This is a genomic window from Streptomyces sp. NPDC033216 (assembly GCF_055577115.1).
Genome location: NZ_JBVIQK010000004.1, coordinates 278,443 through 334,810 on the forward strand (window position 1 = coordinate 278,443; position 56,368 = coordinate 334,810).

At 73.0% G+C, this 56,368-nt stretch carries 47 protein-coding genes and 5 pseudogenes (2 of these 52 running past the window's edge); 32 read left to right on the forward strand and 20 right to left on the reverse strand.

All coding sequences use genetic code 11. From position 1 onward, the window contains the following. The 3 genes and pseudogenes from ACZ5Y0_RS10720 to ACZ5Y0_RS10730 all read left to right on the forward strand — a co-directional run. Positions 1–1,018 carry the 3' portion of a LacI family DNA-binding transcriptional regulator gene (locus ACZ5Y0_RS10720; RefSeq protein ID WP_469128277.1) on the forward strand. Its footprint begins 32 nt before the window's first position, so the window shows 1,018 of its 1,050 coding nt (coding positions 33–1,050); the start codon falls outside the window, past its left edge; the stop codon is at positions 1,016–1,018. Positions 1,019–1,025: 7 nt separating this feature from the next. Continuing rightward, on the forward strand, positions 1,026–1,763 hold the full coding sequence (locus ACZ5Y0_RS10725) for a hypothetical protein (RefSeq protein WP_469128278.1): 738 nt from the start codon (positions 1,026–1,028) through the stop codon (positions 1,761–1,763). An 86-nt stretch (positions 1,764–1,849) separates the two neighbouring features. Beyond that, a pseudogene (locus ACZ5Y0_RS10730) lies at positions 1,850–2,300 on the forward strand (VOC family protein). Between the two features lie 73 nt (positions 2,301–2,373). Here the strand turns inward: ACZ5Y0_RS10730 and ACZ5Y0_RS10735 are convergent. Beyond that, positions 2,374–3,678 carry a DUF6986 family protein gene (locus tag ACZ5Y0_RS10735; protein ID WP_469128279.1) on the reverse strand — a complete coding sequence of 435 codons (1,305 nt, stop codon included), beginning with the start codon at positions 3,676–3,678 and terminating at the stop codon, positions 2,374–2,376. Between the two features lie 174 nt (positions 3,679–3,852). Here ACZ5Y0_RS10735 and ACZ5Y0_RS10740 point away from each other — a divergent pair, with 174 nt between their 5' ends. Further along, complete coding sequence (locus tag ACZ5Y0_RS10740; protein WP_469128280.1) at positions 3,853–4,782, forward strand: endonuclease/exonuclease/phosphatase family protein; 930 nt, start codon at positions 3,853–3,855, stop codon at positions 4,780–4,782. A 58-nt stretch (positions 4,783–4,840) separates the two neighbouring features. Here ACZ5Y0_RS10740 and ACZ5Y0_RS10745 read toward each other — a convergent pair whose 3' ends face one another. The 4 genes and pseudogenes from ACZ5Y0_RS10745 to ACZ5Y0_RS10760 form a co-directional block, all read right to left on the reverse strand. Beyond that, positions 4,841–5,803, reverse strand: a complete 963-nt coding sequence (locus ACZ5Y0_RS10745) for an electron transfer flavoprotein subunit alpha/FixB family protein (RefSeq protein WP_469128281.1) — start codon at positions 5,801–5,803, stop codon at positions 4,841–4,843. A gap of 51 nt (positions 5,804–5,854) precedes the next feature. Then, on the reverse strand, positions 5,855–6,643 hold the full coding sequence (locus ACZ5Y0_RS10750) for an electron transfer flavoprotein subunit beta/FixA family protein (RefSeq protein ID WP_467511157.1): 789 nt from the start codon (positions 6,641–6,643) through the stop codon (positions 5,855–5,857). Positions 6,644–6,861: 218 nt separating this feature from the next. Beyond that, positions 6,862–7,371 (reverse strand): flavin reductase family protein, encoded by a 510-nt coding sequence (locus ACZ5Y0_RS10755; RefSeq protein WP_469128282.1) that lies wholly within the window; start codon positions 7,369–7,371, stop codon positions 6,862–6,864. Between the two features lie 205 nt (positions 7,372–7,576). Continuing rightward, positions 7,577–7,967: pseudogene (locus ACZ5Y0_RS10760) on the reverse strand (thioredoxin family protein). A 424-nt stretch (positions 7,968–8,391) separates the two neighbouring features. On the opposite strand from ACZ5Y0_RS10760, the gene ACZ5Y0_RS10765 reads away from it, so the two are divergent. Continuing rightward, a complete protein-coding gene (locus tag ACZ5Y0_RS10765; protein WP_469128283.1) occupies positions 8,392–9,120 on the forward strand; it encodes a lysophospholipid acyltransferase family protein in 729 nt (242 codons plus the stop codon). Positions 9,121–9,706: 586 nt separating this feature from the next. On the opposite strand, the gene ACZ5Y0_RS10770 is transcribed toward ACZ5Y0_RS10765, so the two are convergent. From ACZ5Y0_RS10770 to ACZ5Y0_RS10785, 4 genes are all read right to left on the reverse strand, one after another. Next, positions 9,707–10,279, reverse strand: a complete 573-nt coding sequence (locus tag ACZ5Y0_RS10770; protein ID WP_469128284.1) for a transglutaminase-like domain-containing protein — start codon at positions 10,277–10,279, stop codon at positions 9,707–9,709. 92 nt (positions 10,280–10,371) lie between these two features. Continuing rightward, positions 10,372–11,442: a threonine aldolase family protein gene (locus ACZ5Y0_RS10775; RefSeq protein WP_469128285.1), complete on the reverse strand. Its 1,071-nt coding sequence runs from the start codon at positions 11,440–11,442 to the stop codon at positions 10,372–10,374. Continuing rightward, a complete protein-coding gene (locus ACZ5Y0_RS10780; RefSeq protein WP_469128477.1) occupies positions 11,439–12,185 on the reverse strand; it encodes an SDR family NAD(P)-dependent oxidoreductase in 747 nt (248 codons plus the stop codon). The genes ACZ5Y0_RS10775 and ACZ5Y0_RS10780 overlap by 4 nt, the downstream gene beginning before the upstream one ends. Positions 12,186–12,226: 41 nt before the next feature. Continuing rightward, positions 12,227–13,624 carry a DUF6421 family protein gene (locus tag ACZ5Y0_RS10785; RefSeq protein ID WP_469128286.1) on the reverse strand — a complete coding sequence of 466 codons (1,398 nt, stop codon included), beginning with the start codon at positions 13,622–13,624 and terminating at the stop codon, positions 12,227–12,229. Positions 13,625–13,894: 270 nt separating this feature from the next. Here ACZ5Y0_RS10785 and ACZ5Y0_RS10790 point away from each other — a divergent pair, with 270 nt between their 5' ends. Beyond that, a complete protein-coding gene (locus tag ACZ5Y0_RS10790; RefSeq protein WP_469128287.1) occupies positions 13,895–14,578 on the forward strand; it encodes a glycerophosphodiester phosphodiesterase in 684 nt (227 codons plus the stop codon). A gap of 3 nt (positions 14,579–14,581) precedes the next feature. On the opposite strand, the gene ACZ5Y0_RS10795 is transcribed toward ACZ5Y0_RS10790, so the two are convergent. Further along, the gene (locus ACZ5Y0_RS10795) at positions 14,582–15,121 is read right to left on the reverse strand and encodes a GNAT family N-acetyltransferase (protein WP_469128288.1); all 540 of its coding nucleotides are present in this window, start codon (positions 15,119–15,121) and stop codon (positions 14,582–14,584) included. Positions 15,122–15,190: 69 nt separating this feature from the next. Here ACZ5Y0_RS10795 and ACZ5Y0_RS10800 point away from each other — a divergent pair, with 69 nt between their 5' ends. The 6 genes and pseudogenes from ACZ5Y0_RS10800 (at position 15,191) to ACZ5Y0_RS10825 (ending at position 19,190) form a co-directional block, all read left to right on the forward strand. Continuing rightward, positions 15,191–15,583 (forward strand): VOC family protein, encoded by a 393-nt coding sequence (locus ACZ5Y0_RS10800; RefSeq protein WP_469128289.1) that lies wholly within the window; start codon positions 15,191–15,193, stop codon positions 15,581–15,583. A gap of 71 nt (positions 15,584–15,654) precedes the next feature. Further along, complete coding sequence (locus ACZ5Y0_RS10805; protein ID WP_469128290.1) at positions 15,655–16,419, forward strand: VOC family protein; 765 nt, start codon at positions 15,655–15,657, stop codon at positions 16,417–16,419. A gap of 110 nt (positions 16,420–16,529) precedes the next feature. Next, positions 16,530–16,787, forward strand: a complete 258-nt coding sequence (locus ACZ5Y0_RS10810) for a hypothetical protein (RefSeq protein WP_469128291.1) — start codon at positions 16,530–16,532, stop codon at positions 16,785–16,787. A 143-nt stretch (positions 16,788–16,930) separates the two neighbouring features. Further along, positions 16,931–17,485, forward strand: coding sequence for a DUF5134 domain-containing protein (locus tag ACZ5Y0_RS10815; protein ID WP_469128292.1), 555 nt, complete (start codon positions 16,931–16,933; stop codon positions 17,483–17,485). A gap of 95 nt (positions 17,486–17,580) precedes the next feature. Further along, positions 17,581–18,463, forward strand: a pseudogene (locus ACZ5Y0_RS10820) (M56 family metallopeptidase). Between the two features lie 55 nt (positions 18,464–18,518). Further along, positions 18,519–19,190: a phosphatase PAP2 family protein gene (locus tag ACZ5Y0_RS10825; RefSeq protein ID WP_469128293.1), complete on the forward strand. Its 672-nt coding sequence runs from the start codon at positions 18,519–18,521 to the stop codon at positions 19,188–19,190. A gap of 293 nt (positions 19,191–19,483) precedes the next feature. Here ACZ5Y0_RS10825 and ACZ5Y0_RS10830 read toward each other — a convergent pair whose 3' ends face one another. Further along, a complete protein-coding gene (locus ACZ5Y0_RS10830) occupies positions 19,484–19,744 on the reverse strand; it encodes a DUF2630 family protein (protein WP_469128294.1) in 261 nt (86 codons plus the stop codon). 314 nt (positions 19,745–20,058) lie between these two features. Here ACZ5Y0_RS10830 and ACZ5Y0_RS10835 point away from each other — a divergent pair, with 314 nt between their 5' ends. Continuing rightward, positions 20,059–20,838 (forward strand): TetR/AcrR family transcriptional regulator, encoded by a 780-nt coding sequence (locus ACZ5Y0_RS10835; protein ID WP_469128295.1) that lies wholly within the window; start codon positions 20,059–20,061, stop codon positions 20,836–20,838. On the opposite strand, the gene ACZ5Y0_RS10840 is transcribed toward ACZ5Y0_RS10835, so the two are convergent. After that, complete coding sequence (locus ACZ5Y0_RS10840; protein WP_469128296.1) at positions 20,826–22,328, reverse strand: LVIVD repeat-containing protein; 1,503 nt, start codon at positions 22,326–22,328, stop codon at positions 20,826–20,828. The two genes, ACZ5Y0_RS10835 and ACZ5Y0_RS10840, sit on opposite strands and share 13 nt — an antisense overlap. Positions 22,329–22,529: 201 nt before the next feature. On the opposite strand from ACZ5Y0_RS10840, the gene ACZ5Y0_RS10845 reads away from it, so the two are divergent. Next, complete coding sequence (locus ACZ5Y0_RS10845) at positions 22,530–23,174, forward strand: DUF305 domain-containing protein (protein WP_469128297.1); 645 nt, start codon at positions 22,530–22,532, stop codon at positions 23,172–23,174. Positions 23,175–23,541: 367 nt separating this feature from the next. Beyond that, positions 23,542–24,882, forward strand: coding sequence for an FAD-dependent oxidoreductase (locus ACZ5Y0_RS10850; RefSeq protein ID WP_469128298.1), 1,341 nt, complete (start codon positions 23,542–23,544; stop codon positions 24,880–24,882). A gap of 464 nt (positions 24,883–25,346) precedes the next feature. Here the strand turns inward: ACZ5Y0_RS10850 and ACZ5Y0_RS10855 are convergent, their stop codons facing one another. After that, complete coding sequence (locus ACZ5Y0_RS10855; RefSeq protein ID WP_469128299.1) at positions 25,347–25,721, reverse strand: ArsR/SmtB family transcription factor; 375 nt, start codon at positions 25,719–25,721, stop codon at positions 25,347–25,349. A gap of 120 nt (positions 25,722–25,841) precedes the next feature. On the opposite strand from ACZ5Y0_RS10855, the gene ACZ5Y0_RS10860 reads away from it, so the two are divergent. After that, positions 25,842–26,921 (forward strand): NADH:flavin oxidoreductase/NADH oxidase, encoded by a 1,080-nt coding sequence (locus ACZ5Y0_RS10860; protein WP_469128300.1) that lies wholly within the window; start codon positions 25,842–25,844, stop codon positions 26,919–26,921. 161 nt (positions 26,922–27,082) lie between these two features. Here ACZ5Y0_RS10860 and ACZ5Y0_RS10865 read toward each other — a convergent pair whose 3' ends face one another. Continuing rightward, complete coding sequence (locus ACZ5Y0_RS10865) at positions 27,083–28,393, reverse strand: extracellular catalytic domain type 1 short-chain-length polyhydroxyalkanoate depolymerase (RefSeq protein WP_469128478.1); 1,311 nt, start codon at positions 28,391–28,393, stop codon at positions 27,083–27,085. Positions 28,394–28,621: 228 nt separating this feature from the next. On the opposite strand from ACZ5Y0_RS10865, the gene ACZ5Y0_RS10870 reads away from it, so the two are divergent. Both ACZ5Y0_RS10870 and ACZ5Y0_RS10875 read left to right on the forward strand, forming a co-directional pair. After that, positions 28,622–28,864 carry a hypothetical protein gene (locus ACZ5Y0_RS10870; RefSeq protein WP_469128301.1) on the forward strand — a complete coding sequence of 81 codons (243 nt, stop codon included), beginning with the start codon at positions 28,622–28,624 and terminating at the stop codon, positions 28,862–28,864. A 668-nt stretch (positions 28,865–29,532) separates the two neighbouring features. After that, positions 29,533–30,339 (forward strand): pectate lyase, encoded by an 807-nt coding sequence (locus ACZ5Y0_RS10875; RefSeq protein ID WP_469128302.1) that lies wholly within the window; start codon positions 29,533–29,535, stop codon positions 30,337–30,339. Between the two features lie 72 nt (positions 30,340–30,411). Here the strand turns inward: ACZ5Y0_RS10875 and ACZ5Y0_RS10880 are convergent, their stop codons facing one another. Beyond that, complete coding sequence (locus ACZ5Y0_RS10880; RefSeq protein ID WP_469128479.1) at positions 30,412–31,161, reverse strand: PaaX family transcriptional regulator C-terminal domain-containing protein; 750 nt, start codon at positions 31,159–31,161, stop codon at positions 30,412–30,414. Between the two features lie 169 nt (positions 31,162–31,330). Between ACZ5Y0_RS10880 and ACZ5Y0_RS10885 the strand changes: the two are divergent. Continuing rightward, a pseudogene (locus ACZ5Y0_RS10885) lies at positions 31,331–31,858 on the forward strand (acyl-CoA dehydrogenase family protein); the annotation flags it as partial. Between the two features lie 148 nt (positions 31,859–32,006). Here the strand turns inward: ACZ5Y0_RS10885 and ACZ5Y0_RS10890 are convergent. Beyond that, positions 32,007–32,579, reverse strand: a complete 573-nt coding sequence (locus tag ACZ5Y0_RS10890) for an Rv1733c family protein (RefSeq protein WP_469128303.1) — start codon at positions 32,577–32,579, stop codon at positions 32,007–32,009. Positions 32,580–32,857: 278 nt separating this feature from the next. Here ACZ5Y0_RS10890 and ACZ5Y0_RS10895 point away from each other — a divergent pair, with 278 nt between their 5' ends. The 4 genes from ACZ5Y0_RS10895 to ACZ5Y0_RS10910 all read left to right on the forward strand — a co-directional run bounded on the left by ACZ5Y0_RS10895 (position 32,858) and on the right by ACZ5Y0_RS10910 (position 36,782). Then, positions 32,858–33,943 carry a WD40/YVTN/BNR-like repeat-containing protein gene (locus ACZ5Y0_RS10895; RefSeq protein WP_469128304.1) on the forward strand — a complete coding sequence of 362 codons (1,086 nt, stop codon included), beginning with the start codon at positions 32,858–32,860 and terminating at the stop codon, positions 33,941–33,943. Positions 33,944–34,016: 73 nt separating this feature from the next. Continuing rightward, positions 34,017–34,694 carry a uracil-DNA glycosylase gene (locus tag ACZ5Y0_RS10900; protein WP_469128305.1) on the forward strand — a complete coding sequence of 226 codons (678 nt, stop codon included), beginning with the start codon at positions 34,017–34,019 and terminating at the stop codon, positions 34,692–34,694. After that, on the forward strand, positions 34,691–35,698 hold the full coding sequence (locus ACZ5Y0_RS10905; protein WP_469128306.1) for an N-acetylglucosamine kinase: 1,008 nt from the start codon (positions 34,691–34,693) through the stop codon (positions 35,696–35,698). The genes ACZ5Y0_RS10900 and ACZ5Y0_RS10905 overlap by 4 nt, the downstream gene beginning before the upstream one ends. 157 nt (positions 35,699–35,855) lie before the next feature. Next, positions 35,856–36,782, forward strand: a complete 927-nt coding sequence (locus ACZ5Y0_RS10910; protein ID WP_469128307.1) for a sirohydrochlorin chelatase — start codon at positions 35,856–35,858, stop codon at positions 36,780–36,782. Between the two features lie 125 nt (positions 36,783–36,907). On the opposite strand, the gene ACZ5Y0_RS10915 is transcribed toward ACZ5Y0_RS10910, so the two are convergent. Both ACZ5Y0_RS10915 and ACZ5Y0_RS10920 read right to left on the reverse strand, forming a co-directional pair. After that, the gene (locus tag ACZ5Y0_RS10915; RefSeq protein ID WP_469128308.1) at positions 36,908–37,948 is read right to left on the reverse strand and encodes a lactonase family protein; all 1,041 of its coding nucleotides are present in this window, start codon (positions 37,946–37,948) and stop codon (positions 36,908–36,910) included. Between the two features lie 270 nt (positions 37,949–38,218). Next, positions 38,219–39,712: an FUSC family protein gene (locus tag ACZ5Y0_RS10920; RefSeq protein ID WP_469128309.1), complete on the reverse strand. Its 1,494-nt coding sequence runs from the start codon at positions 39,710–39,712 to the stop codon at positions 38,219–38,221. Positions 39,713–39,985: 273 nt separating this feature from the next. Here ACZ5Y0_RS10920 and ACZ5Y0_RS10925 point away from each other — a divergent pair, with 273 nt between their 5' ends. After that, positions 39,986–40,462 carry an Lrp/AsnC family transcriptional regulator gene (locus tag ACZ5Y0_RS10925; RefSeq protein WP_356563693.1) on the forward strand — a complete coding sequence of 159 codons (477 nt, stop codon included), beginning with the start codon at positions 39,986–39,988 and terminating at the stop codon, positions 40,460–40,462. A gap of 9 nt (positions 40,463–40,471) precedes the next feature. Further along, positions 40,472–40,915: pseudogene (locus ACZ5Y0_RS10930) on the forward strand (beta-L-arabinofuranosidase domain-containing protein); the annotation flags it as partial. Positions 40,916–40,984: 69 nt separating this feature from the next. Here ACZ5Y0_RS10930 and ACZ5Y0_RS10935 read toward each other — a convergent pair. Further along, positions 40,985–41,764, reverse strand: coding sequence for a LysR family substrate-binding domain-containing protein (locus ACZ5Y0_RS10935; protein WP_469128310.1), 780 nt, complete (start codon positions 41,762–41,764; stop codon positions 40,985–40,987). A 58-nt stretch (positions 41,765–41,822) separates the two neighbouring features. Between ACZ5Y0_RS10935 and ACZ5Y0_RS10940 the strand changes: the two genes are divergently transcribed. Together ACZ5Y0_RS10940 and ACZ5Y0_RS10945 are read left to right on the forward strand one after the other, a co-directional pair. Continuing rightward, on the forward strand, positions 41,823–42,218 hold the full coding sequence (locus tag ACZ5Y0_RS10940; RefSeq protein ID WP_469128311.1) for a DUF5997 family protein: 396 nt from the start codon (positions 41,823–41,825) through the stop codon (positions 42,216–42,218). Between the two features lie 124 nt (positions 42,219–42,342). Continuing rightward, positions 42,343–42,732 (forward strand): cold-shock protein, encoded by a 390-nt coding sequence (locus tag ACZ5Y0_RS10945; RefSeq protein ID WP_363090272.1) that lies wholly within the window; start codon positions 42,343–42,345, stop codon positions 42,730–42,732. Between the two features lie 53 nt (positions 42,733–42,785). On the opposite strand, the gene ACZ5Y0_RS10950 is transcribed toward ACZ5Y0_RS10945, so the two are convergent. Further along, positions 42,786–44,153, reverse strand: coding sequence for an alpha/beta fold hydrolase (locus ACZ5Y0_RS10950; RefSeq protein WP_469128312.1), 1,368 nt, complete (start codon positions 44,151–44,153; stop codon positions 42,786–42,788). 280 nt (positions 44,154–44,433) lie between these two features. Here ACZ5Y0_RS10950 and ACZ5Y0_RS10955 point away from each other — a divergent pair, with 280 nt between their 5' ends. The 5 genes in view from ACZ5Y0_RS10955 to ACZ5Y0_RS10975 are tightly spaced (at most 35 nt apart) and all read left to right on the forward strand, a layout consistent with a single transcriptional unit that may run on beyond the window. Further along, a complete protein-coding gene (locus ACZ5Y0_RS10955) occupies positions 44,434–45,288 on the forward strand; it encodes a DUF4132 domain-containing protein (protein ID WP_469128313.1) in 855 nt (284 codons plus the stop codon). Next, positions 45,285–50,345 (forward strand): hypothetical protein, encoded by a 5,061-nt coding sequence (locus tag ACZ5Y0_RS10960; RefSeq protein ID WP_469128314.1) that lies wholly within the window; start codon positions 45,285–45,287, stop codon positions 50,343–50,345. The genes ACZ5Y0_RS10955 and ACZ5Y0_RS10960 overlap by 4 nt, the downstream gene beginning before the upstream one ends. A 35-nt stretch (positions 50,346–50,380) precedes the next feature. Beyond that, positions 50,381–51,550 (forward strand): ATP-binding protein, encoded by a 1,170-nt coding sequence (locus ACZ5Y0_RS10965; protein WP_469128480.1) that lies wholly within the window; start codon positions 50,381–50,383, stop codon positions 51,548–51,550. Positions 51,551–51,555: 5 nt separating this feature from the next. After that, entirely contained in the window at positions 51,556–55,197 is a 3,642-nt protein-coding gene (locus ACZ5Y0_RS10970) for a vWA domain-containing protein (RefSeq protein ID WP_469128315.1), read from the forward strand. After that, on the forward strand, positions 55,194–56,368 hold the 5' portion of the coding sequence (locus ACZ5Y0_RS10975; protein ID WP_469128316.1) for a hypothetical protein. Its footprint extends 718 nt past the window's final position; only the first 1,175 of its 1,893 coding nucleotides appear in the window; its start codon is at positions 55,194–55,196; its stop codon lies off the right edge, out of view. The genes ACZ5Y0_RS10970 and ACZ5Y0_RS10975 overlap by 4 nt, the downstream gene beginning before the upstream one ends.

Consider the following 56,368-nt stretch of genomic DNA (forward strand, 5'->3'; position numbering starts at 1 on the left):
CTCCGGAAACCGCTACGGCAATCGTCCCACCATGAAGGACGTGGCGGCCCGCGCCGGGGTCGGGCTGAAGACCGTTTCGCGCGTGGTGAACGGCGAGCCGGGGGTCACGCCGGAGACGGAGCGGCGCGTCCAGGAGGCCATCGAGTCGCTCGGCTTCCGCCGCAACGACAGCGCGCGGGTCCTTCGCAAGGGCACCACCGCCAGCATCGGCCTGGTCCTCGAAGACCTCGCCGACCCGTTCTACGGCCCCCTCAGCCGAGCCGTCGAGGAGGTGGCGCGGGCGCACGGCGCGCTGCTCATCAACGGCTCCAGCGCCGAGGACCCCGACCGGGAACAGGAGCTGGCGCTCGCGCTGTGCGCGCGCCGGGTGGACGGGCTGGTGGTCATCCCGGCCGGTGACGACCACCGTTACCTGGAACCGGAGATCAAGGCGGGTGTGGCGACGGTCTTCGTCGACCGGCCCGCGGGGTTGATCGACGCCGACTGTGTCCTGTCGGACAACTTCGGCGGGGCCCGCGAGGGCGTCGCCCACCTCGTCGCGCACGGGCACCGCAGGATCGGCTTCATCGGGGACATGCCGCGCATCCACACGGCGGCCGAGCGGTTGCGGGGCTACCGGACGGCCATGGCGGACGCGGGCATAACCGTCGAGGAGGCCTGGATGTCCCTGGGCGCCACCGATCCCGGACGGGTGCGCCGGGCGGCCGAGGAGATGCTGTCCGGGCCGGCGCCGGTCACCGCGGTCTTCTCGGGCAACAACCGGGTGACCGTCACCGTCATCCGGGTGCTCGCCGAGCAGCGCCGCCCGGTGGCCCTCGTGGCCTTCGACGACCTCGAGCTGGCCGACCTGCTCCAGCCGGGTGTGACAGTGGTCGCGCAGGACGCCGCCGCCATCGGCCGTACCGCGGCCGACCGTCTGTTCCGGCAGCTGGACGGCACCCTGGTCGCCCCCGAGCGGATCGAACTGCCCACCCGTCTCATCACCCGTGGCTCGGGCGAGCTGCCCCCGGCGGACTGAGCCGGGCATGGACGGACACGGGGAGCCCCGCACCCTGGAGGAGCTGGGCCTGGCCGACGCTCCGCGCGACCACCCGCTGACGTACCCCGGCGTGTGGCCGGTGGAGTCGGGACTGCTCGACGGGAACCGGCTGCTGCCGCTGGACCGCCTGACGTTCCCGGACCGGACACCCGTCCTGGCCGTCGGTTCCAACGCCTGTCCCGGCCAACTGCGGCACAAGATGGCCGAGTTCGCGATCACCTCGCCGATCCCGATGGTCCGGAGCCGGGTCACGGGCATCGACGTGGGGGTGTCGGCCCATGTGAGCGTCCTGGGGTACATCTCCGCGTCCCCGGTCCACGCGCCCGGCCTCACACGGGAGTTGTTCGTCATCTGGCTGGACGCCGAGCAGCTCGCCGTCGTCGACGCGACCGAGCCCAACTTCGACCGGGTCCGGCTGCCCGAGCCGTCGGTGCGCATCGAACCGGGCGGCGGCGGCGCCCTCTCCGGCGTGTTCATCTACGTCAACCGTCACGGGGTCCTGCACACCGGCGACGGGGTCCCGCGCAGCCATCCCGGACAGCGGGCACTGATCACCGAACTGCTGCTGGGATCCACCGAGTTGCGGCGGATGTTCGGCGTGACACCGGAGGACTTCTGCGCCCGCGCCAGGGCCGACGCGCGGCTGTGCGAGCGCGGCACGCGATGGTTCGCGACGGAGAGGATGACCACGCGTTCCGGGCTGGAGCACCTCCGCGTCCGTTAGGATCATCACACGGCATCGCGTGTCGGTCACCGGCTGGGTGAGGCATGGAGGTGCCCGTGAGGTTGCCTCACGGAGGCATTCCACACATGTCTGTCGAGCTGAACCACACGATCGTGCCCTCCCGCGACAACCGGGAGTCCGCCGAATTCCTCGCCCACATCCTGGGACTCGAGGTCGGGGCCGCATGGGGCCCGTTCATTCCGGTCGACACCAGCAACGGCGTCACCCTGGACTTCGCCGCCACTGGCCCCGTCCGGGTCGGAGCCGGAATCCGGCTCCGACCACGGGGCTCGTGGCACCAGCGTCCCCGCGGAATCCATCACCACGCAGCACTACGCGTTCCTCGTCTCCGACGAGGAGTTCGACGCCGCGTTCACGCGGATCCGGGAAGCCGGGATCACGTACTTCGCCGACCCGCACGGAAAGCGGTCGGGTGAGATCAACCACCATCACGGCGGGCGGGGCCTGTACTTCACGGATCCGGCGGGGCACGGGATGGAGATCATCACCACCCCGTACACCTTTCCCGAGCGGTAACAGGATCGGCGGGAACTGAGTACCGCGGCCGGCCGGGGCACGCCGCCCCCGGCCGGTCCCGCCGTTTCCGCGGCTACTGCGCGGCGGCCTTCGGACCGCCCCGGCGCGGTGCCGCGAAGCTTTCCAGGGCGGCCCGTGTCAGCCCGGTCGCACCGGTCACCTCGGCCGCGTCGAGGGCACCGCAGTCCAGGCCACGGAGGAGATGGCCGCTGAGGGCCTTGGCGGTCGCCGGCTCGTCCATCACGTCGCCGCCGGTCCGGCCGGCGTACCGGGAGAGGCGCTCGGCGGCCTGCGCGAACCCCTCGCGGTAGAAGGCGAAGACGGCCGCGTAGCGGGTCGGGAGGTGGCCGGGATGCATGTCCCAGCCCTGGTAGTAGGCGCGGGCGAGGGCGCGCCGGGTGAGGCCGTAGTGCAGGCGCCAGGCGTCGTGGACCTGGTGGGTGGGGCCGACCGGCAGGACGTTGGTGGAGCCGTCGCAGACGCGCACGCCGGTGCCGGCGGCGGCGACCTGCATGACGGCCTTGGCGTGGTCGGCGGCCGGGTGGTCGCCGGCCTGGTGGGCGGCGGAGACGCCGAGGCAGGCGCTGTAGTCGAAGGTGCCGTAGTGCAGGCCGGTGGCACGGCCCTCGGCGGCCTGGATCATGCGGGCGACGGTGGCGGTGCCGTCGGCGGCGAGGATGGCCTGGCTGGTCTCGATCTGGATCTCGAAGCCGAGCCGGCCGGGGAGGAGCCCACGTGCCTTCTCGAAGGCCTCCAGGAGCCGGACCATGGCGGTGACCTGTTCCGGGTAGGTCACCTTCGGCAGGGTCAGCACCAGCCCGTCGGGCAGGCCGCCGGCGTCCACCAGGCCGGTGAGGAAGACGTCCAGGGTGCGGATGCCCCGGTCACGGACGGCGGCCTCCATGCACTTCATGCGGATACCCATGTAGGGGGCCGCCCTGCCCTTGGCGTACGCCTCGGCGATCAACCGGGCCGCGCGGGCGGCCGCCTCGTCCTCCTCGGCGTCCGGGCGGGGGCCGTAGCCGTCCTCGAAGTCCACTCGCAGGTCCTCGATCGGCTCGCGCTCCAGCTTGGCGCGCACACGCCTGTACACGGGCTCGGCGAGTTCGTCCGCCAGGCCGAGGACACCCGCGAACGACGCTGCGTCGGGCGCGTGTTCGTCGAGCGTGGCGAGGGCCCGGTCGCCCCAGGAGCGGAGGGTGCCGGCGGCGAAGGCGTCGCCGGGGACGTAGACGGTGTGGACGGGCTGGCGGGTGCCGGGGTCGCCCGGGTAGCGGCGTTCGAGTTCGGCGTCGACCGGGGCGAGGGAGGCGCTGATCTCCTCACTGACGGCGCCCGCGAGGCTCGTCGGCACCCTCTCCTGCTGACCCTGACCCATTCCCGCACCCTTCTGTTTCCGCTGTACGGAATCAACAATCCGTTGAACGAAGCTAACCGTGGGGCCTTCGCGGGTCAACACCCGTCCACGCCCTGGCCACCTCCCCCGATCCGCCGCGGGCCCTCTTCCGTCCGTCGGTTCGTACACTCATCCTGACCGGCAGAGGGAGGCCACTTGGCGGAGAACGGAGGACTCACGCGGCGTACGGGGCTGAGGACCGTCACGGCCGCCGCCGTCGGCGTCCCCCTGATCGGCGCGCTGCGGGCCTCTTCGGCCGTCCGGGTCCCCTCGGCCGGCGAGGAGTCGCCGCGACGGGCCGCCGCCCTCCCGCCCCTGGAGGTCATGACCTTCAACCTCCGCTTCCCCAGCGCGAAGGAACCCCACAGTTGGCCGGCCCGCCGTCCGGCGATGGGCGCCCTGCTCCGCGCGGCGGCGCCGCACGTCATGGGCACCCAGGAGGGCGAGCCGCCCCAACTGCGTGACATCGAGACCGATCTGGGGCCCCACTACGACTGGATCGGCACCGGACGGGGCGGTGGCGACGACGAGTCGATGGCCGTCTTCTACGACACCCGGCGGCTCGCCCCGGTCGACCACGCCCACTTCTGGCTCTCCGACACCCCCCAGGTGCGCGGTTCCAACACCTGGGGCGGGGCCCATCCCCGAATGGTCACCTGGGTCCGCTTCCGCGATCTCCAGGCGGCGGGACGGCAGTTCTGCCTCTTCAACACCCATCTCGACAACGCCGGCCAGTACGCCCGCGAACGCGCCGCCGCCATGATCGCCGAACGGCTGGCCGCGTTCGATCCCGGCCTGCCGCTGCTGGTCACGGGCGACTTCAACGCCGCCGCGCACCACGGCACGATCCACGACACGCTGCTGGACGGCGGCCTCGTCGACACCTGGGACGCGGCGGAGCGGCGCGGCCCGGCGTACGGAACGTTCCACGCGTACCGGGGGCCGCAGCCTGACGGGGACCGCATCGACTGGATCCTGGCGACGCCGGGGGTCACGGTCCACCGGGCATGGGTGGACACCTTCTCCATGGACGGCCAGTACCCGAGCGACCACCTGCCCGTGTGCGCCTCGGTGTCCCTGGGATGAGCCGAGGCCCCCGTGACCGATCCGGTCACGGGGGCCTCGTACAGCGGCGCTCGGGAGATCAGCCCTTGCGGGTCTTGATCTCCTCGGTGAGCTGCGGGACGACGTCGAACAGGTCGCCCACGACCCCGTAGTCGACCAGGTCGAAGATCGGGGCCTCGGCGTCCTTGTTGACGGCCACGATCGTCTTCGAGGTCTGCATACCGGCGCGGTGCTGGATCGCGCCGGAGATGCCGTTGGCGATGTAGAGCTGCGGCGAGACGGACTTGCCGGTCTGGCCCACCTGGTTGGTGTGCGGGTACCAGCCGGCGTCCACCGCGGCGCGCGAGGCGCCGACGGCCGCGCCGAGGGAGTCCGCGAGCGCCTCGATGATCGCGAAGTTCTCCGCGCCGTTGACGCCACGGCCGCCGGAGACGACGATCGCGGCCTCGGTCAGCTCCGGGCGGCCGGTCGACTCACGGGGGGTGCGGGCGGTGACCTTGGTGCCGGTCGCCTGGGCGGAGAAGGTCACCGCGAGGGCCTCGACCGCGCCGGCGGCCGGAGCGGCCTCGACGGCGGCGCTGTTGGGCTTCACCGTGATGACGGGGGTGCCCTTGACGGCACGGGACTTGGTCGTGAAGGACGCGGCGAACACCGACTGGGTGGCCACCGGACCGTCGTCGCCGGCCTCGACGTCGACCGCGTCGGTGATGATGCCGGAGCCGGTGCGCAGCGCCAGACGGGCGGCGATCTCCTTGCCCTCCGCGGAGGACGACACCAGGACCGCGGCCGGGGAGACGGCCTCGACGGCGGCCTGGAGCGCGTCCACCTTGGGCACGACCAGGTAGTCGGCGTACTCGGACGCCTCGTGCGTGAGGATTTTGACCGCGCCGTGCTCGGCGAGGACGGAGGCGGTGTCGGCGGCGCCGCTGCCGAGGGCCACGGCGACCGGCTCGCCGATACGGCGGGCCAGGGTCAGCAGCTCCAGGGTGGGCTTGCGGACAGCGCCGTCCACGTGGTCGACGTAGACGAGGACTTCAGCCATGGGATTGCTCTCCTGCGTACGAAACTAGAGGGGCGGTCAGCGAGTGGGGGCTCAGATGAACTTCTGGCCCGCGAGGAACTCGGCGAGCTGCTTGCCGCCCTCGCCCTCGTCCTTGACGATCGTGCCGGCGGTACGGGCCGGACGCGCGTTCGCGGACTCGACCTTGGTCCAGGCACCGTCCAGGCCGACCTCCTCGGCCTCGATGTCGAGGTCGGACAGGTCCCAGGACTCCACCGGCTTCTTCTTGGCGGCCATGATGCCCTTGAAGGAGGGGTAGCGGGCCTCGCCGGACTGGTCGGTGACCGACACGACGGCCGGCAGGGACGCCTCCAGCTGCTCCGAGGCGGTGTCGCCGTCACGGCGGCCCTTGACGGTGCCGTCCTCCACGGAGATCTCGGACAGCAGGGTGACCTGCGGGACGCCCAGGCGCTCGGCCACCAGGGCCGGGACGACGCCCATGGTGCCGTCGGTGGAGGCCATGCCGGAGATGACCAGGTCGTAACCCGCCTTCTCGATCGCCTTGGCCAGCACCAGGGAGGTACCGATCGCGTCGGTGCCGTGCAGGTCGTCGTCCTCGACGTGGATCGCCTTGTCGGCGCCCATGGACAGGGCCTTGCGGAGCGCGTCCTTGGCGTCCTCGGGGCCCACCGTCAGGACGGTGATCTCCACGTCGTCGTCGGAGTTCTCGGAGATCTGCAGCGCCTGCTCGACCGCGTACTCGTCGAGCTCGGAGAGCAGACCGTCCACGTCGTCCCGGTCGACGGTCAGGTCATCGGCGAAGTGCCGGTCGCCAGTGGCGTCGGGCACGTACTTCACAGTGACAACGATCCTCAAGCTCACGCCGGCTCTCCTACTGCATCGTCAGTTCTGGCTGCCTTCTTTCAGGCAGCATAGGCGCCACAAGCGGCCGATCCCGATCGGGGCGGCCTGCGCTCCCGAACGAAATATTACTCGTCAGTACACCCAGTTCCTTCCCGCTAAGCAAGCGCTTTGAACTGTGACGTCCGCAACGCAGCGTAATCGGAACTCGACGGCTCCGCAGGAGCGCCGGACAGTGATCAATCCCGCAGACCGGTGAAACGGCCCTGGTGGTAGAGCAACGGGCGGCCGACGCCCGCCGGATCGCCCAGGACCACCTCGGCGAGGACGATCCGATGGTCCCCCGCGGGCACACGCGCCACGACCCGGCACACCAGCCAGGCCAGCACGTCGTCGAGGACCGGAACGCCCTCGGGGCCCGCGCGCCAGGACGTCCGCGCGCCGAACCGGTCGGCTCCGCTGTGCGCGAAGGTGGCGGCCAGCTCCCGCTGGTGCTCGCCGAGTATGTGCACGCCGACATGGTCGGCCCCGGAGATCGCCGGCCAGCTGGAGGCGCCGGTGCCGATGCCGAAGGACAGCATCGGCGGCTCGGCCGAGACGGAGGTGAGCGAGGTGGCGGTGAAGCCGACCGGCCCGGCCTCGCCGGAGGCGGTGATCACGGCAACGCCGGCCGCGTGGCGGCGGAAGACGGAGCGCAGCAGGTCCGGGGAGGCGAGCTGGGGGGTACGGAGCGCGGGCGTGGCCGTCATGGATTCGTCCTGGTCCTTCTGCCGGGAGTGACGAGCGGATGCGTGGTGGCTCAACGGCCCGGACAGCACGCGCTCGCGGTACGGGCGAGGCCGACGTGCACCCGTCCGTGGAGAAGGCGTTCCTCGGGCATACGGTCAGGCTGAGGATAGGTGGTGCGCGCAGTCAAGTACGTCGCGGCATGCGGGAGCGGGCCCACCGTCGGGTTCACACCGCCTCGCCCAGGGCGGCGATGACATCGACCTTGCGGGGTTGCCCACAGGCGCGGCGCACGACGTGGCCGTCGGCGTCCAGGACCAGCACGGTCGGGGTCTTGAGGACGGCGAGTTCCCGCACGAGGTCGAGATGCGCCTCGGCGTCGATCTCGATGTGGGTGACGCCGGGAACCAGGTCCGCCACCTCGCCGAGAATCCGGCGGGTCGCCCGGCACGGGGCGCAGAAGGCGCTGGAGAACTGCACGAGCGTGGCCCGCTCGCCGAGTTCGCCGCCCAGCCGGTCGGCCCCGAGCCGCTGTCCTTCGTCGTGCCCGCGCACGCGCACCCTCCCGCTCCGCCGTCGGTGCCGCGCTCCGTGGGCTCGGCCTCGCGAGCACCGCCACGCACCGTCAGTCCGGCCATCATCCGCACAAGCATTCACGCCACCGGAAAGATTCCCGCCTCCTCCTGGTCTTTCCGTTGCGGAACACTTGATTCATCGGCGTCGATGACATCGACGTGAGAGGACGGCGGTTCGGGGCGGCGCTCGGGGTGGTGTCCGCGACACCGCTTTCGGGCACCGCCCGGGCCGCGAGATGCACCCGCTCGTACGGAGGGCGGCGAAACGTGCGGAGTAAAGGTGAGCTAAAAGGCCGAGGTGGGCCGAGGGGGCGGAAGTGACGAGAATCTCGCGGTTAGCGGGCGCGAGGACTGGCTACCCGGCCGTTCTTCGGGCACGATCTGCGAGATGCCGTAAACCTACGGCTGCGTAACTTTGCCGCCGGGGAGCCGTTCCCGGGCAGAGATCAGGAAGGGTCCGCCTCGCCCATGGCAGAGCTTGTCTACCGCCCCGTCATCGGCCTCGCCCAGACGCTGTTCAAGGTCTGGGATCTCAAGATCGACTGCCAGGGGTCGGAGAACATCCCGCGCTCGGGCGGAGCCGTACTGGTGAGCAACCACATCAGCTACCTCGACTTCATCTTCAACGGCGTCGCAGCGCTCCCGCAGAAACGTCTCGTTCGTTTCATGGCGAAGGAGTCCGTCTTCCGCCACAAGGTCTCCGGCCCGTTGATGCGCGGAATGAAGCACATCCCGGTGGATCGCAAGCAGGGTGAGACGGCGTACGCGCACGCGCTGGACTCGCTGCGCTCCGGCGAGATCGTCGGCGTCTTCCCCGAGGCCACCATCTCGGAGTCGTTCACGCTGAAGACCTTCAAGTCCGGCGCCGCGCGGCTGGCCCAGGAAGCGGGCGTGCCCCTGGTGCCGATGGCGGTGTGGGGGACGCAGCGGCTGTGGACCAAGGGCCACCCGCGCAACTTCAAGCGCAGCCACACCCCGATCACCATGCGGGTCGGCGAGGCGCTCGAGGCCTCCCGCGACAAGTACGCGGGCGCGATCACCCGGCAGGTGCGCGAGCGCGTCCAGGAGCTGCTGGAGGCCGCCCAGCGCGCCTACCCGGTCCGCCCGAAGGACGCGGACGACACCTGGTGGATGCCGGCCCATCTCGGCGGTACGGCGCCCACGCCGGAGCAGGTACGCGCGGCCGAGGCCCGCTGACCCACGCCCCGCCCCGCCCCGCCCCGCCCCTGGGAAGTCACGCGACAGCGCCCGGTCCCGGCAGGCAAACCTGGGGAGCGGTGTCCGCAGGCCCGACGACCCACGCCCCTGCCCCCGGCGCTTCGCGCGACAGCCGACCTGGTGCCGGCCGGTACACCTGAGGCCCGGTGCCCGCAGGCCCGGCGACCGGCCGGTCCTGGGCCGCCGGAAGTGCCACGCGGGCGAGGGACGCGGCGCTCGACCGAGGGGAAGACCGCCGGCGCCCGTGGGTGTTCCGTCCGCCGTCCGGGTCCAGACGGGGGACGCGGCCGAGGGGTCGCCGACGGGGCGCGAACGGCGGTGCGGATCTCCTGGCAGGGGGGCCGTCGCCCTGGTCTGCGAGCACCCGGGGCACGGTGACGACCAGGGGACGGGCGCGACGGAGGCGAACAGCCGAGGCTGCTTCGACCGGCCGCGGGCGGTCGGTGGATCGGGCTCCGCCGACCGCCCGGTCCGCGAACACCCTCCGTCGACCGTCCGCGTCGGCCTTCCGGCTCCCCCTTCACGCATGCCGGGAGGCTCGGCGACCGCGACCGGCCGGCGGGGGTCACAGGGCGGTGGGGAGCGTCTTCCAGAGGTGGGGGCGGTCGGGGGCGGCCCGGAGCGCGCGCAGGACGGGCGGTGGCGGTGCGGTGTACAGGACGGGGTGGTCGCCTTCGCCGGCCGCGATGTCGGGGACGAAGGCCAGCTGCTCGCCGTTCAGGGAGAACCGGGCATCGACTCCGGGCTTGTTGCCGCGGGGGTCCTGGCGGTGCCAGGCGCCGTCGAAGCGGACGGCGACCAGTCCGTGGAGCACGTCGAACGTCTGATAGCACAGAGCGGTCGGGATGTCCTCGGCGCGCAGCAGCGCGGTCAGCGCGTGAGCCTTGGCGTAGCAGATGCCCGTGCGCTGCTCCAGTACGTCGGAGGCGCGCCATGTGACTCTGAGGTCGCCGGAGTCCTGCGAGTGGGAGATGCCGTCCCGCACGAACTCGAAGGCCAGCCGCGCATAGGCATACGAGTCATCCGCCCCCTTCGCCAGCCGCGCGGCGGTGGCCCGCACCAGGGGGTGGTGATGGTCGATGACCTCGTCGGCCTTCAGGTACGCGAAAGGGTCGGGATTTTCCTGGATCAGCTCCATGCCCGGAGAGCATAGGAACGCGGCCACCTGAGCGTCAATCGATTTCCAGGTGACCGCATACCTATGCGTCGTGGTAGCTGTGGTGGCCGCCGCTAGCGGGCCATCTCCTCCTTGAGCGCCGACAGGAAGGCGTCCACGTCCTCCTCCTTCGTGTCGAAGGCGCACATCCAGCGCACCACGCCCGCGGACTCGTCCCAGAAGTAGAAGCGGAACCGTTTCTGGAGGCGCTCGCTCACGTCGTGCGGCAGCCGGGCGAAGACGCCGTTGGCCTGGACCGGGTAGAGGATCTCCACCCCGTGCACCGCGCGCACGCCCTCGGCCAGCCGCTGTGCCATCTCGTTGGCGTGCCGGGCGTTGCGCAGCCAGAGGTCCTTGGCCAGCAGGGCCTCCAACTGCACCGAGACGAAACGCATCTTGGAGGCGAGCTGCATGGACAGCTTGCGCAGGTGCTTCATGTGGGAGACCGCGTCCTGGTTGACGACCACGACCGCCTCGCCGAACAGCGCGCCGTTCTTCGTCCCGCCGAGCGAGAGGATGTCGACGCCGACCGCGTTGGTGAACGTCCGCATCGGGACGTCCAGCGAGGCCGCCGCGTTGGCTATGCGGGAGCCGTCCAGGTGCACCTTCATGCCGTGCGCGTGGGCGTGCTCGCAGATCGCACGGATCTCCTCGGGCGTGTACAGGGTGCCCAGTTCCGTGCTCTGGGTGATCGAGACGACCTGCGGCATCGCCCGGTGCTCGTCCTCCCAGCCGTACGCCTGCCGGTCGATCAGCTCGGGGGTGAGCTTGCCGTCCGGCGTCGGGACGGTGAGCAGTTTCAGGCCGCCCATGCGCTCCGGGGCGCCGCCCTCGTCCACGTTGATGTGGGCGCTCTCGGCGCAGATCACCGCGCCCCAGCGGTCGGTGACCGCCTGAAGCGCGACCACGTTGGCCCCGGTGCCGTTGAAGACCGGGAAGGCCTCCGCCGTCGGCCCGAAGTGGCCGCGGATGATCCGCTGGAGGTTCTCGGTGTAGTCGTCCTCGCCGTACGCCACCTGGTGGCCCCCGTTGGCCAGGGCCAGGGCGGCCATCACCTCCGGGTGGGCGCCGGCATAGTTGTCGCTGGCAAAACCGCGGACGTCCGGGTCGTGATGACGGCGCGCGTCGGTCCGGGGTGGGTTCACGGCTTCTCGGTGAGCCACAGACGGTGTCCGTTCACTTCGGTGGCGGGCTTCTCCCAGACGTCGGCGATGGCCTCGGCCAGGTCCTTCACGTCGGTGAAGCCCGCGAACTTCGCGTTGGGCCGCTCGGCGCGCATCGCGTCGTGCACCAGCGCCTTCACCACCAGGATCACCGCCGCGGAGGTCGGCCCGTCGGCGCCCCCGGCCTTGCGGAAGAAGTCGGCCATCGACAGCGTCCATGCCTCGGCGGCGGCCTTGCCGGCGGCGTACGCGGCGTTGCCCGCGGTGGGGCTGCTCGCGCCCGCGGCGCTGATCAGGACGTACCGGCCGCGGTCGCTGCGCTGGAGCGCCTCGTGGAAAGCGAGCGTGGTGTGCTGCACGGTGCGGATGAGCAGCAGTTCCAGGAAGTCCCAGTCGTCGAGGCTCGTCTTGGTGAAGGTCTCGCTGCCGCGCCAGCCGCCGACGAGGTGCACCAGGCCGTCCACCCGGCCGAAGTCCTTCTCGACACGGGCGGCCCACTCCTGGGTGGAACGCAGGTCGAGCAGATCGACCGGTTCGCCCATGACGGTCGCGCCGCCGGACGCGTAGCTCGCCGCGTCCACGGCCTCCGCGAGACGCTCCGGATCGTTGTCCGCGCCCACGACGGTCGCGCCCGCCTCGGCGAGCCTGATCAGCGCCGCCCGGCCGGCGGGTCCACCCGCGCCGGCCACCGCGATCACCGCACCGCTGAGAGCCCCGTTCCCCATGATCTTCGCCTCCTGAGCAGTGTTCTCGGTACGCAGGTCGCTCACGCGGCGATCCGCTCGGCGCCGTCCGCCGTGATGCCCTTGGTGGAGGCAATCACGTTCTTCAGCTTCTTGGACAGCGCCTCATAGAACATGCTCAGCGGAAACTCGTCCGGAAGCACGTCGTCGACGAGCTTGCGGGGCGGCTGGGTCAGGTCCAGGGCATCCGGACCCTTGGCCCACTTGGAGCCGGGGTGCGGGGCGAGGTAGGTGGAGACCAGCTCGTAGCCGGCGAACCAGTGCACGAGCTTGGGGCGGTCGATGCCGTCGCGGTAGAGCTTCTCGATCTCGGCACACAGCTCGTTGGTGACCTGCGGGGCACGCTGCCAGTCGATGTGCAGCTTGTTGTCGGTCCAGCGGACCACATCGTGCTTGTGCAGGTAGGCGAAGAGCAGCTGGCCGCCGAGACCGTCGTAGTTGCGCACGCGCTCACCGGTCACCGGGAAGCGGAACATGCGGTCGAAGAGGACCGCGTACTGCACGTCACGGGCCTGCGGGACGCCGTCGGCCTCCAGCTTCACCGCCTCCTTGAAGGCGGTGAGGTCGCAGCGCAGCTCCTCCAGGCCGTACATCCAGAACGGCTGGCGCTGCTTGATCATGAAGGGGTCGAAGGGCAGGTCGCCGTGGCTGTGGGTGCGGTCGTGGACCATGTCCCACAGGACGAACGCCTCCTCGCACCGCTTCTGGTCGTGGACCATGGCGGCGATGTCCTCGGGCAGTTCCAGACCCAGGATGCCGACGGCAGCGTCGGTGACACGGCGGAAGCGGGCGGCCTCACGGTCGCAGAAGATGCCACCCCAGGAGAATCGTTCCGGCGCCTCGCGGACGGCGATGGTCTCCGGGAAGAGAACGGCGGAGTTGGTGTCGTAGCCCGCCGTGAAGTCCTCGAAGGTGATGCCACAGAACAGCGGGTTGTCGTACCGGGTGCGCTCCAGCTCGGCCAGCCAGTCCGGCCAGACCATGCGCAGCACGACCGCTTCGAGGTTGCGGTCCGGGTTGCCGTTCTGGGTGTACATCGGGAAGACGACCAGGTGCTGGAGACCGTCCGCGCGGTTCGCGGCGGGCTGGAAGGCCAGCAGCGAGTCCAGGAAGTCCGGCACCTCGAACCCGCCCTCGGCCCACCGGCGCAGATCCTTCACCAGGGTTCGGTGGTAGTCCGCGTCGTGCGGGAGCAGCGGCGACAGTTCCTCGACCGCGGCGGCCACCCGGTGCACGGCCTGTTCGACGTCGGCGCGCTCCGGGGCACCCTCGGTCGTGAAGTCGATCGACCCGTCCTTCGACTGCCAGGGCCGGATCCGCTCCACGGCATCCTTGAGCACGGGCCAGGCCGGGTGCTCCACCACCCTGGCCACGGGAGGAACCCGCTCCTCCGTACCCACCTGCGCAAGAATTTCCGTCATGTCCCATCCTCCACGGGAGTACCTCTCGTGGACACACCGTACGCATAAGAGGTTTCCTCCAGCAAGATGACCCTCGGGAAATTATCCTGCGCACCCTCATGGTCACCGCTTTTTTTCCTGTACTACACCGGGTGGGCGGAGGCTTGTGCGGAGACCTGCGGGGACCCGCGGAGGCTCGCCCGGAGGCTTTCGGCGCCGGCCGCTGGGTAGGGGTCCCTGCGGTGCGCGCCGGCCGCACGGTCCGTCCAGCCCAGGGAAGCGAGTCGCGTCTTGAACCTCCTCACCATCGGTCACCGCGGAGTCATGGGTGTCGAGCCCGAGAACACGCTCAGGTCCTTCGTCGCCGCCGAGCGGGCCGGTCTCGACGCGGTCGAGCTGGACCTGCACCTGAGCAAGGACGGTGCGCTGGTGGTCATGCACGACGCCGACGTGGACCGCACCACCGACGGCAGCGGGCCGATCGCCGACCACACCCTTGCGGAGCTGCGCGCCCTGGACGCCGGACTCGGCGAGCGCGTACCGGTGTTCGAGGAGGTCCTGGCGGCCGTGTCGGTGCCGCTCCAGGCCGAGATCAAGGACGTACAGGCGGCGCGGGCGCTCGCCGAGGTGATGCTCGAGCGGGACCTGGTGGAACGGGTGGAGGTGTCCTCGTTCCACGACGAGGCGGTCGCCGAGATCGCGCGACTGGTGCCGGGGGTGCGCACCGCGCTCATCGGCAGCCGGTACCGCCCCGACATCGTGGAGCGGGCGGTGGCCGTGGGCGCCGCGACCGTGTGTCTGAACCTGCGGCGGCTCACCCTGGAGATCGTCGAGAAGGCCCGCGAGCACGATCTGCGGATCATCGGCTGGGTGGTCAACACCCCGGACCAGCTGCGGCTGGTCCGGGCCTTCGGACTGGACGGCGCGACCACGGACCGGCCGGAGGTCGGACACACCGGCCGCCTCACGGCGTGAACCTCACACGAGGGTCTTGACCAGCAGCTCGAACTCCAGGTCGTCGCGCTGCGGGACGCCGAAGCGCTCGTCTCCGTAGGGAAACGGCGTCATCCGGCCGGTACGGCGGTAGCCACGCCGCTCGTACCAGGCGATCAGGTCGTCGCGCACGGAGATCACGGTCATGTGCATCTCGGTGACACCCCAGTCGGCGCGGGCCTGTCGCTCGGCCTCCTCCAGGACCGTCCTGCCGAGGCCGCCGCCCTGGACGGTGGGGCTGACCGCGAACAGGCCGAAGTAGGCCTGCTCACCGCGGTGTTCGAGCTGGCAGCAGGCGACGATCAGGCCGTCCCGCTCCACCGTGAGCACCCGGGCGTCGGGCGACTTGATGATCTCCAGGATGCCCTCCGGGTCGGTGCGCTGTCCCTCCAGGATGTCCGCCTCCGTGGTCCAGCCGGCCCGGCTGGAGTCCCCGCGGTAGGCCGACTCGACGAGAGCGACCAGCGCGTCCACGTCGGCGTCGGTGGCGTCACGGAAGCTGAACTCGGTGGCGATGGTGTCCATGCGGGGATCTCCGGATCTGTGGCGCGGCTGGGCACCGCCGAGCCTATCGGTCGCCTACGCTGCGGATGCATGGTGCATGTACTCAGCAGCCGAATCCTGCTCCGCCCCACCGACCCCGAACTCTCCCGCGCCTTCTACGGGGAACACCTGGGCCTCCCCGTGTACCGCGAGTTCGGTACGGGCCCTGAGCGTGGCACCGTCTACTTCCTCGGCGGTGGGTTCCTGGAGGTCTCGGGGCGGGCCCCGACGCGGCCGGACCCCGCCGTACGGCTGTGGATGCAGGTCCCGGACGTGGCGGCGGCCCACGAGGAGCTGACGGCGAGGGGTGTGGCCGTCGTCCGGCCGCCGGTGAAGGAACCGTGGGGCCTGGTCGAGATGTGGATCGCCGACCCCGACGGCACACCGATCGTGCTGGTGGAGGTACCCGCCGACCACCCCCTGCGGTACCGGCCGGGCTCCTGACCTCAGCGGATGCCGCGGAGCGGGCCCGGGCTTAGCGTGCTGGAGGGGGTGCTCCCGTCGGAAGGAACGCCATGAAGCTCGACGCGCCCGTGCCCGGCGGGCCCTGCTGGGCCGAGCTGGGGACCGATGACCTGGCCGCCGCCCAGCGTTTCTACACGGAGTTGTTCGGCTGGCGGTGCGAGACCGATCCGCGGCAGGAGGCGGGCGGCTACACCGTCGCGCATCTGGGAGACGCGGCCGTCGCCGCACTCAGCCCCCTGTACCAGCAGGGCCGGCCGGTGTCCTGGAACGTCTCGTTCGGGGTGTCCGACGCCGACGTCACCGCACGGATGATCGAGGAGGCCGGGGGCAAGGTGCTGGTCGGCCCGATGGACGTGTTCGACGTGGGCCGGTTCGTCGTCGCCCTCGACCCCGGCGGCGCCGCCTTCCAACTGTGGCAGGCGCGCACCTTCCCGGGCGCGGGCCTGTTCAACGCGCCCGGCTCGCTGGGCTGGGTGGAACTGCTGAGCCGCGACAAGGTGCGGTCGGAGGCCTTCTACACCACCGTCTTCGGCTGGACCGTGGCCACCTCCGAGCACTACACGCAGTGGGGTGTCGGCGGAGCCGACTTCGGCGGCATGATCACGATGGACGACAAGTTCCCGCCCGAGGTGCCGCCGCACTGGCTGCCGTACTTCGCGGTGGCCGACGTGGACGCGTCGACGGCGACGGCCGGAGAAGCGGGTGGCGCGGTGCTGATGGAGCCGACCTCCCTGCCGGACGGCCCACGGATCGCCGTGCTGCGGGACCCCCGGGGAGCGGTGTTCGGCGTGTACCGGGCCCGCGACGAGCACTGAGCCCGGTGCCCGTTTGCCTTCGCGCGCACTTCAGCGCCTGGCGCCGTGCCCCTCGACGCCTTCAGGGAGACGTCATCCGGTACACACTGTGCGGCAGGGCCGGTCTGGGCGTGAGTGAGCTGAGCGTCGGCGCGGTGACCATGGGCTGGGGAGCGGACCAGGAGACCAGCGCGAAGATGCTGGACGCGTACGCGGACGCGGGCGGCAACTTCGTCGACACGGCCCACATCTGCACCGGGGGCGACCGGAGCGCTTCTCGGCGAACTGCTTCGAGGGCCTGCGCGACGATTCCGTCCTCGCCCGCCAGTGAGTACACCCGCGCGATCCGCGAGGGCGACGTCAGCGCCGCGGGCAACCACCGCAGGTAACCTGGTGCACCCGTGACCGTACCGCCCTCCCTCACCCATCGCGCTCCGCCGAATGCTCCCCGTGTACATCCTTGCGCTCGCGTGCGCGCCGCGTGCCACGGGCATCGCATTCCTCGACCGTCCGTCGAGCGAGGGAGGTGCGCGTGCACGGAGCTTCGCCCGGCTGGCTGCTGGTCGCGTTGTGTGCGGCGACCGGGGCCTACTGCCTGCTGCGGATGCGCAGCAGCGACGAGACACAGCGCCGGGCCGCGGGCGACGAGGCGCTGATGGGTTTCGGGATGGCCGTGATGGCCGTGCCCGGTTCGGCATTCACCCCGCCGACGTGGGTCTGGCCGGGGTACGCGGTCCTCTTCGGCGGGGCCGCGCTGCGGGCCGTATGGGTGGCCCGGACGGATCCGCACCATCTCCATCACCTCGTCGGAGCGGCGGCCATGGTCTACATGGCCGCCGCGATGACCGCCTCCCCCGCGGCCGGTCATGGACACGGCGGATCCGGGGTGCCCCTGGTCACGGGCGCTCTGCTGCTGTACTTCACGGCGTACGTCCTCGTCTGCGGGGCACGGCTGCTGCCGGTGACCGGAGTCGCGGAGGGCGTCGCCGCCGGGCGTGCCGTGGCGTGGGGTGACCGCCCCGAGCTGGCGCGCGCCTGCCGACTGTCGATGGGGATCGGCATGCTGGCCATGCTGCTGACCCTCTGAGGCCCCTCCCTGCGCGGTCGCGAGCAGCCGTGGCCTGCGTCCCTCCGCCGGGCCGGGCCGTCCCCCTGTGCGGCACGGCGCTCAGGGTGCCGACCATGATGGGCCCCGCGGCCTTGCTGCTGCTCGGTGCGTCGACCGCCGTCGTCGCTCCCCGGTTGCTTGCGCCGGCCGACTGGCCCGACCGTGAACCGCTGGTCGCGCTGTGGGTGTGGCAGTGCGTGGTGGCGGCCGTGCTGGTGTGCTGCGCGCCGGCGATGACGCTGAGCGCCGCGGCCGTCTGGCCGGCGGTGCGCGGGCAGGTCAGTGCGACCGGCCCTTGGGCGGCGACGACCGCGGTGACCCTGGCGTGCGCCGAGCTGCGGAGCGGGGCGATGCCGGTCCGCGAAGTAGTGGCCGCACGCACCAGGCTGCGCCGCCGGAGGGACGAACTGAGCCTGCGGGCCCCCCTGTTGTCGGGCGAGGAGCCCGCTGCCGGACGGCTCGTGGCGCTGGAGGGGAGCGGTCCGACGCCGGGTGGCTGCCCGGCCGAGTGCCCCGACTGGTCGTCACCACGGCCGCGCTGCGTCGACTGAAGGGCCATCAGGTGGACGCGGTGCCGGCGCCCGAGCCAGGACACGTCCAGGCTCGGCACGACTGACTGCTGCACTGCTCGGCCGCGCCGGCCGCGGGTTTCCCGCAGGTGCCGGTGTTCGCCGCGTTCCGTGACGAGATGCACCGGCTGGTGGAGCTGGCCGCCGACGACACGGCCGCCCGCCGCTTCGGCCGGCTGACGACCGCGCCCGCACTGGTGGAACTGAACGAGGGGCGAAGTGTGTTCGGTCCCTCCCCCGTCCGCAGGCCCCTGTCCCGCGGCGCGTGCACCGGCTGCTGGCGGCCCCGGACGGGCTCACGGCGGCCCTTCGGCTGCGGCTGACGGCCGCGGCCTCGCTCGTTCCGGTGCCGGTGACATCGGTGCCGGCGCTGCGGGCACTCGGCTGAGGCAGCCCGGACGGCGGGTTGGCCTCGCACCGCGCAGTTCGGCAAGGATCACTTCATGCACACCCCCTCCGTCGACTCGTCGCCCGCCCCGTCGCCGTATCGCACCGCCGTCCGCACGGCGATCGCACTGAGCCTGTGCTCGCTGTTGCTGCTGGTTCTGGTGGCGGCCGAGTGGCACCCCCTGGTATCCGCCGACGGGGACATCTCGCGCACGACCCACCGCTGGGCCGTGGCCGCCCCCGATCTCACCCACGCCTGCCGCATCCTGACGGACTGGGTCTGGGACCCACTGACGATGCGACTGTTGTGCGCGGCGGTGGCCGTGTGGCTGGTGTGGCGCCGCTCCGCGTGGTGGACGGCGGTGTGGCTGGTCACGGTGTCGGCGGTCGGTACCGTTCTCCAGCAGGGCCTCAAGGCCGCGGTCGGCCGCGAACGGCCGGTCTGGCCCGATCCCGTCGACTCCGCCCACTACGCGGCCTACCCCTCCGGACACGCCCTCACGGCCACGGTGATCCTGGGCCTCCTGCTGTGGCTGCTCCACCGCCACGGCACCGGCCCCGGCCTGTGGCGTACGGCCGTGGCGGTGGCCGTCGTCTCGGTGGCGGGCGTCGGGCTGACCCGCGTCTGGCTGGGGGTCCACTGGCCCACGGACGTCCTCGGCGGCTGGCTCATGGGTGCGATGCTGGTGTCCCTGGCGATCGCGGCCCATGTGCGGTGGCGGCCCTGACCCGCCGGACGACCGGCGCACGGGTGACGATGGCGCCCCCTGCTCCGGTAGCGGTGGTAGCGGTGACGCGCCCGCCCTGGGCAGCGCCACCCGGTCCCGCCGGAGCCGCGGCACAGCGGTCGTCCCGAGTGCCGAGCAGCAGGTGACCCGCCGGGTCATATGTCCCGGTGCGCGGACGACGCCGCCGGGCAGAGGAGCTGTCCACCTTCGTGGGCGTGTCGGCCGTCCTGCGGCCGGTGCCGGACCTGGCGGGCCGGGTTCGTTCAGCACCCACCGGCTGACGGTGGGGGTGCTCAGCTCTGGTAGCCCTCCACCTGCGACGCGGACCGCACCCTCGCCTCGTCCGGGTTCTCCCCGAACTCGGACTTGGCGCGCCGCTGACGCAACAGGTCCCAGCACTGGTCGAGGGCGCGCTCCAGCTCGCCGAGCCGCTGCTGTTCCGTGGCGTCGTCGATCCGGCCGGCCGCCAGGTCCTCCCGCAGCCTGCGCTCGTCCTCGACCATCGCCGTGATCCGGGTGAAGATCTCCCGGTCGTGTCCACTGTCGGCTGCCATGGCGGTACGCCCTCCTCGGCTCGGCACTCCTGCCACTGTAGGGACAGCCCGGTCACGAGGCGACCGATGGGGCGAGGGAGTGCACGCAGAGAACGGAACCGGGGCGCACGACCGGGACGCGCGACCGGATGACGAACCGGAACGGGAGTCCAAAAAAGGAGCCTCAGGCCACTATCAGGGAGAAAGCACGCCCACTCTGGACGATCCCCCGCGTCGCCCAGAGCGGGCGGCACCCGATACGGCTCCGCAACGGAACCGACCGGGCCTGCGCTGAGTATAGTTGGCTGGCAGCCAGTCAACGCAGGAGTTACAGCATGTCCCCGCGCAGCGCCTCGGTCAATGAAGAATTGCGTCGGCGTTCCCGGGAACGGCTTCTCCAGGCGGCCATCGAACTCGTGAGCGAGCGCGGGTACGAGGCGACGACGCTCGGCGACATCGCGGACCGGGCGGGCTCGGCCCGCGGTCTGGTGTCGTACTACTTCCCGGGCAAGCGCCAGTTGGTGCAGTCGGCCGTGCACCGGATGATGCACCGCACCCTGGAGGAGTCGCTGGAGCGCGAGCCGCGCAGTGAGGACGGCCGGGAGCGGATGGCGCGGGCCCTCGACGCCATCCTGGGCCTGGCACGGGACCGGACGGTGCTCATGCGCCAGCACATGGCGGGGTTGCTCCAGGCGGAGGGTTTCGTGCAGTGCCCCGAGCAGCGGCGGCTGGCCGAACTGCTGCGGGACACGGTGGCCCGGCACGGCTCACGGGACGTCGACAGCGACTATCCGATGCTGCGCTCACTGCTCATGGGCGCCGTCTACGCCATGGTGCTGCCGAACGCCGGCATGCCCCTCACGCCGCTGCGGGCCGAACTGTTCGCGCGCTACCGGCTGGACTGGGGCCAGGGGGTCCCGCCGGACACCGCGCCCGGCGGGACCTGTGACACCGATTTCTCTCGTTTCTTCGCGACCGGACGGCCCGCCGCGGATCACCCGAACCCCGCGGAGGCGCCACGGTCCGGAGACTTGCCGCAGGCCGCGGACGTGTCGCAGTCCAGAGACTCGCCGCAGGCCGCGGTCTCGCCGCAGGCGGTCGATCAGTCGAAGTAGTCCGGCTGCGTCTGGACGTTCAGCTCACGCAGTCGCACGTACTTCGCGGGATCCGTGCGCCGGTCGTCGATCTTCAGCACGTCGAAGCCCTTGGCGATGTCGTTCGAGTAGATGTAGCCGTTGTAGTAGTACGCCGACCAGGGGCCGGCCGTCGTGAGCCGCTCGGTGTTGACCGGGCCGCGCTCGAAGTAGGCGATCTCCCTCGGGTGGGCGGAGTCGGTGAAGTCCCACACGGAGACGCCGCCCTGGTACCAGGCCTGGACCATGATGTCCTTGCCCTTGACCGGGATCAGCGAGCCATTGTGCGCGACACAGACCTCGGTCGGCGCCTGGGGGCGGTCGATCTTGAAGTAGCTGCGGAAGACGAGCTTGCGCTTGTCGCCCTTGCCGACGATGTCGTAGATGCCGTCGGCGCCCTTGTTCGGGCCGATCTCCGCGGTGCAGGTGGCCGCGCCACCGCCGCCCAGCTCGTCGGTGAAGACGACCTTGTTCGCCTTCTGGTTGAAGGTCGCCGAGTGCCAGAACGCGAAGTTCACGTTGTCTTGGACCTGGTCGATGATCTTCGGGTTCTCCGGGTCCTTGATCGAGAACAGGATGCCGTCGCCCATGCAGGCACCGGCCGCCAGGTCCTTGTCCGGCAGCACGGTGATGTCGTGGCAGCCGGTCGTCTTGGAGACGCCGGGGTTGGTGGGCCCACCCGGGTTGCCGCCGCCGTCCGGTCCCTCACCCGGGAACAGCACGGGGAAGTTGACGATCGCGGCCCGCTCCGGCGCCTTGCGCGGCACCTTGATGACGGAGATGCCGTCGTGCGGGGGCTGGCAGTCGGGGTAGGCCGCGTTGGGCGAGTACGAGGAGACGTAGACGTAGACGTTCCTGCGCTCGGGCACCAGCGTGTGGGTGTGCGAACCGCAGGCGGTCTCGACGGCGGCGACGTACTTGGGGTTCGCCTTGTCGCTGATGTCGAAGACCTTCATGCCCTCCCAGGAGGACTTCTCGGTCACGGGCTGCGTGGTGCTGTTGCAACTGCTGTCGCTGCGCGAGGAGTCGGTGGACAGGAACAGCAGGTCACCGGAGACGGAGATGTCGTTCTGCGAACCGGGGCAGAGCACCTGGGAGACGGTCTTCGGGGCCTTCGGGTCGCTGATGTCGAAGATGCGGAAGCCGTCGTAGTTGCCGGAGAAGGCGTACTTGCCCTGGAAGGCCAGGTCCGTGTTGGTGCCGGGCAGCACGTCCTTGGGGATGTTGGCCAGGTGCTCGATGTTGGCGGAGTGGACGATCTCGTCCTGGCCGGGTATCTCACCGTCGGCGATCGCCTCGGCCACCTCGGCCTGCGCCTTCCGGGACACCTCGCGCTCCGCGGTCGGGCCGTCCCCCGGGTCGGGGGTCGCGGCGGCCGGTACCGCCGAGAGCAGCGTGGCCAGGAGTCCGGCACAGGCCGCGACAACACCCAACCGTCTGTGCCGCGCACGGGATTCGTTCAACAGGATCACTGCGTCCTCCCTAGTCGCCCGTCCCCGGGGGAACGGTTCACGGTCCCCCGAGTATCGTCTTCATCATGCACAGATCAACAGTCGGCAACGCATTTGTCATGAGTGTTTTCGATCAATGAGGCGCAGACTCGTACCAGGACGGTCCAGGATCGTCCGCTCACCCATGGCCGGTCCTCAACCCGCCAGCACCAGGAGGTCGTTGTGCTCGTCCGCCGCGCGCCCCTTGTCGTCGCCGTGCTCTTCGCCCTGGTCCTGACGGGCTGCGACGCCGGAACGGACAGCGAGTCGGGCGCTGCCGCGGGACCGTCGGTGATCGCGCCGGGGAAGCCGGGGGAGGCCAACCGCACACTCTCCGCCCAGGACGCGGCCGAACAACGCGTCGACGACGACACCCCCAACTCCGCGGACATCGACTTCGCCCGGATGATGGTCGAACACCACCGCCAGGCCCTGGAGATGACCGCACTCGCCCCGAAACAGGCCGAGTCGGCGAGGGTCAAGGCGCTCGCGTCCCGGATCGCCGCCGCCCAGGGTCCGGAGATCGAGGCCATGGAGAGCTGGCTGACGACCTACGACGAGGACGGCACCGGCGGGACGGACGGCGGGCACGAGCACGCGGCGATGCCGGGAATGGCCACCGAGGCACAGTTGAAAAAGCTGCGGGCGGCGAGCGGCAAGGCCTTCGACCAGTTGTTCCTGACCCTGATGATCACCCATCACGAGGGGGCCATCACCATGGCCGCGGACGTCAAGGCGCAGGGGAACAACGTCCGGATCGAGGAGATGGCCGACGACGTCGTCGCGGAGCAGACGACGGAGATCACGCGGATGCGCGCGATGCTCTGACGGGCCTCGCGGGCTCTGCCTGCCTCGTGAGCCTCAGAGACCTCGCGGGCCTCGCCAACCTCCCGGGCCCTGGCTGCCTCGCGGGCCTCACGAAGGCTGTTCACCCCCGGCAGGCTTCGCCGTCCGGGCGGACGACCGTCAGCACCTCGACGCACGCCTCGCCGGGGAACGCCGATCGTACGGTGTCCAAAACGTCGGATTCCCCCTCCCCCGCGCCTGCCGGGCGGGCCCGTCCGCGTGATCACTTTGTCCGCGAACGGAAACATACGCCCCGTTCGGGCGCGGCACCCTGTCGGCGGAGCCGCCACGGTGCCATGCTGGAAGCACCAGCGCTCCCCTGCGTCCCCGTGGGGTAAGGAGTTCGGCCGTGCTGCGTGTCGCCGTCGTCGGCTCCGGGCCGAGTGGGGTCTACACGGCCCAGGGCCTCGTCCAGCAGAACCCCGAGGTGCTCGTCGACGTCCTCGACCGGCTGCCCTGCCCGTACGGACTGGTGCGGTACGGCGTCGCCCCCGACCACGAGAAGATCAAATCGCTCCAGCAGAACCTGCGTACGGTCCTGGAGCACGAGCGGGTGCGTTTCCTCGGCGGGGTGCCGGTGGGGACGGACGGGGTGCCCGTGGCGCGGCTGCGGGAGCTGTACCACGCGGTGGTGTACTGCGTGGGCGCGGCGGCGGACCGGCGACTGGGGGTCCCCGGCGAGGAGCTGCCGGGGAGCTTCTCGGCGACGGAGTTCGTGGCCTGGTACAGCGCCCATCCGGATGCCGAGACCGACGGATTCCTGTCCGGCGCCCGCTCCGCCGTGGTGGTCGGCCTCGGCAATGTCGCCGTGGACGTCACCCGCATCCTGGCCCGTGACACGGCCGAGCTGAGTCCGACCGACATGCCGCAGGGGGCGCTCACCGCGCTGGCGGCGAGCGAGGTGCGCGACATCCACATGGTGGGTCGACGCGGCCCCTCCCAGGCCCGGTTCACCACCAAGGAGCTGCGGGAGCTGGGTGCCCTGCCCGACACGGAGGTACTGGTGGACGAGGCCGAGCTGGCGCTCGACCCGGCGTGCGCCGACCTGTCCGCGCTGCCGGCGGCCCAGCGCCGCAACGTCGAGGTGCTGCGCGCCTGGGCGGCCGCGCGGCCACGGGGACTACGGCGCCGCATCCACCTCCGATTCTTCCTGCGGCCCGGCGAACTGCTCGCGGGGCAGGAGGGCCGGGTGGGTGCCGTGCGCTTCGAGCGGACCGCGCCGGACGCGGGCGGCGGGGTGACGGGCACCGGCCGGTTCGAGGACATCGAGGCCCAGTTGGTGCTGCGGTCGGTGGGCTATCGCGGAGTGCCGCTGGAAGGGCTGCCGTTCGACGCGGAGCGGGGTACGGTGCCACAGCTCGCCGGACGGGTGCTGCGCGGCGGCGTTCCCGTGCCGGGCGAGTACGTGGCGGGCTGGATCAAGCGCGGTCCGACCGGTGTCATCGGCACCAACCGGCCGTGCGCGAAGGAGACGGTGATCTCCCTGCTCTCGGACGCCCCCGCGCTCGCCCGCCGGGAACTGCCGGGTGACCCCCTTGCCCTGCTCCGGGAGGCCGGGGTCGAGCCGGTCGCGTGGGCGGGCTGGCTGGCGATCGAGCGGGCCGAGGCGGCGCTGGGCGCCTCGCTGGGGCGGGGCGTGGTGAAGCTCCCCGACTGGGCCGCGCTGCGGTCCGCGGTGGGCTCCGCCTAGATCGTCGCACGGGACACGCGGCGGAGACGTGCCCGACATCGACAAACGGCTCAAGGCTCGTACGGTCTCACGCCGCCCGGATCTCCCTCACCCGCCACCCTCTCCCGGCCGCTCTCTCCGGCCGCCCCTCTCCCGCCGCTCCGGAGCCCCCGTGATCAGGACGGCTCCCGTCCGTCCCGCGACGGGATGACCCGCACGGCAGTGGGCCGCCCTCCGCCCCAGCATGCGCTCACGGCACACCGGCCGGCTGCCGAGGTTCCCGTCCCCGGCGTACGCGCAGCGTCGGCCTGGTGGGCAGACCGGGGCGCGCAACCGCTGGGTAGTCGCCACGGCCGGCGGCCCACCCTCGTTCTGTCGACCTGCTGCCCAAGCCGGGTGCGGTGGTGGCCGCGGTTCTCGCGGCGCGGGCCTGGTGAGGTTCGGGCGGTCGCGGCTGGCGGGCCGAGGAGCCGACCGAGGCCGGCTCAGGGCGCCCGGAGCACGGTTTCACTGTCGCCGAGCCGGAGCGCCTCGCGGCCGGCGGCGTCGACGACGGCGTCGAGAAGCCCCGGGAAGAGGTCGTCCAGGTCGTCCTTGCGCAGACCGTTCATCTTGGCCGTGCCCCGGTAGACCTGCCGGACGACGCCGGCCTCGCGCAGCACCCGGAAGTGGTGAGTGGTGGTCGACTTGGTGACCGGCAGGTCGAAGTGCGAACAGGAGAGCTCCTCGCCGGCAGCGCCCAGTTCCCGCACGATCCGCAGGCGCACCTGGTCGGAGAGCGCGTGCAGCACGGCCTCCAGCCGGATCTCCGCGCGCGCCGGATGCGGAAGATCGCGACTGCTCGCGGCGGGGGCGGTCACGGCGGCTCCACTTCGTCGGGAACTCCCCATTGTACGAGACCTCTCGTAGTTTGACACCTCACGTACTACGATGCCTATCGTACGAGTCGACCACCGGCCCCGTGATGAATGGAGTCCGCCGTGAGCGCGCTCTTCCAGCCCTACTCCCTGCGTGACGTGACGATTCCCAACCGGGTGTGGATGCCCCCCATGTGCCAGTACTCGGCCGCCCCCGAGGGCCCGCTGGCCGGCGCCCCCACCGACTGGCACTTCGCGCACTACGCGGCCCGTGCGACGGGGGGAACCGGCCTGATCATCGTCGAGGCCACCGCCGTCTCCCCGGAGGGCCGGATCTCGCCATACGACCTCGGCATCTGGAACGACACCCAGGTCGAGGCGTTCCGCCGGATCACCCGCTTCCTCGTCGAGCAGGGCACCGTTCCCGCGGTCCAGCTCGCCCACGCCGGCCGAAAGGCCTCGACCGACCGGCCCTGGACGGGCGGGGCGCCGGTGGGTCCGCAGGCGCACGGATGGCAGCCGGTGGCGCCGAGCCCCGTCCCCTTCGCCACGGACCACCCCGTGCCGACCGAGCTGACGAAGGCTCAGATCGCCGACATCGTCCGTGACTTCGCGGACGCGGCCCGGCGTGCCCTCGCGGCCGGCTTCGAGATCGCCGAGATCCACGGCGCCCACGGCTATCTGATCGGCAACTTCCTCTCCCCGCACTCCAACCACCGCACCGACGAGTACGGCGGGTCCTACGAGAACCGCACCCGGTTCGCCCTGGCCGTCGTCGACGCCGTACGCGCCGTGTGGCCGGCCGACAAGCCGCTGTTCTTCCGCATCTCCGCGACCGACTGGCTGGAGGAGGACGGCTGGACACCGGACGAGACGGTCCGCTTCGCCCGTGAGCTGCACGCACACGGCGTGGACCTGCTGGACGTGTCCAGCGGCGGCAACGCCTCGGGCGTGCGCATCCCGGTCGGCCCCGGCTACCAGGTCCCGTTCGCCGCGCGGGTGAAGGCCGAGACGCCGATGCCGGTCGCCGCGGTGGGTCTCATCACCGACGTGGAACAGGCCGAGAAGATCCTCGCCAACGGCGAGGCCGACGCGGTGCTGCTCGGCCGCGAGCTGCTGCGCAACCCGTCCTGGGCACGTCATGCGGCGCGGGAGACCGGCGCCGAGGTGCGGGTGCCGGACCAGTACCACCGTTCGGTGTGAGCCTTCCGGCCCCTCGGTTTCGGGCAGCGCGGTGTCATCGGGCGCACGCCGGTGGACACCCCCGGCTGCCCGGATGGTGCGGAGCGACCGGCCAGCGTCACACCGTGACGTGACCGGCTCGCTCCCCGCCCCCGGGGTCTCCGCGCCGCCCGGCGGCGACGTCAGCCCTCCGCGCACTCCGTGCCGTTGAGCGTGAAGGAGGAAGGCGCCCGGCTGTCGCCCGTGTGGCTCGCCTGGTACCCGAGGGTGACGTCCGCGTTCGGCGCGATCGTGCCGTTGTACGACGTGTTCGTGGCGGTCACCGCCCCGGAGGCCGGGGTGTAGACGGCGCCCCAGCCGTGGGTGACGGTCTGCCCGGCGGGCAGGGCGAAACCGAGCCGCCAGCCGTTCACCGCGGCGGTGCCGGTGTTGGTGAGCGTCACCGAGACGGTCAGGCCGGTGTTCCACGCGCTGGTGGACACGGTCACCTTGCAGGCGCCCGAGGGCTGGGGACCCGGTCCGGGGTCACCGCCGGCGTCCAGTCCGAAGAACGTGAGCACGCGAGCGGCCATGCCCCACGCGTAGAGGTTGTGTCCGACGCCCCGGAGGCTGATGGCCTCCACCGGTGCCCGGTCGCCGGTGCCGCCGTAGCGGGTGCGGGTCCAGCCGGTCTGGAGCGAGTCGGTGGCGGCCGGGGTCTGGCCGGTCCCCCGCACGTCGGTCCACTGCTTGATCTCCTCGCCGAAGTTGGGGTACCGCAGCACGTCGTCCTCGGTACCGTGCCACAGCTGCATGCGCGGCCGGGGCCCGGTGTAGCCGGGGTACGCGCCTCGCACGAGGTCGCCCCACTGCCGCGGGGTGCGGATCACCGTCCCGCCGGAGCAGGCACTGTTCCACTCGGAGCCGTCGGTGGTGGCGAAGCAGCCGAACGGGACCCCGGAGAACGCGGCGCCCGCCGCGAACACGTCGGGATAGTCGCCGAGCAGGACGTTGGTCATCATCGCCCCGGAGGAGATACCGGTGACGAACACGCGCGACCGGTCCGCCGAGTACGCGGCGCTCACCCAGTCGATCATCGACTTGACGCCGACGGGATCGCTGCCGCCGTCGCGCCGGAGCGCCTGCGGCGAGGACACGTCGAAGCACTTGCTGCTGCGGGTGACGGACGGATACACGATGACGAAGCCGTACCGGTCGGCGAGTTGGGCGTACTCGGTGCCGGAGTGCATGGCCGGGCCGGATCCGCCGCACCAGTGCACGGCGACGAGGATCGCCGGGTGCGCGGTCACGCCGGCCGGCGCGTACACGTACATCTGGAGGTTGCTCGGGTTGGCGCCGAAGCCGGTGACCTCGGTGAGGGTGGCGGGCGGGACCGCCGTCGGCGTGGGCCGAGGCAGAGCGGAGGCGGTGGGGACGGCGAGGAGGGCGCCGGTGAGCAGGAGCACCAGCACCGCGAGTACCGAACGCGGCGCTCTCCTGGCGGAGTCGGGGATGATCACGCTGGTCCCTTCTGTCGGCGGCTCGTCGTGCACGGAAGGAGGGTTCGGCAGGAGCAGTTCCTCCGGGTCACCAGGGCCGGCCGCCGGAGCGGTCGGGAGTACTCGCCGCTCGCCGCGGGGCCTCCATACCTGGTGGAGGAAGCGCGGTCGGCGTGGGTCGACCCCGAGGGTCTCGCTCAGCCGGCCCGGTAGCGGACGGTCCGGAAGGAGAGCCGTCCGCCCGTGACCTTGTTGTCGGCCACGACCCGCGGCTCACCGGTGAAGAAGCACTTCGCGGCACTCCGACCGTCCGGCTTCGAGGGGGCGTCGGTGGTCGAGCGGGACGGCGGACCGGGCTGGTGGGCCTTCCCCTTCTGCCGCGGCGCGCAGCGGGACACCTGGGGCGCGGCCGCGTACCTGGTGCCGGTGTCCGGGTCGGTGCGAGCGGTGTCCGCCGCGCCGGGGCCGTCCGCGACCGGTCGGTGACGCCGGTGCGGGCGAGACGCCACCGCCCGGTGGTGTCGGCCTTCCCTCGGTGGACGTGCCGGCGGTTCTCGTGGCGGAAGGCCGTCGGGTACTCGACCGAGACGATCGGGTGGGCGGCGTCCGGCTCGGGGCTGATCAGGGGGCCGGTGGAGGTCCGGGTGAAGGAGCCGTAACGGCCGGCACGGCCAGGTTCGGGTGGTTTCGCGGGCGCGTGGCCGGCGGTCGTGGGGCCCGGTGGCAGGACCGGGCCGGTTTCGAGGGCGGTCAGCGGCGGGACCGGGGCGCGGGAGAACGTACGCGTGCGCGGAGTCGGCATCGACTCGCCTCTCTCTCCGAAACGGATGGGAAGCGTCCGAACGGCATAGTGGCATGCACATGCTCTACATGGAAGCGCTCCCACGCCTCTGGCCGGGAAGCCCTTTCCGGTCGGCTCTCGTGGCTGGATGTGTTCTGCGCAAAGCGTTGACTAGAAAGCGCTTGCCCCCTACCTTCCGTTCAGAAGTGTGGACGAGCCGCTCACCACTCTCCATGAAGTCCGCACTGTGCAGGAAAAGCCGTTCAACATCACATCCAAGGTTCACATACACGATCTGGTCTCGTCTCGGCGACGCCCGACGCGACCAGCGGAGAGCTTCGACCATCCCCCACCTGGAAGAAGGCATCGGGACATGACTTCCCCAGCACCCACGCGCCCCCGCGGGCGCGCATTGACCGGCTCACTGGCCGCCGTAGGCCTCGCGGTCGGCATGATCGTGACCAGCGGGGCGTTCACTCCGGCGAGCGCGGCCACCTGGCCCACCGCGAACGGCAGCCAGGGCGTCTCCGCCACCATCCCGATCTCCGGCACCAAGGACTACGGGATGAAGCGCCTGTACGGCACGGGCGACCTGGGAAGCGGCAGCCAGGACGAGGACCAGGGCCCGATCCTGGAGCTGGCCGCCGGCGCGGTCCTCAAGAACGTCATCATCGGCGCGCCCGCCGCCGACGGCATCCACTGCAAGGGCAGCTGCACGCTCCAGAACGTCTGGTGGGAGGACGTCGGCGAGGACGCGGCGACCTTCCGCGGCTCCTCGTCGTCCAACGTCTACAACGTCGTCGGCGGCGGGGCGAAGGAAGCCGGCGACAAGGTGTTCCAGTTCAACGGCGCCGGGACGCTGAACGTCTCCAACTTCGCCGTGAAGAACTTCGGCACGTTCATCCGCTCGTGCGGCAACTGCTCCACCCAGTACAAGCGGACGATCAACCTCAACACCATCGAGGCGACCTACAAGGGCAGCAGGCTCGTCGGCATCAACACCAACTACGGCGACAGCGCGACCCTGCGGGGCATCACGATCGTCGGGGACACCAGCAAGAAGATCATCCCCTGCCAGAAGTACATCGGCAACGACGACGGTGACGAACCGACGACGAACGGCTCGGGCCCCGACGGCACGTACTGCAAGTACTCCGGCTCGGACATCACCTACAAGTAGTCCTAGCGACCCGGACCGGCGATCCCCCCACGGACGGCCGGAGGATAGCGCCCCGCGCGCTTCCCCCGGCCGTCACGCGTGTTCGCGCGAGCGGGCCGTCACCTCCCGCTGGAAGTCGGCGTAGGCGGCGCGCAGCGCGGCGCCGGGCCAGTCCGGAGGCAGCAGTTCGGGGGGGAGGACGGGGTCGGCGAGGAGATGGCGCACTACTGCCGCGAAGGCGGTGAAGCGGGCGGCGGGGCGGTCGACCCGCGCGAGGTGCTCCAGCAGGGCCCGGCCCTCGGCGGCCCACTCCTCCGACGGCCAGAGCACGGCCGCGAGTTCTTCGGCGGAGGTGTCCGGACGGGCGGTGAAGTACATGGTGACGGCCTCCAGTTCGGCCAGCCAGGGGCGGATCAGGTTCGCGGGACGCAGCCAGACTCCCTCGCGCAGCTCGGCCAGGCGCAGTCGCGTCAACTCGGACCGCAGTTCGGCGCGTTCGGCGGGGCCGCGGCCGGTCGCCGTCACCACGGCCATCTCCCAGTCGCCGCCCCAGGGCCGGGTCGTCGGATGGACGGCCTCGTCCTGCCGGCGCCGGCGTTCCAGCAGGCGGTCGCTGAGGCCGTACACGGGACCGGCGCGCCGCAGGTCGCCCGCCGCCACCATCCGGCTGAGCGCGGCCCGCAGGGTGGAGCCACCGACACCGAAGGGTTCCGCCAGCCGGAGGAGATTCTTCACCGGCAGTTCGGGGGGATGGGCGCCCAGCAGCAGGCTCAGCACCACCGACCGGGCCGACAGCGGCGGCAGCTCCACCTCTCCGGGCCCGGACGTCACGTTCCTGTGCATGAGGACGTACTGTACGTCCGCCATCGATGTTGCACTATTGATGCGACCGAAGGGAAGATGCAACACTGGGTCATGAGCCTCATGGACCCTGACCCCGTGGCCCCTCCCCCACCACGCACGACGTCACCAACCAGCCCCCGGCCCTGTCCCCGTACGACGCCTCCGACGACGTGGCCCTGCTGGAGGGGCTGCGGCGCGAGCACGCCGGATGGGCCGAGGCGGACGTCCGCCGGCTCGGACGGCTGGCCGGCGGAACCGAGGCGGCAACGGCTATGTGGAGGAGTCGGGCATGCCCCGGCACTACCGCGAGGCACCCCTGCTGTCGATCTGGGAGGGCTCGGGCAACGTCAACGCCCTCGACGTCCTGCGGGCGTTGACCCGCGAACCCGCCACCGCGGAGGCCTTCTTCGCCGAACTCACCCTGGCGCACGGGGCGGACGCCCGGCTGGACTCGGCCGTCGCCCGGCTCAGGTCCGGACTGGGCGACGTCACGCCGGCCGGGGCACGCCGGCTCGTGGAGCGGATGGCCCTCACCCTCCAGGCCTCCCTCCTGGTCCGGTACGCCCCGCCCGCCGTCGCCGACACGTTCTGCGCGACCCGGCTCGGCGGGGACTGGGGGCACTCCTTCGGCACCTTGCCCGACGGGGCCGACCTCGACGGGATCCTGGGGCGGGCCCTTCCTCCGACCGGCGGGTGAACCGGCCCCCAGCGGTTTGCGGGGAGGCGCGTCGGTCAGACCCTGTCACGCAAGTGGTCGACGCGCCTCCACGTGAGTCACAGCTTGCTGGGCGAGGCGAAGGCCGCGGCCGGGGAACCCGCTCCTCGCGCCGGACGGGCCCGCCCGCTCAGCCCGTCGGCCGTTCCCGGACCGCGTCGAACAGGGCCCATTCCTCAGCCCAGCTGTCGAGCCGCCGGCGTTCCAGCCGACCACGCAGGTACCGGCCGCCGGCGCACGGCAAAAACGCCACGGTCACACCCGCCAGGCCACCGACGAGCGAGGCCCGCACCCTGGCCTGGGCGGCGGTGGCCGGCTCCGTGACCAGGCGGCCCCGGCGGTCCGTCCACACCGTCACCGGGGTGCCGGCGGCGCTGCCCGGCACCACCCTGACCTGAGCGGTGTGTGCGGAACCGTCGGGCCCGGTCCAGCCGACCTTGGCCCAGACCCGCTCGCCGGTACGCGCGCCGGCCTTTCCCGGTGCCCGCTCGGTCAGCCGTCCGTCGACCGGCCGCCACTCGACGCGCTCACGGGCCAGACTCTGCTCGACGGACCGGGCGGCCGCCCAGCCGGCCAGCACCCCGCACACCACGGTCGACGCCCAGGCACCGAGCACCACCCAGGCCTCCACCGTGTAGGAGCGTCGTTTGAGCGGATTGCGCCGCCAGCGCCACAGCCACACCCTCGGACCACGGAACGCCATCGCAGGCTTCCTCCTCATGAGCGCGTGAACATCCCGGTCGCCCTCCCCTACGGGGCCGGCGGTCCGGATGCTCAGGACGAGTCCTCCGTCCCGACGGTCCCACGGACGCGCAGGGCGCGCGGCTCTCCCGCCGAAGGTGGCCGACACCTTGCGGTCCCAGGCCGTCGTCGCCGCTGTGATCTGCGGCGATGCCGATTCCAGGGGTGCCTGTCAGTGGCTGGGTGCAGACTGGCCGGTGGTTGGGACAAAGACGTCACAGCACACCGGAGGTGACCGGCATGACCGAGGTACTGCTCGCCGTGGGCACGCGCAAAGGCCTTTTCATCGGGCGCGGGCGCGGGGGCACATGGGCGTTCGACGAATCCCCCTACTTCAACGCACAGGCGATCTACTCGGTCGCGATCGACACCCGTGGCGGCCGCACGCGGCTCCTCGCCGGTGGGGACAGCGCCCACTGGGGCCCGTCGGTGTTCCACTCCGACGACCTCGGCCGGACCTGGACCGAACCGGCGACGCCGGCCGTCAGGTTTCCCCAGGACACCGAGGCTTCGCTGGAGCGGGTGTGGCAGCTGCACCCGGCGGCCGGCGAGCAGGACGTGGTGTACGCGGGCACGGAACCGGCCGCGCTGTACCGCTCCGAGGACCGCGGGGAGAGCTTCGAACTGGTCCGCCCGCTGTGGGAGCACCCGACGCGCTCGCAGTGGGTGCCGGGCGGCGGCGGCGAGGGCCTGCACACCGTCCTCACCGACCGGCGGGATCCGCGCGCGGTGACGGTGGCCGTGTCGACGGCCGGCGTGTTCCGGACCACCGACGGCGGCGCGAGCTGGACACCCTCCAACTCCGGTGTCTCCGCCGTGTTCCTGCCGGATCCGAACCCGGAGTTCGGGCAGTGCGTGCACAAGGTCGCCCGGGACGCGGCCGACCCGGACCGGCTGTATCTGCAGAACCACTGGGGGGTGTACCGCAGCGACGACGCGGGCGGCCACTGGACGGACATCGGCGCCGGTCTGCCGTCCACCTTCGGCTTCGCCGCCGCCGCGCACCCCCGTCGCGGGGACACCGCCTACGTCTTCCCGATCAACGCCGACGCGGACCGCGTGCCCGCCGACCACCGCTGCCGGGTCTACCGCACGGCGGACGCGGGCAACAGCTGGGAGCCCTTGACGGCCGGTCTGCCGCAGGAGGACCACTACGGCACCGTGCTGCGCGACGCGCTCTGCACGGACGACGCGGATCCGGCGGGCGTGTACTTCGGCAATCGCAACGGCGAGGTGTTCGCCTCGGCCGACGACGGCGACAGCTGGCGGCAGTTGGCCTCCCATCTGCCGGACGTGCTCTGTGTGAGGGCCGCGGTGGTCGGATGAGTCCGACGGGGGGAGCATGGGGTCCTGGCCACTGGTTGATCACCGCCGCCCGTACGGCAGTAGGGTGACGCCCGTGGCACCACGACCCTTGCATGAGATCGTCGAACCGGGCTGGGCGAAGGCCCTGGAACCGGTGGCCGGACGGATCGCCGGAATGGGCGACTTCCTGCGCGCGGAGATCGCCGCGGGACGCACCTACCTCCCCGCCGGCCCCCATGTCCTGCGGGCCTTCCAGCAGCCCTTCGACGACGTCCGCGTCCTGATCGTCGGGCAGGACCCGTACCCGACGCCGGGTCACGCGGTGGGCCTGTCCTTCTCGGTCGCGCCCGACGTACGGCCGCTGCCCGGCAGTCTGATCAACATCTACCGGGAGCTGAACACCGACCTGGGGCTGCCGCAGCCTTCCAGCGGCGACCTGACTCCGTGGACGCGGCAGGGGGTGCTGCTGCTCAACAGGGCGCTCACCACGGCCCCGCGCAAACCCGCCGCACACCGCGGCAAGGGCTGGGAGGAGGTCACCGAGCAGGCGATACGGGCGCTGGCCGCACGGGGCAAGCCCCTGGTGTCCATTCTGTGGGGCCGTGACGCGCGCAACCTGCGTCCGCTGCTCGGCGACCTGCCCTCGGTGGAGTCGGCGCACCCCTCTCCCATGTCGGCGGACCGGGGCTTCTTCGGCTCGCGGCCGTTCAGCCGCGCCAACGACCTGCTGATGCGGCAGGGCGGTCAACCCGTGGACTGGCGCCTGCCGTGACCTCCCGCTCGGCTCCGGAGCCCTCCCCCGGCGTCCTCGCCGTGGACTCGGGCGGCTCCGGACTGCGGGTGGCCCTCGGCAGAACCGGCGGCGGCGCACCGGCCGTACGGTCGTCGCGGATCCCCGTGCGGACCGGCGCCCGAGGTATCGACCCCGAGCATCTGATGACACAACTGGTGCCCATGGTGCGGTCGTTGGCGGCCGAGACCGGGGTGTCCCGGCCGGTCACCGCGGTGGTCGGCGCCGCGGGTCTCGCCACTCTCGGCGGTGCGCTGCGCTCCGAGTTGCCGCAGGCGCTGGCGCGGGAGTTCGGGGTCGGCACGACCGCCCTGGCCGCCGACGCCGTCACCGCCTACGCCGGTGCCCTCGGGACCGGGCCGGGTGCCGTGGTGGCCGCCGGGACCGGACTGATCGCGGTCGGCACCGACCTGACGGCCTGGCACCGGGCCGACGGGTGGGGCCATCTGCTGGGTGACTGCGGCGGCGGCGCGTGGATCGGACGGGCCGGCCTGGAGGCCGCGTCGCGTGCCCATGACGGCCGGCCCGGCGGTTCGGCCGCCCTGCTGGCCTGCGCCGAGGAACAGTTCGGGCCGATGCCCGCTCTGCCCGGCCTGCTCTACCCTCGCCCGGACCGCCCGGCCTTCCTCGCCTCCTTCGCGCCGCGCGTGGCCGCCTGCGCACCGGCCGACCCGGTCGCCGCGGGCATCCTGCGCACGGCGGCCCGGCACATGGCCGACTCGGCCGCCGCGGTCTGCCCACGCGACACGGAACTCGGCCCCCGCCTCGCCGTCACCGGCGGTCTCGTGAAGCTGGGCGACGCTCTCCTCGTACCACTGGCGGAGGAGCTGGCGCGGCGGCTGCCGTACGCGCGGCGGGTGGCGGCCGCCGGGGACCCGCTGGACGGCGCCGTCCGCATCGCCACCGCTCTGGCGGCCGGCACGTTCGGACTGCCGGCCGACGAGACGATGCTCCACGTCACCGGCCCGGTGGACGGCACGTCATGACGGAAAGGGGGATTGACCCCTTCGAGGGCAAGTCACCCGGAATACACGCTGATCACTTCTGATCCGTACGTAACTCATCAGACAAAACAGGACGGATACCGCTCACCTGCACCCTCCCCGAACAAGGGAGCCCAGCGAGCCAGTAACATGCGGCGCCATGAGCTCCCCCACTGGGCCCGCGTCCGGCCTCCCTGTACGAATGCCGCGCCCCCGCCAGCCCGGACGGCACCGCCGACCCGAGCCCCTGGCGGCTCCCGAGGGCGCGCCCGCGCTCGTTCTCGCGGTGCCGGGTACGCCGAGCGCCGCCACCCGCGGCCTCGCCGAGGAAGTCGTGAGCATCGCCCGCTCCGAGCTTCCCGGCCTCGACGCGCGCATCGGGTACCTCGACGGGGACGACGCCGAGTTCCCGACGCTCCAGTCCGTCCTGGCGCACGCCGCCGACGAGCGCACCGCCCGCTACGAGCGGACCCGTGCCGCCGGGGTGGACGCCAAGGAGCCCGACGGCCCGGTCGGCGTCGTCGTACCGCTGCTGGCCGGGCCTGACAGCGCCCTGCTGCGCCAGGTCCGCCAGGCCGTCATGGAGAGCCGCGTCCCGGCCGACCTGACCGATGTGCTCGGCCCGCACCCGCTGCTCGCCGAGGCGCTGCACGTGCGGCTGTCCGAGGCCGGTCTGGCCCGCGCGGACCGTGCCCGCCTCTTCACCGTGGCCACCGCCGCAGACGGCATCATCCTCGCCTCCGTGGGTGGTGAGGAGGCCGTGCAGGCCGCCGGGATCACCGGCATGCTGCTCGCCGCGCGCCTCGCCGTGCCGGTGATGGCCGCGGCCCTCGACCAGGAGGGTTCGATCGCCTCCGTCGCCGAGCAGCTGCGCGGCTCCGGCTCCCAGCAGCTCGCCCTGGCCCCGTACCTCATCGGCCCCGAGATCGACTCCACGCTGCTGGAGGAGGCGGCCAGGGAGGCGGGCTGCGCGTCCGCCGAGGCGCTCGGCCCGTACCCGGCCATCGGCAAGCTCGCCCTGGCCAAGTACACGACGGCCCTGGGCATCGCACCGCAGCCGCAGGGCACGCCGGCCCGCCAGTCGTGAGTGACGCGGGCGTGAGCCCGTAGGACCTGTCAGGACGCCGAGAGGGCCCGCTCCCCACCGGGGAGCGGGCCCTTCGTCGTGCGCGGGCCGAGTGGACGGGTGGGCCCGGTGGTCTCCCGCGGCCGCTAGCCGAGGACCACGCAGGACGCCGCGGGCACCCGGATCGAGCCGCCGCGCCGGGGCAGCCCGGTGGCCGGGTCGAGGGCGAACCAGGTCACGTCGCCGGAGCGCTCGTTCGCGACGTACAGGAAGCCCCCGGACTCGGCGAGCGCCCGCGGCCAGCGGCCCGCGCAGGGCACGGTGCCGACGAGCCGCAGCGTCTCTCCGCCGCCCTCGACGGCGAACACCGACAGCACGTCCTCGCCGCGGGTGGCCGTCCACACGAACCGTCCGTCGGGCGCGACGACGATGCCGGAGGGGTAGGCGTCCCCGGCGGGCGCGCCGGGCAGTACGGGAACCTCGGCCAGCGGCTTCAGGGAGCCGTCGGGCGCGTCCCAGCGGCAGACGGTGACGCTCGGGGTGAGTTCGTTGACGACGTACGCGTGGCCGCCGCCCGGGTGGAAGGCCAGGTGGCGGGGGCCGGAGCCGGGGCGCAGGGCGGACTCCCGGTGCAGGACCGGGCTGCCGTCGCGCAGATCGCAGACCCGCACGGAGTCCGTCCCGAGGTCCACGCTGACCACCCACCGGCCGCTCGGATCCGCCTGCACCTGGTGGACGTGCGGTCCCTGCTGGCGCGGACTGTGCGGGCCTGACCCGCTGTGCCGGAGAACCCCGGAGGCCACCGGGGCGAGGGTGCCGTCGGGCCGGACGGGCACGGCGCTGACGCTGCCGGAGCCGTAGTTGGCGGTCAGGACGTGCCCGTCGAAGACGCTGAGGTGCGTGGGACCGCTGCCGCCGACCGGCACGATGGGCCCGGCCTGTTCCGGGACGTCGCCGGCCACGCTGTACGCGGCCACCGCGCCCTCGGCGGTCTCGCTGACGGCGTAGAGCGTGCCACCGTCCGGCGAGAGGGCCAGGTACGACGGATCGGGGAGGCCGTTCACACCGCTCAGGACGGTCAGCGCGCCACTGCTCGGATCTACGGCCGCCGCCACGATGCCCGGCCCTCCGGCCGCCGTGAACGACCCGATGAACGCCCGCTGGGGCCGCCTGCCGACGTCTGCCACCGCTGTCCCCTCTCGTGCCGCCGATGTTCGGGGTGACGCTAGCAGTCGATCAGGTCCGGTCTAGACCAAGGCGTGGCGGCGCCGGGGCGGTTCGCCCACCGGCTCGCGCTCCGGCCGCCGACCAGGCGGGCGGGGAAGGACGCTCCTCGGGCGCCGGACGGGCACGGTCGCCGTCATCTCGGCCCGCGTGGGCCGAAGCCCTGCCCGCCGGCCGGCCCCGGAGCCCGGCGTGGGCCGGCCCCGGAGCCCCGTCGGCGAGGCGAGGGCACTTCAGGCGCCGACCAGGGGTGAGCCGGGCGGTGTGCGCAGGGGGTGGGCGAGTTCCGCCAGGGCCCGTTCCAGGCCGTGCAGGTGGGCCAGGGCCGGTTCGGCCGCCGTCGGGTGGTCGGAGGGGGTGAGGTGTTCCGTACCGCCCTCGGTCAGGGCTTCCACGGCGGCCTGTACGCGCCAGCAGGCGGCGGCGAGGCGGGCGTCGTGGGAGGCCTCCGGGTCGGCGGCGACGGCGACGAGCCCGCGGATCTCTCGGGCGCAGTCGTCGAGCAGGGCGAGGACGCGGCGGGCGCGCTCCTTGCGGCCGAGCATCGGGTTGAGCGGGTGCGTGAGCGGGGCGACGGAGAGCCGGACCCGGCCGAGGAGCTGCTCCAGTTCGGCGACGCGCGCGCCGGGGTCGGCGGCGGTGTCGCCCGCGAGCCGGGCGGCCGCTTCGGCGGTTCCGGCGTGGACGCAGCGCAGCGCCCGCTGGATCCAGGCGTCGGTGGTGGCATGGGTGGTGACCGGCAGCACGAACAGTACGGCGAGGGCCGCGCCGACCGCGCCCACGCCGGTCTCGGCGAGGCGGACCGCCAGCAGGCCGGGGCTGAGGGCGCCGAGAAGTCCGTAGAGCAGCTCGGCGAGCAGGGTCACCCAGAGCATCATCCAGGTGTAGGAGACGGCGGCCGTGTAGAAGATGCCGAAGACGCAGACGGCGACGAGGGCTGCCGTGGGCGCGCCGGCGCCGTGCACGGGGACGGCGACGAGGAGGCCGAGGCCGATGCCGATGACGGTCCCGAGCACCCGGCGGAAGCCGCGTACCAGGGTCTCGCCGCGGGAGGTGGTGTTGACGAAGATCCACCAGGTGGCGCCGACGGCCCAGTACCAGCGTTCCCCGGACACCAGCTGGCCCACGAGCAGCGCGAAGCCCGCGCCGGCCGTCGCCTGGACGGCCTGACGGGTGGTGACCCGGGCGAGGCCGCGGCCGCCCGGCGGGGCGGGCGCGGGGGCCGGGGGCAGGCGGCGTTCGTAGCACCACAGGCCGAAGCGCACGGCCGCCGCGGTCAGGACGGAGAGCACGACGGCGACGGTCAGCTCGGGGAGCCGTCCGCCGGTCGCGTGCAGGAACTGGGCGACGAAGAACATCATGAACGCGAACACGCCCAGGCTGTGTCCGCGCGGCCCCCACCGGCGCGCGTACACGCCCGCCCCGGTGACGGCCAGGAAGGCCAGGTCGCGCGCCGGAGGGTGGTCGTGCAGGAAGGCCGCGGCGGCCAGGACGGGCAGGCCGACAGCGGGCAGCAGCGCCGTGGTGACCGCCTGCGCCCGCACGGTGGTGTCGGTGACGGTGAACAGGGCGAGCAGCGCGGCGAGCCCGCCGGTGACGGCGCCGGCCAGGGAGTGCCCGGCGAGGCCGCAGACCACGACGGCCAGGCCGATGCCGAGGACGGCCCGCGCGGCGAAGCGCAGCCGCACCCGGCCCGGATCCGGAGCCACGAACACCCTCTTCAGCACTGCTTACCGCCCCTATCGGACACCTGTGAACACCGGCATGAAAAAGGCGCCGCGGAATACGCAGCGCCATCGACGGCTCCATGACAGCACCCATGCCTCAGCTGGCTCAAGTGGCTCCGGTTCCACTGGTCCATTGGCCCATCAGTGGCCCTCCGGGGAGGGCCACGGAAGAGCCAACGGACCAGGACAGGCTGGTCCGCCCGGAATGCGCCCGACTGAGCCATTGGTACAGTCGGCCGCGATCACCGATGGAACACGAGGAGGCCGGGCATCATGGCCGTCGACCAGCTCGACACCCGCATCCTGCGCCTGCTGCTCGAGCAGCCACGCACCAGCGTGCGGGAGTACGCGCGCATCCTCGGCGTGGCCCGCGGCACGCTCCAGGCCCGCCTCGACCGGCTGGAGCGCGAGGGCGTCATCACCGGCACGGGCCCGTCCCTCTCCCCCGCGGCCCTGGGTCACCCGGTGCTGGCGTTCGTGCACATCGAGGTCACCCAGGGCCACCTCGACGACGTGGGCGACGCGCTGGCCGCCGTACCGGAGATCGTCGAGGTGTTCTCGATCACCGGTGGCGGTGATCTCCTCACGCGGGTCGTGGCGCGCGACAACGCCCACCTGGAGGACGTGATCCAGAAGCTGATCAGCCTCCCCGGCGTGGTCCGCACCCGCACGGAGGTAGCGCTGCGCGAGCGGGTGCCGTACCGCCTGCTGCCGTTGGTGGAGTCGATCGGCCGCACGGCCGGCGGCTGACAGCGGCCACTCTTCGTCAATCCCGTCAGCGGCGTTGACGCCCTCCGTCGCACGTCGCACCTGGAGTTCGGTCTCTACCGCAACGCGGCCCTCTCCGGCGACCTCCTGCCCTCGCTCACACCCGTGAGCGGGAAGCCGCTGCACCGCACGCTCGACGGCATCGAGTTCGCGCCCTTCTTCGAAGGGACCGAGGACCCGACGCACACCTACGTACGGCGGGCGGAACCCCGTGTCGTGTTCGGCGGCACCGATTCGGGGGTGGCCAATCCCGCGAAGGCGGACGGCACCACGCTGCTCGACGAGGTACGGGCCGGTGCGCCGTTCCATGGGAAGGGGGCGCTGGTGAGCCGGGTGCGGAGCGTGGTGGACGCCTGGGTCGCCCGAGGTCTGCTGCGACGGGCCGACGGGGAGAGGGTGGTGAGGACGGCGCTGACGGGGACGTTCGTGCCCTGACCGCGGGTGCCGCCACGACCGGCGGCGGCCGCGCGTGGCGCGACGTTCGTGCCGTGCCCCCGGGTGCCGCTACGACCGGCGGCGGGGCTTGCCGGGCTTGCCGCCGGTGCCGCGTCGGCTGCCGCCCTTGGCACCGCCGGCGCGGCCCCGTGCCGCCCCGCCCGAGCCGGCCTTGCGCGCGACGCCGCCGGTCTTCGGCCGGGGGCGCTCGGCCTTCGGCTCGGCGGGCGGCTGCTGGGCCCGGCCCCGCGTGCTGTTGACCGTGCGACCACGGACGATGCCGATGAAGTCCTCCACCAGGTCCGTCGTGGCGCCCTCCGGCCAGGACAGGGCGACGCTGGACTGCGGGGCGTCCACGAGGGTCCGGTAGGTGAGGTCGCGGCGGTGGTGCAGCCGGGCCAGCGACTGGGGCACGGCCAGAACGCCGATGCCCGCCGCGACCAGCTCGATCGCGTCGGCCGTGGTCGCCGGGCGCTCGAAGGCGGGCTCGCCCGGCAGCCGCTCCCAGCCGAGCACGTCGTCCAGCGGGTGGATGACCACCTCGTCGGCCAGGTCGTCGAGGGTCACCTCGTCGGCCGCCGTGATCACGTGGTCCTTGGGGACCACGACGACCGTCGTCTCGGTGTAGAGGGGGATCGCGCTGAACGCCGTACGGTCCACCGGGAGCCGTACGAACGCCGCGTCCGCGGTGCCGTCGCGCAGTGCCTCGGGGGCGTCGGCGGGCGTCACCTGGAGGAGCGTGAGAGGCACGTCGGGCAGGCGCTCCTGCCAGGTCCGCGCCCACTTGGCGGGGGTCACTCCGGGGACGTACGCGAGCCGGAACGAGGGGGAATCCGCCGAGTCGGTCATCACGCCAGGTTACCGGCTGTGGTCGGCGGCCCGGTCCGCGGCCGATAGTCTGGACGGCATGACGTCGCACCAGAGCACCCAGACGATGAAGCCCGCGACCGCGGCGAAGAAGCTGGGTGTGTACCTCCCCGCCACCCCCGCCGAGTTCCAGGAGGGTGTCGTCACGCGCGCCGAGCTGAACGAGCTCCAGACGAACCCGCCGGAGTGGCTGCGCGCCCTGCGGGAGAGCGGCCCGCACCCCCGTCCGGTGGTCGCCGCGAAGCTCGGCGTGTCCATCGCCGGGCTGGCGCGTGGCGGCGTCACGGAGGCGCTGACCACCGAGCAGATCCAGGAGATCAAGGACGCGGGTCCCGAGTGGCTGGCGAAGGAGCGCGCCACCCAGGCCGAGGTCCGCAAGGAGGCGGCGCGCCTCAAGCAGCGCGACGCCGAGAGGGCCGACGGCGCGGAGTCCTGAGCCGCATCCCCCGCGGTCGCCCCGACGGCCCGGCGCGCCCGTGACGGTCGCTCCGGGCCGTCGGCATGACTACGATCTGCTCAGGTTCACCGACGTGGGTGTTTCGAGGTCGCTGGGGGTTGGGATGGTTGCTGGTCGTGTGGTGCGCTTCGACAGCCAGCGGGGTTATGGGTTCATCGCACCCGACGACGGCGGGGAGGATGTCTTCCTGCACGTCAACGACATGCTGATGCCCGAGTCGCAGGTACGCCGGGGCATCGTGGTCGAGTTCGAGATCGAGGACGGCGAGCGCGGTCCGAAGGCGTCCGGCGTGCGGCTCGCGCGGGGGGCGGACGGCAAGCCGCTCGCGGCCGACGACGACGTCCTGTGCGATGTGCTCAGCACCGAGGAGTTCACCCGTGACGTCACCGAAGCCCTGCTCACGGCGGCGCCCTCGCTGACCGCCGAGCAGATCCTCCAGGTGCGCTCCGGGCTCGCCCAGTTCGCGAAGAACCACGGCTGGGTCGAGGGCTGACGTCACCGGCCGGGCTCCCCCGGCCGGTGCGCCTCGGGTTCTCCGCGCGGCGGTCAGCGGTCGCGGCCCACCGTCAGAGGTGCCGGGTGATAGGGGACGTACGCCGCCCCGTCGAGGCCGAGGCCGGTCGCCGCGCGCTGGAGGGCGTCCGGGGTCGCGACCTGGCCCCAGCGGCCCGTGTCCACCCGCTGCTCGAGCGCGTGCAGCGCGGCGACGGTCTCCGCGGTGGTGAAGGCGCAGTGTCCGGCCCGCTCGACGTACGCCTGCCGTAGCAGCGCTCCGTCCCCGGCCGCGCGGACCCGTTCGCCGAAGCGGCGTTCCTGCTCGACCGGCACCAGGTTGTCGGCGACGGTGTGCACGTTCAGCAGCGGTACGGCGAGTCCCTGGCCGGCGGACGAGGTGCGCTCGGCGGTGCGGACGGCCTCAGGGTCCGCGGTGATCGAGGCGCCCGCGGTGAGCTTCGCCAGGTCGGTGCCCAGGTCGAGACCCGCGGCCCCGTACAGCGCGCGCACCTGCGGGGCGTGCGCGGAACCGGCGAGGAGACGGGCGTAGTCGACGCCGCGGTTCCAGGAGTTGTTGCCGCCCACGGACCGCTCGACGTGGTGGCGGCCGGTCTCGAGGAAGCCGAGGATGCCCTGCGCGAACCAGGCGAACTGCTGCTTCTGCTGTTCGGCCCAGTCCGTCGGTGCGGGCGCGGTCTCGCCGTGCGCCCAGGTGGGCAGGTTGAGGAAGGCGGCGGCCAGGGCGACACGGGCGCGGCCCTGTGGGGTGGCCTGCGCGGCGATGACGGCCGCGGTGAGCCTGGCGGCGGTGGCGACGGCTTCTGTCATGGTGTCCAGGCCGACCAGTTCCGGGGGCTCGTGCCCCTCGGGCAGCAGGAGACGGGCGATGGTGTACTCCGCGTCCAGTTGGTAGTTGTCCAGGTCGGTCCCCCCGGCCACCAGTCCGCACAGGCCGAGGGCGCCGTCGATGCGTCCGGCGCCGTCACGGGCGAGCTGGGCGTTGACGAGGCCGCCCATGGACTGGCCGACGCCGAGCGTACGGCGGGGCGTGCCGATCTTCGCGGTGACCGCGTCGATGGTCGCGAACTGGTCGCGGGCCGCGCTCTCGAGGGCCCACCACGGACCGTTCGGGTCGTAGGAGGAACCGGCCAACGCGTAACCCCGGGACAGGAGTTCGGTGCGGACGGCCTCGGTGGGGGCGTTGCCTGCGACGGTCGGGCCGAAGCCGTGGCTGAAGACCAGGAGCGTGCCGTTCCACTCGTCGGGGACGTCGGCGATCCAGGTGGCGCCGTCGGCGAGGGTGCCGGTGAGGCGGGGGGCGGCCCGCGTGTCCGCCCGGGCGGCGGGGACGGTGAGGGCGAGGGCCATGGCCATCGCCAGGGCGGCGAGGACGGTGCGGGGACGGTTGGGGGCACGCATGACGACGGCTCCTGTCGGTGGGGGGGTGGAGCGTGGGAGCGGTGCGAGCCGGTGCGAGCGACGAGGTGCTCAGTGCACTGACGGCTGCGAATGTAGGGACGTTTTCTGACGCTCGTCAACAGAGTGCACAACATGAATCGGCTCGGACGACGGGTTCCGGACCGCCGACCCGCCGACCCCGGAACGCCGACCGGAACCCCGACCGACCGTCAAGGACCCGTTGTCAGTGGCCTGATCTAGAGTTCCCGTCACTTGATCAGTGCGGGTGCAGGAGGCACACATGGGGTGGGTGTCGGCCGGCGACTACGAAGTCGCCCTCGACGACGGCAAGGTGGTGTGCCGCAACGCGGCGGGGCGTCGGTTGAAGTCCGTGCCGCCCAAGATCGCCGACGATCCGGCCGTGGTGGGCCTGCGTCAGCTCGTCGAATGGCTGGAACGGCACGAACAACGGTGCCTGACCGACGTGGAGCGCTGGATGGTCCGCTCGCTGCCGGTGCCGTTCGCCGTCCTCGCGCGGGTATGGCCCGATCCGGCATGGCAGGCCGCCCTGCGCGACCTCGTCGTCACCGGCCAGGACGGCGAGGTGGCCGGATTCCTGCGGGACGCCGACCCCGAGCGCGGCCTCGGCCTGGTCGACCTCGACGGCGACACCGTCCGCATCACCCCCGGCCTCGTGCGCCTCCCGCACCCGGTGCTCCTCGAAGACCTGGAGGACCTGAGGGAGTTCGCCGTCGAACTCGGTGTCGAGCAGCGCGCCCAGCAGTTGTTCCGCGAGGTCTGGCACCGGCCCGCCACCCTCGACGCCGAGGGCACCTCCGTCGAGGAGTACGCGGGCGGCGCCTTCAAGGAGCTGCGTTTCCTGCACGGCAGGGCCGCCCAGCTCGGCTACCGGGTGCGCGGCGGGAACGCCGTGTGCTCCGTCCTGGAGGACGGCCGGGGCGTCGAGGCCAGGGTGTGGATCGGCGACTACGACGGCTACGAGCAGACGGAGACCGGACCACTCACCTTCACCGACTCCGCCGGTCGGGCCCTGAAGCTGGGGCAGGTCGGGTCGGTGGCCTGGTCGGAGGGCATGCGCATGGCTGCCTCGCTGTACGCCGGGCGGGACATCGAGGACGAGGAGCAGGCGGCATGACGACGTACGACGAGGCGACTTCCGCGGCTCTGCTCGACGCCGGCGCGGTCCTGCCGCCGGGCACCACGGGCCGGGAGGACGCCGACGTCCTCACCGTCCGCACCTACACGCATCCCGCGCTGGACGAGCGGACGATCGTGCGGCTGGTGCCGGGCACGCTCGGCGAGGCGGAGGACCTGGCGCTGGACTTCCTCGGCCTGGTCCGGGAGCCGGAGACGCCAGAGGTCGGACAGGTCCGCCGGGAGACGCTCGGCTTCCCCGCCTGGGCGCTGGTCAACGACCCGGCCAACGGCCACCACGCACTGGCCCTCGTCAAGGACGTCGAGCGGCTCGCGCGGCAGGCCAAGTCCCGCCCCGGCACCGCCAAGGAGGGCTTCGAGGCACTCGGCGAGCGGCTCGGCCGGGCCGTGCCGCACTTCCTGCCCACCTTCTACGAACAGGCCGCCCGCGTCTTCCTCCAGCACGAGAACACCACGTACGCCGCCGCGTTCTTCGGCAAGGCCCGCGAGGCCGAGCGGGTGCACGCGCTGGCTGTGGACGAGGAGCGGCAGCGCGCCGTGTTCCTGGAGTTCGCGTTCGCCGGGGCGCTGACCGTGAAGGCGCTCAAGGAACACGTCAAGGCCCTCGCGGCCCGCCTCCGCCCCGCCGAGGCCTGGTCCCAGTTCCGGCAGTTGACGGTGGAGCGGTGCGCGGCCGGCATGCCGCCGTACGCCTCGCTGCCGCAGGACGCCCGCGGCCTGATCAAGGCAGCGGGCCTGGCCCGGGCCACCGAGGAGTGCGCGCTGGTCGCCGATCTGATCGCCTCACCGGCGGCGGTCCGGGCGCCCGCGTCCTTCTGGAACACCTACCGGACCACGCTGGTGATGCTGGCCGAACAGCAGCCCGCCGTGCGGGCCCGGCTGCTGGAGATCATGCCGGCCGGCCTGGGTCGTTCCACGGGGGACGACGAGTTCTGGCTGGCGCTGCTCGCCGAGTGCGGCGCGGATCTGCTGCTCACCGGCGAGACCGAATCCGACGTCGACGCGGCGGACTGGCTGAGCCGCTGGTCCCTGCACCGCAAGCACGGCAGCTCGGCCAGTGACCGCTCGCCGGCCACGCTGGCCCTCGTTCGGCGGATGGCGTCGCGGCTGCGCTACCTCGGCCGGCCCGTGGACCTCTTCTCCGGCCGCTGGCACGCCGGCGCCGACCTGGACCTGGTCGACCTGTGCCTGGCGGAGGGCGTGCCGCTGACGGTGCCCGGCGCCGACCAGAGCGTCTTCCTGCCCCTGAACCAGTGGCTGAAGGACGAGGCGCCGGGCCGACGGGAGCTGACGGCCGTCGCGGCGGACCCGCGCCACCGCCGGCTGTTGTACACGTCCGTTGGCACCCTCAGCGGCCACCGGCCCGACGCGCGACTGCTGGAGAGGCTGGCGGGTCACCCCGTCCTCGCCGACGTGCTGCGAGAGTGGCTGGAGGACGCGGCCGAGGAGCTGACCGCCGCCGCGGGCCTGCCTGCCGCGCGCGGGGCGCTGGACAGGCTGCGGCCGTTCCGCGCGGTCGCGGCCCGGGTCAGCCCCGCCGCCGTCGCCGCGGTCGCCTCGCACGAGGCCGCGCCGCTGCTCGGCCGCACGCTGCGCGCCGGCATCCCCGACGAACTGGGCTGGCCCGCCCTCGAGGACGCGCTGAAGCGGCTCGACGCCGAGACCAGGCGCGACCGCGACGACACCCTGCGCGTCGAGGAAGCCTGGCCCGCCCTGATCCTCGCCCGTCGACACAAGGTGATCGTCGTCGGCCCGGAGCGCATCCTCCTCGAGCACGACCTGCGGCTGCCCGACGGACTGGACCGCTGGCAGCGTCCGTCGTTCCGCTTCACCGACGGCGAGCTGCTGGTGATGTGGCCGCAGGGCGGCAAGCAGTTCGGCTACTGGTCGGCCCGCCCCTCCGACACGTTCCCCCTGAGCGGCGAACGGGTCCCCCACTGGTACGGCTCCAACGACGCCGGTGAGCCGTCGATCCCGCTGCCCTCGGGCGGCCGGGCCACCGGCGGGCGCACGCTGCACACCGGTGACACGGTCCTGCCGCCGAGCCGTCGCATCCTCGGCGACGGCACCTCCTTCTGGCGTCAGGGCCGGCAGGGGCGCAAGCAGGTGTGGTTGGAGTACGACCCGGCCACCGGCACGCACGGGCGTGCCTCGCTGCCCGCGTTCCTGCGGACGGGCATCAGCGACGACGCCACCCTGCTCCAGGAGCACTGCGCGGTGCTGCCGCTCCAGCCCGGTCTGGAGCACAGCCCGTTCGGCACGGACGGCACGGTCCTCGGACACTGGGTGCGCGAGGAGGGCGACGCCCGCGTCACCGCCGGCACACCGGACGGACGCACGGTCTCTCTGCCGAAGGGCCGCGACGGCGTCGTACGGGGCGTGCCGGTCGGCGCGCTGCGGCTCCCCGGCGGAGCCGAACCCGTCGTCGTCGCCCTGCACCGGGCGCTCGCCTTCCACACGGCGGACGACACCTCCGGGACCGGGGAGTCCGGGCGCGTGACCCCGCTCGAGCGGGGCGGCGAGTTCGCCGCCGGCACGCGGCTGGTCCCGCCGGTCGCCTTCTGGCACGCACTGCGGCCACGGGACGAGGCGTCGTCGGCGGTCCTGCGGGCGCTCAGCGACGAGCAGGCTGCCACGGTGCTGCGGGCCGGGGCGGCGGCGCTCGCCGAGCACGCCGCGCGGGTGGCGGCGGCCAGGGCGGCCGCGGGGGACGCGGCCGGGGAGTCGGTGGCGGCCCCGACGGGGAGTTCCGCGGGGCCGAGCGGCACCGCCGCCGGACCCGCCGTAGACGGCAAGCCCGCCCTCCCGGCCGCCGACGAGGTCCTGCGCGAGGCGGTCTCCCGATGTCTGCCCGGCATCACCGAGCCGTGCCTGCTCATCGGGGTCTCCTCGCTGGTGCGCGCGGTGCTGCGGCTCGCGGAGTCGACCGCGGCGTTCGTGGCGCCCCCGGTGGAACCGAATCCGGTGCAACGGCAGCGTGTCGCGGGCATGTTCGCCGACCTCAGTCCCCGCCACGGTGAGGATCAGACCCTTCGGGAGGCCACCGCGGGCCTCGCCGACCAGCAGGGCTGGTGGCGCAGCGGGCAGCAGTGGACCGCGTTGCGCCAGATCCGTTCCGTGAACCACGTGCTGTCCGGCAACCCCGACGACGGCCGGCCGCTGCCCGAGCGCTCCCGGTCGACGGGGTCCGCTGAGGGCTGGCGCAGCGACGAGTTCACCGTCCCCGGCATCGGAATGCTGTGGCTGTCGGTGCTCGACGTGCTGCGACCGCTCGCCTACCGCGCCGCGTCCCCCGTCGTGTCCGAGGCTCATCGGGAGGCCCTCCTCCTGTTGTTCGACGCGATCGTGGACGGTCCGCTGGCCGCGGCCGACGGCGCCGCTCTGCGGCAGATCGTGCTGAGCGAGCCGCAGGACAAGCACGAGCGCCTTGGCCAGGTGCTGCGGCGGGACGGCCGTACCGTCGTCGTCCTCGGCTGCCAGCAGGTCGACCAGGAGAAGGGGCGCGTGCACTGGCTGGCCCTTGACCACGACCCGTCCGGCGCGTTCGGCGCGATCGCCCACTTCGTGCTGGAGCGGGAGAGGGCGCACCCGCCGGTGTTCCCCTCCGACGCCCTGGCCGCCGTCACCAGGCTGATCCGGGAGAAGGGGCCCGCGCCCTGGCAGCCGGGGGCGCCGGAGGCGCTCGCCGCCGCGACAGGGGGCGGGGTCGGCCCCGTGCAGTCGGCGCTGCTGCTGGCCGGCAAGCCGGCCGAGGTGGCGACGGACGTGCTCGCGACGATCGGGCTGAAGCCTCGTCAGAAGACGCTCGGTGACAGCCTGCTGACCTCCTTCCGACTCGGCGACGGTCCCGCGCTCGTCGGTGCCCTGCTGCCCGACAGCCCAGGTGACCTGTGGACCGCCGGTCCGGACACGGCGGCCGCGGGGCGGGTGTGGGAGGAGCGGTTCGGCGGGTTCGTCCGGCTCCCCGAGGACATCGCCGCCGATCTCGAACTCGCCGGGGTGTCCATCGGATCGGTCGAGGAGGTGCTCAACCCCACCCGCACACCCTGGATCAGCCGCACCACCGTCCAGCGGCCGGGCGAGAACGGTGACCTCGTCCCCGACGACGCGCGGGCACTGCCCAGCCGCTACCAGCTGACGAACGCCGTGGCCTCCCTGGCCGGGCTCGCCTACACCCTGCCGTACGGCCATCCGCTGCGCGCCGCCCTGCCCGAGGGGCTCGCCGCGGTGCGCCGTCGCCTCACGGATCCGGGACTGCTGCTCGATCTCGACGCCACGTGGGCGGAGAAGGGCACGACCGCGCCCGGACTGCGCAAGGCGTACGGCATGCCCGCCACCGGCGGCACCGACGTGGACGGTCTGACACGCCTGGGCGAAGCGCTGGTGCTGCGCCCCTGGTACCAGGACCAGGAAGCGGTCCTGGTGCGGCCGGCCGGGCTGACCGGACCGGACGACGCCGTGTTCGGGCTCGTCGAGGGGCTGGCCGGACCGGGACGCGGCGGCGGCCTGCGCGCGCTGCGGGTCATCCTCGGCGACGACCTCGCCCGTGCGCTCGCCGCCGGCATCGAGGGACCCGCCGGGCACGCCCAGGACCCGACGTTCAGCGTGCCGGAGCTGGTGGCGGAGGTCGCCGGGGCGCACGGCCTGAGCGAGGACGCGGCGGCGCTGTACCTCCAGTTGCTCGCGCTGCCCGACCCCACGGACAGCAACTGCGCCCGCTGGACCGGCTGGAAGCCCGCCCGCCTGAGGAGGGCCCGCGCGCAGCTCTCGGCCACGGAACTGGTCGTGGAGGCCAAGCGGCCGCGCGCCGGGCGCACCCTCTTCCTGCCCTGTGGGTGGCGCGACCTGAAGGCGCCCGCGCTGCCGGTCGAGGTGTGGAAGGAACGCCTCTACCCGGTGGGCGAGCGCTCCCGCGCGGTGCCGCTGGTGCCCGTGCCCGAACTGTTCGCGCGCGCGTGGGACCGCGTCCGCGCCGGCGACGCCCCGGCATACGAGGAACTCACCACCCGGGCCACCCGCAAGGGCCGCCGCCGATGACCGCCGTCCCCCCGCACCTGGAAGAACACCTGCCGATGACGACCGATCTCTCCCCCGCCCCGGCCCGCCAGATCGTCCCGCCCGAGGACCGGCACTCCACCGAACTGGCCTTCCTCGCCGCGTACGACGACGGACCGCGTCCGCCCGCCTGGCGGCTGACCCCACGGGCGGTCGTCACCTTCGTCATGGGCAGCGACGGGCGGGCCCTGAAGCTGCCCGACGGCGCCGAGGCTGCCGACGGGGTGCCGCGTCGGCTCGTGATCGAGGGCAAGTTCGTGGGCGACCGGGCCCTGGTCGAGCGATGCGTGGTGACCCTCGCGGGCGAGCGGGGTCTTCTCCTCGTCGGCGAGCCCGGTACCGCCAAGTCCATGTTGTCGGAACTGCTGTCCGCCGCCGTGTGCGGCACCAGTGGCCTGGTGGTGCAGGGCACGGCGGGCACCACGGAGGATCAGCTCAAGTACGGCTGGAACTATGCCCTGTTGCTTGCGCAGGGGCCGAGCCGGCAGGCCCTGGTGCCCTCGCCTGTGCTGACCGCCATGCGGCGGGGCGGGATCGCGCGGGTCGAGGAGGTCACCCGCTGTCTGCCCGAGGTGCAGGACTCCCTGGTGTCGTTGCTCTCCGAGCGGCGCATCGCGGTACCCGAACTGGCCGGTTCCGAGGACGCCCTGGCGCACGCGGCACCCGGTTTCAACCTCATCGCCACGGCCAACCTGCGCGACAAGGGTGTCTCCGAGATGTCCGCGGCCCTCAAACGCCGCTTCAACTTCGAGACGGTCGGCCCCATCCCCGACCTCGACGCGGAGACGGCGCTCGTGCGCAGCCAGGCACGGGCGTCGGTGGAGCGGGCCGGGGCGCCGTTCCACGTCGACGACGCGGTGCTGGAGGCGCTCGTCACCGCCTTCCGGGACCTGCGCGAGGGCCGGTCGGCGGAGGGCTGGGAGGTGGAGCGACCGTCCACGGTGATGAGCACCGCCGAGGCCGTGTCCGTAGCGGGAGCCCTGGCTCTCGCGGCGGCCTACTTCCCGGGGGACCGTGACGTGCTGGGCCTGCTGCCGGGGCACCTCCTGGGCGTGGTCCGCAAGGACGACCCCGCCGACGCGGCCCGGCTGCGCGGCTACTGGGACGGTCCCGTCCGCCGCCGCGCGGAACAGGGATCCGCCACCTGGCGCACCCTGTGGGACCTGCGCACGGTCCTGGAGGGCTGACGGCCGTGTCCCTCCCCTCCCACGTCGGTCCGGGCACGGCCGGTCACCGCCCGGATCCCGACGCACCCGGCTCCCGTCCCGGTCCGGGCGCATCCGGTGCCCGTCCGGACCCCGACGCACCCGGTGCCCGTCCGGGTCGGGGCGCACCCGGTTCCCGTCCGAGCACACCCGAGGAGGCCCTCACCGCCCTCACCGGCCCGGCGGCGCCCTACCTCGTGGGCGTACGGCATCACGCGCCCTCTCTGGCCGCCGCGATGCCGCTGCTGCTGGACGAGGCGAAGCCGGACGTGCTGCTCGTCGAGCTGCCGGCCGAGACGCAGGAGTGGCTTCCGTGGCTCGGGCACGAGGAGACGCGGGCCCCGGTGGCGCTGGCCGCCGCCCCCGGTGGCGGGAGCGGCGGCGTGGGGCCGGCGTTCTTTCCGTTCGCGGACTTCTCCCCCGAGCTGGCAGCCGTGCGCTGGGCGAAGCGGAGGGGCGTGCCGGTGCTCGCCTGCGACCTGCCGCTCGCCGATCGGGCGTGGGGCGAGGGCCGGGTCGCCTCGGCACCGGGCGTCGGCGGTCCCGGGCTGGCCGCCGCGCTGCGAGCCGGGCTGAGCGGCCGTCCCGGGGACGATCTCTGGGACCGGCTCGTCGAGGCCACCGCGCCGGGCTCTCCGCCCGAGGCCCTGCGCCGGGCTGCCCTGCTCACCGGCTGGGCGCTGCGTGAGGACGCGGTTGCGGGCGGCGGCGTGCCCGAGCTGGACCTGCGGCGGGAGCGGTGGATGCGGGCGCGGCTCGCGGAGGCCACCTCGCGTGGGGAGCGGGCCGCCGTGGTGGTCGGGGCCTTTCACGCCCCGGCGCTGGTGGGGCAGCACCCGGCGGAGGCCGAGGAGGCGGCCACCGACGCGAACCACCCCGCGTGGACCACGTCCCTCATCCCCTACACCTATGCCCTGCTGGACGAGCGGTCCGGCTATCCGGCGGGCATCCGGGACCCGGAGTGGCAGGACATGGTGCTGCGCGCGGCGGGCGATCCGGAGGCGCTGGAGGAGGCGTTGACTCGGGCCGCCGTCCGCGTCTGTGCCGAGCTGCGGGGCCTCGGCCACCCGTCGGGGCCCGCCGACGCGCGCGAGATCGTCCGGCTCGCCTCCGATCTGGGCCGGCTGCGCGGGCTGCCCGCGGCGGGCCGGGGTGAGCTGGTGGAGGCCGTGCAGACGGTGCTGACGCAGGGTGAGCCGTACGGACGGGGGCGGGCCGTGGCGCGGGCGATGGAGCGGGTGCTGGTCGGCACCCGCTCCGGACGGCCCGCGCCGGACGCCCCGCGCTGCGGTCTGGCTCCGGCGGTGGAGGCCGAGGTGGCGGAACTGGGCCTGCCCGGACCGTCGGACGGGGTGCCCGGTGCGGCGCGGGATCTGCGTCTTGACCCGTTGCGCTCCGACCTCGACCGGCGCCGGGAGCTGCTGCTGCGCCGACTGACGGTGTGCGGGGTGCCGTACGGCGAGACGAAGGAGGTCGTCGGCGCGGGTGGTGCCGAGGCCCTCACCTCGCGTTGGGAGGTGCGCTGGACGCCCGCGACGGCGGCCATGCTGACCGCGGCCGGTGTACGCGGGGTCACCGCGGCCCAGGCCGCCGAGGGCGTGCTGCGCGAGCGGCGCCGCGTCGAGCGGGACGAGGGCGGGCCGACGGCGGCGCAGGCTCTCGACGGGCTGGCGCAGGCCGCCGAGTGCGGTCTGCCCGTGCTCGCGGACGAACGGCTCGACGACATGGCCGAGACTCTCCCCCCGGCCGGCACGTTGCCTGAACTGCTCGCGGGGCTGGCGCTGCTGGACCGGCTGCGGGCAGGTCACATTCCCGGTCTCGGCCACGACGAGGACCGTACGGAGCGGGCGGCGGGCGTGGCGGAACTGCTCACCTCGGCGGCGGTGCGGCAGGTGGACGGCCTGACCGGTTCCGAGGACCTGGCGGACGCCCACGCGCTGCTCGAACTCGCCTACCGAGCAGACCCGTTGGGAGGCATCCGGCTCACCGACGCCCTGACCCGGCTGGCCGCCGACGGCTCCCCGCTGATGCGCGGGGCCGCCGGCGCCGTACGTGTGCTGCTCGGGCAGGAGGATCCGCGGGTCTTCGGGAACCGGGTGGCGTCCTGGGTCGACGGGGCCGTCGACGCCGACTCGCGCGCCGCGCTCACCACGCGGCTCGGCGGGCTGCTGACCGCCGCCGGCCCCCTGCTGGAGGCGGCGGCGCCCGCGCTGGAGCCCCTGCTCGACCGGGTCTCGGAGCTGCCCGACCGGGAGTTCCTCGACCGGCTCCCGGCGCTGCGTGGCGGCTTCGACGCCCTCAGTCCCGCCGCCCGCGACCGCCTGCTGGCGGCCGTCGAGGAGCGCCTCGCCGTCTCGCACGTCACGGACACCGGCGGTGTCGACCCTGCGGCGCTCGCCGACTGGACGCGGGCGGACCTCTCCGCACGCGAGACGCTGCGGACGCTGGGACTGCTCCCCGCGCCCCTCGCGACCGAAGCGGACGTCCCCGTCGGCTCCCCCGCGCCTCGGGCCGAGGGCGCTCTGCTCGGCCCCGGCGACCGCTGGCGGCTCGTCCTGGGCCGCCGCAAGGACCGACTCCCCGCTTCCGCCGCATCGTTGGCCACCGCACTGGACGAGCTGTACGGCAGCGGACGTGGGGAGGGCAGCAGAGGGGACCTGACCGGGCGCGGCATGGGCGCCGGCCGGGAGGTGCCGTATCCGGGCGCGCGGGAGTGGTCGCAGGAACTGGCGATGCTGTTCGGTCCGGGCATCCGCGAGGAGGTGCTGGCGGCGGCCGCCGCGTCGGGTCGCAAGGACGTGCTCGCCGAGCTGGACGCGGACAGCGTGCGCCCCTCGGTGGAACTGCTGCGCACCGTGCTGAGTCACGCGGGCGGTCTGCCCGAGGCCCGGCTGGCCGCGCTGCGTCCGCTGGTCCGGCGGCTGGTCGAGGCCCTGACCCGGCAACTGGCCACCCGGCTGCGGCCCGCCCTGCACGGCACGGCCCTGCCGCGCCCCAGCCGGCGTCCGGGCGGCGCCCTCGACCTGTCGCGCACCCTGCGCGCCAACCTCGCGACCGCGCGCCGCGCCCCCGACGGCACGATCCATGTCATCCCCGAGCACCCCGTGTTCCGCACGCGTGCGCGGCGCTCCGCCGACTGGCGGCTGATCCTCGTCACGGACGTCTCGGGCTCCATGGAGGCGTCGACGGTCTGGGCCGCGCTCACGGCGTCGGTGCTGGCCGGGGTGCCGACCCTGTCCACGCACTTCCTGGCCTTCTCCACCGAGGTCATCGACCTCACCGGGCACGTCGAGGACCCGCTGTCGCTGCTGCTGGAGGTCAGCGTGGGCGGCGGCACGCACATCGCGGCGGGTCTGCGGCACGCTCGCGAGCTGGTCACCGTGCCTTCGCGGACCCTCGTCGTGGTCGTGAGCGACTTCGAGGAGGGCTATCCGCTCGGCGGGCTGCTCGCCGAGGTCCGCGCCCTGGTCGGGGCGGGATGTCACGTCCTGGGCTGCGCGAGCCTCGACGACACGGGCCGGCCCCGCTACTCCACGGGCGTCGCCGGCCGGCTCGTCGCGGCCGGTATGCCGGTGGCCGCCCTCAGTCCGCTCGAACTCGCCCGCTGGGTAGGGGAGAAGATCGCATGAGCCGAGATCTGTCTACGCAACTCCCGGGCCCGGACCAGTCGTCGGACCGCCCCGGCGCGGAGCCGTCGCCAGCCCGTGTCGGTCCGGAGCCGTCGCCGGCCGGTCTCGGCCCGGACCCGTCGTCGGACCGTCCGGACACGGGGCTGCCTCCGGTCGCTCCGTCCGTCACCGCCGAGCTGGTCGGAGCGCTCTCGCCGCGACTCCGCAAGCGGCTGGACGCGGGCGTCGCCAAGCTCGCGGCCCGTCCGGCTGTGCGCGACGGCGACACCGTGCGGATCGCCGTCGACGACGACACCGACCTCGAACTGCTCGCCCCCGGCGGGACGGTGACCCAAGCGGACGCGATTCGCTGCGGGTGCCTGCTGGCGCCGGACTGCCTGCACCGCGCGGCCGCCGCCTCGGCAGCGCCGGTCGCCGACGACACGCCCCCGGCCCCGTCGGCCGACGAACCGAGGGACACGGCGCAGGAGGCCCAAGAGGCGCAGGAGGGAGCCGGCTCCGCCACCGCCGGACCCGAGGAGTGCGTCGCCGCCCGTGCGGTGTACGACGCGACGGCCGCCGTCCTTGAGGCCGGCACGGACGGCGCCGGCGCCGTGCTCCAGGCGGAGCTGCTGCGCGCCGCGCACACCGCACGCCTCGCGGGCCTCCCCCGGCTCTCGGCCGCCGCGATCTCCGTGGTCACCGGGGTGCGCGCGGCCCGTTCCGCGGACCCGGCGTACCGCCTCGCCGACCTCTCGGACGCACTTCGCGGCGCCCTGGGCGTGGCCCACCGCGTCCCCCACGCCACGGGCGCCGACCTGACCGGACTGCGCGGCACGGCACGGCAGCCGTACCGCCCCGACGGCTCCCTGCGGCTGTACGGCTTGTTCTCCGAACCGGTGCTCACGGCCACCGGCTACGCGGGCGCGGTGACCTGGACCGCCGACGCCGAGGGCCGCCTCTACACGGTGTCCGACGTGGCGCCCGGCGGTCCCGGCCGCGCGACCGGGGCCGCCGACCGGGCCGTGCGGATCGGCGACACCTCGCTGACGCACCGTGAGCTGGCGCGCGCGGGCCTCGCCGTGTCGGGCGCCACCGTCTCGCCGACGGGACGCCTGGGCGCGGGGGCCGGGGTACGTGCGGTGCGCGCGTCCGGTGCCGCATGGCGCGGCGAGCCGCTGGACCGGCTGTG

What these genes read in the sequence shown, in the direction of transcription:
- ACZ5Y0_RS10725 (WP_469128278.1), top strand. Translation starts at nt 1,026, where the DNA reads ATGGACGGACACGGGGAGCCCCGCACCCTGGAGGAGCTGGGCCTGGCC.
- ACZ5Y0_RS10735 (WP_469128279.1), bottom strand. Translation starts at nt 3,678, where the DNA reads ATGGGTCAGGGTCAGCAGGAGAGGGTGCCGACGAGCCTCGCGGGCGCC.
- ACZ5Y0_RS10745 (WP_469128281.1), bottom strand. Translation starts at nt 5,803, where the DNA reads ATGGCTGAAGTCCTCGTCTACGTCGACCACGTGGACGGCGCTGTCCGC.
- ACZ5Y0_RS10755 (WP_469128282.1), bottom strand. Translation starts at nt 7,371, where the DNA reads ATGACGGCCACGCCCGCGCTCCGTACCCCCCAGCTCGCCTCCCCGGAC.
- ACZ5Y0_RS10765 (WP_469128283.1), top strand. Translation starts at nt 8,392, where the DNA reads ATGGCAGAGCTTGTCTACCGCCCCGTCATCGGCCTCGCCCAGACGCTG.
- ACZ5Y0_RS10770 (WP_469128284.1), bottom strand. Translation starts at nt 10,279, where the DNA reads ATGGAGCTGATCCAGGAAAATCCCGACCCTTTCGCGTACCTGAAGGCC.
- ACZ5Y0_RS10780 (WP_469128477.1), bottom strand. Translation starts at nt 12,185, where the DNA reads ATGGGGAACGGGGCTCTCAGCGGTGCGGTGATCGCGGTGGCCGGCGCG.
- ACZ5Y0_RS10785 (WP_469128286.1), bottom strand. Translation starts at nt 13,624, where the DNA reads ATGACGGAAATTCTTGCGCAGGTGGGTACGGAGGAGCGGGTTCCTCCC.
- ACZ5Y0_RS10795 (WP_469128288.1), bottom strand. Translation starts at nt 15,121, where the DNA reads ATGGACACCATCGCCACCGAGTTCAGCTTCCGTGACGCCACCGACGCC.
- ACZ5Y0_RS10800 (WP_469128289.1), top strand. Translation starts at nt 15,191, where the DNA reads ATGGTGCATGTACTCAGCAGCCGAATCCTGCTCCGCCCCACCGACCCC.
- ACZ5Y0_RS10805 (WP_469128290.1), top strand. Translation starts at nt 15,655, where the DNA reads ATGAAGCTCGACGCGCCCGTGCCCGGCGGGCCCTGCTGGGCCGAGCTG.
- ACZ5Y0_RS10825 (WP_469128293.1), top strand. Translation starts at nt 18,519, where the DNA reads ATGCACACCCCCTCCGTCGACTCGTCGCCCGCCCCGTCGCCGTATCGC.
- ACZ5Y0_RS10830 (WP_469128294.1), bottom strand. Translation starts at nt 19,744, where the DNA reads ATGGCAGCCGACAGTGGACACGACCGGGAGATCTTCACCCGGATCACG.
- ACZ5Y0_RS10835 (WP_469128295.1), top strand. Translation starts at nt 20,059, where the DNA reads ATGTCCCCGCGCAGCGCCTCGGTCAATGAAGAATTGCGTCGGCGTTCC.
- ACZ5Y0_RS10875 (WP_469128302.1), top strand. Translation starts at nt 29,533, where the DNA reads ATGACTTCCCCAGCACCCACGCGCCCCCGCGGGCGCGCATTGACCGGC.
- ACZ5Y0_RS10880 (WP_469128479.1), bottom strand. Translation starts at nt 31,161, where the DNA reads ATGCACAGGAACGTGACGTCCGGGCCCGGAGAGGTGGAGCTGCCGCCG.
- ACZ5Y0_RS10890 (WP_469128303.1), bottom strand. Translation starts at nt 32,579, where the DNA reads ATGGCGTTCCGTGGTCCGAGGGTGTGGCTGTGGCGCTGGCGGCGCAAT.
- ACZ5Y0_RS10895 (WP_469128304.1), top strand. Translation starts at nt 32,858, where the DNA reads ATGACCGAGGTACTGCTCGCCGTGGGCACGCGCAAAGGCCTTTTCATC.
- ACZ5Y0_RS10910 (WP_469128307.1), top strand. Translation starts at nt 35,856, where the DNA reads ATGAGCTCCCCCACTGGGCCCGCGTCCGGCCTCCCTGTACGAATGCCG.
- ACZ5Y0_RS10925 (WP_356563693.1), top strand. Translation starts at nt 39,986, where the DNA reads ATGGCCGTCGACCAGCTCGACACCCGCATCCTGCGCCTGCTGCTCGAG.
- ACZ5Y0_RS10935 (WP_469128310.1), bottom strand. Translation starts at nt 41,764, where the DNA reads ATGACCGACTCGGCGGATTCCCCCTCGTTCCGGCTCGCGTACGTCCCC.
- ACZ5Y0_RS10940 (WP_469128311.1), top strand. Translation starts at nt 41,823, where the DNA reads ATGACGTCGCACCAGAGCACCCAGACGATGAAGCCCGCGACCGCGGCG.
- ACZ5Y0_RS10945 (WP_363090272.1), top strand. Translation starts at nt 42,343, where the DNA reads ATGGTTGCTGGTCGTGTGGTGCGCTTCGACAGCCAGCGGGGTTATGGG.
- ACZ5Y0_RS10950 (WP_469128312.1), bottom strand. Translation starts at nt 44,153, where the DNA reads ATGCGTGCCCCCAACCGTCCCCGCACCGTCCTCGCCGCCCTGGCGATG.
- ACZ5Y0_RS10955 (WP_469128313.1), top strand. Translation starts at nt 44,434, where the DNA reads ATGGGGTGGGTGTCGGCCGGCGACTACGAAGTCGCCCTCGACGACGGC.
- ACZ5Y0_RS10960 (WP_469128314.1), top strand. Translation starts at nt 45,285, where the DNA reads ATGACGACGTACGACGAGGCGACTTCCGCGGCTCTGCTCGACGCCGGC.
- ACZ5Y0_RS10965 (WP_469128480.1), top strand. Translation starts at nt 50,381, where the DNA reads ATGACGACCGATCTCTCCCCCGCCCCGGCCCGCCAGATCGTCCCGCCC.